Source organism: Nonomuraea sp. NPDC050691 (assembly GCF_040654455.1).
Taxonomy (GTDB): domain Bacteria; phylum Actinomycetota; class Actinomycetes; order Streptosporangiales; family Streptosporangiaceae; genus Nonomuraea.
Window position 1 is genome coordinate 1 of record NZ_JBFAIA010000003.1, and the last position, 56,754, is coordinate 56,754.

The following is a 56,754-nucleotide window of genomic DNA, read 5'->3' on the forward strand; positions in this document are numbered from 1 at the left end:
CCCCTGCCCGGCCAGCTCGGGCCGCGACGCGAGGGCCGCGCCGGGCCAGCAGGCGACGGCGGCGACGATGTTGGCGACGTTCGCCGACAGCGCGGGAAGGCCCGCGGCGAGCAGGGCGGGGTAGGAGATGAGGGAGGTGATGCCGCCCGCGGTGCCGACCAGGCCGGCGAGCAGCCCGGCGGCGGCCAGCAGCAGGACGTCGCCGGCGCTGTTCACGCCCGCCCCCGCTGCCGGACCGGGCTCAAGCCGCGCCTCCGGACGTCGTCGCGCTCAAGGCGCCACCTCACAGGTCGCTCGTGCCATGTTCCCCATGTCATCAGAGATCTTTCGCTCTGTGCGTTTCGTATGCGTGTTCTGCCTACTCTTGGCGCGAAACGTGAAGATCATGAGGAGGAATACCCGAGTGGGCGGTATCAAGCGAAGTGCGGCTCTCGCGCTCGGCACGGCGGCGGCGCTGGCGGCATCGGTCACCCTGAGCACTCCGGCCATGGCGGCGTCCTCGCCCGTCGAGGCGTGCGGCGGCGGCAGCTACCACGTCATCGACAGCCACTCCTACGGCTCCAGCGCCACGACGTACCTGCTCTACAACGGCAGCACGAACTGCGTGGTGACCTGGAAGACGGGAGCGGCAGGCAACACCGCCTGGGTGCGCGCGGTCGTGCAGGTGTACGGCTCGCCGGGGAAGGTGGACGCGGACAACTACCGCTACTACGCCGGCCCGGTCAAGGTCTCGGCGCCGGGCAAGTGCATCATGTGGGGCGGCTCCTACGGCGACCAGTGGTACGAGAGCCCCTTCGAGCACTGCGGCTGACCTCGGCCTCGTCACCGGTACGACCCCGGGGGCGGTGAGGTCCTTCTCCGGCCGTGGTTCTGTCGGTGGCGTCGTCCATGATGGCGGTCATGGCTTCATGGCGAGAGTTCGAGGGGCAGGCGCCCGAGCTGGCCGAGGTGGCGCGGACGCTGATGGAGAAGTACCGGCACAAGGTGCTGGCGACGCTGCGCAAGGACGGCTCGCCGCGGGTCAGTGGCACCGAGACCGACCTGCGCGACGGAGACCTGTGGCTCGGGTCGATGTCCGGGGCGGTCAAGGCGCTCGACCTGCGGCGCGACCCGCGCATGGCGATCCACACCACCTCACCCGCGCCCGAGCCGCCCCCCTCCGGCTCCGGCGAGCAGGCGTCCGGGGCCTCGAAGGCCGCCGGAGAGGAGTCCACCGGGGCGGCGCCGGAGTGGGAGGGTGACGTGAAGCTCGCGGGCCGGGCCGTGGAGATCACCGACGAGGACGTGGTCAAGGCGTTCGAGCTGCCGGGCACCGGCTCCCACCTGTTCCGGGTCGAGCTGACGGAGGTGGCCTGGACCCGCGTCGAGGGCGACGAGGTGGTGATCGACGCCTGGCGCGAGGGGGTGGGCGTCCGCCGGTTCCGCCGCAAGTGATCTCCTTCGTCAAGGCGCCGGGCGCTCACGTCCACGAACGGTCGAGGAAGCCGGCGATCAGCGGGGCGATCTCCGGCAGCTTGTCCTCCAGGGCGAAGTGGCCCGTGTCGAGCAGGTGCAGCTCGGCGCCGGGCAGGTCGCGCAGGTAGGCGAGGGCGCCGGGCTCGGGGAAGAACATGTCGTCACGGCCCCAGACGATGAGCGCGGGCGGCGTGTGCTTGCGCAGCCAGGCCTGCCAGGCCGGGTAGCGCTCCACGTTGGAGTGGTAGTCGAAGGCGAGTGCCACCTGGGCCTCCTTGCGCCCGGGCTGGTCGAGGAAGTGCTGGTCGAGGGTCCAGCCGTCGGGTGCGAGGAGTTCGGGGTCGCGTGTGCCCGTCTCGTACTGGCCGCGCGTGCCCTCCAGGGTCAGCAGGCCGCGGATGGTCTCCTCGGCGCCCTCGGTCTCCGGCCGCAGCGCGACGAACTCACGGGCACCCTGTGACAGGCCCTCCTCGTAGGCGTTGCCGTTCTGCACGACCAGGCCGGCGATCCACTCGGGGTGGCGCTCGGCCAGCCGGAACCCGACGGGGGCGCCGAAGTCGAAGACGTACATGACGAAGCGCGACAATCCGAGCGCGCGCACGAACCCCTCGGTGACGTCGGCCAGCCGGTCGAAGCTGTAGACGAAATCCTCGGGGGCCCGCGTGTGGCCGAAGCCGGGATAGTCGGGCGCGATCAGCCGGTAGCGGCTGCCCAGCGTGTCCATCAGCCGGCGGAACTGGTGCGAGGCCGACGGGAACCCGTGCAGCAACAGCAGCACCGGCGCGTCGGCCCGCTCGGGCAGCGACTCGCGGTAGAAGACCTCCACGCCGTCGACGTCGACGCGGCGGTGGACGATGCGGGTGACGACCGGGAACGACATCTCACATGCCTCCTTAGCGGAATGATGCATTAGTTGTAGCGAGAAGGCGACTAATGTGTCAATCCGTGGATGTACCATTAGGGGCATGAGTGATCTGGTGCCGCTGACCGGTGAGCCGCTGGCCCTGGACCTGGTGAACACCCGTCCGCGCCTGCCGGACGGCCCGGCCGACCTGCTGGCGACCCCCGCGGACCTGGCGGGGTGGCTGGCCGCGCAGGCCGATCGGCTCGACGGCGCGGGGGTGCTGGAGGCGGGGGCGGACGCCTCCCGCGCGTGGGAGGCGCTGACCGTCGACGACCTGGCCGCCGTCCACGCCGTACGCGACCACGTGACGGCCGCGATCAGCCACGTCCGCAAGGGTGAGCGACCGCCGGGGGACGCGCTGGACGGGCTGAACCGGGCGCAGCGGGCCGCGCCCGCGATCCGGGAGCTGACCTGGGACGGCGAAGCCCGGGACGCGGCGGGGGCGGTCGCGGCGACGCCCCGGCGCTCCGGCCCGCTCGGCGTCCGCCTGGCGGCGTGGCTCGCCGAGGCCGCCGCCGGCCTGCTGTCCGACCCCGGGGTGGGGTGCGTGCGCGAGTGCGAGGCCGACGACTGCGTCATGCTGTTCCTTCCGGCGCACCCCCGGCGCAGGTGGTGCTCGGCGGCCCGCTGCGGCAACCGCGCCCGCGTCGCCCGCTACTACCAGCGGCACAAGGCCACCTGACCCGCCGGGTGAACCGCGGCGACGCGGGGCCGAGGGGCCGATCCGGCGCCGCGCCCGTGGGCGAAGAACCCGGGCTCGCCGGCGCCGGCCGTCAGGGCGGGACTGAGGCGCGGGGGCGATGCCTGAGCGGGAGGGGCGGAGTGCTCGCCGGCGCGCCTGCGCGGATCGCGAGGTGTTGCGCGCGGAGTGGGCGGGTGCGCCGGCCGATCGGGAGCGAGTAGGCGCGTGAGGTGACCGGCGCGGCGACGGCGGAGGCGAGGAGGGGCGGAGAGCCTAGTAAAGGCGGCCGACCTGGACGGTTGCGGCGCGCCTCGCGGGAGGGGTACGCTCGCATGCTCACTACCAAAATGAGCGGCGCTTTACAGCTCTCCCGTAAGGAGTATACCACGGCATGAGTCAGCGTCAAGATGCTCTTGCGGAAGCCCTTGACAAGGAACAGGCCACTGTTTCGATGCTCTACGGCCGCCTCGACGCGGCCAGGTCCCGGGCGGAGGAGGCGCTGCGGACGGCGCACCTCGGTGGCGGGTTCGGCGGCACCCGGCAGGCCCGGGTGGAGCGCGAGGTGGTGGCGGCCGAGCAGGCGCGGCGGCTGGCCCGGCTGCGGGCCGTGGAGCGCGGCCTGTGCTTCGGCCGGATCGACGACGTCTCCGGGCGGACGCTGTACGTCGGCCGCATCGGGCTTCGCGACGACGAGCACGAGTCGGTGCTGATCGACTGGCGGGCCCCGGCCGCCCGCCCCTTCTACGTCGCCACGGCCGGCGACCCCGACGGGCTGCTGCGCCGCCGCCACCTTCACCTGAGGGAGCGTACGGTCGTCGGCCTGGACGACGAGGTGTTCGACCTGGAGCGCATGAGCGACGGCGACCGGCGCACGCTGGTCGGCGAGGCGGCGCTGCTGGCCGCGCTGCGGCGGGGCCGCACCGGCCGGATGGGTGACGTCGTGGCCACCATCCAGACCGAGCAGGACCGCGTGATCCGCTCCTCGCTGCAGGGCGCCCTGGTCGTGCAGGGCGGCCCCGGCACCGGCAAGACGGTCGCCGCGCTGCACCGGGCCGCGTACCTGCTCTACACCCATCGCGACACGCTGGAGCGGCGCGGCGTGCTGGTGATCGGCCCGAACGCGATGTTCCTGCGCTACATCGGCCAGGTGCTGCCGTCGCTGGGCGAGACGCAGGTCGTCATGGCGACGCTGGGTGAGCTGTTCCCGGGGGTGCGGGCGACGGCGTCCGACGATCCGGCGGCGGCCGTGGTCAAGGGGGACGCGCGGATGGCGCGCGTCGTGGAGGACGCGGTGCGCGCCCGCCAGCGCGTTCCCCGCGGCGACCTGGAGGTGCCGCTCGACGGGCTGACGCTGCGGGTGCCGCACGCGACCTGCGTGCGACTGCGCGACCGGGCGCGCGCGGTGCGGCTGAGCCACAACATGGCGCGCAAGCTGTACGTCACCGAGCTGCTCAAGGAGCTGGCCCGGGCCGAGGCGCGGGCGCTGGAGGAGTCGCTGCGCCTGGCCGAGATGGAGCTGGAGGACCCGGAGCTGGACGAGCCGCTCGACCTGGAGGGCGAGCTGGACGAGGTGGACGTCGACCTGGCCGCCCGCCGGCTGTGGCAGGAGCCGCCGGTGCGCGCGGCGATCGACGCGCTGTGGCCCGAGCTGACGCCCCAGCGGCTGATCTCCGAGCTGCTGTCCGACCCCGACACGCTGTGGGAGGTGTGCCCCTCCGGGCTGGACTGGCCCGCGCTCGTCCGGCCGGCCGGCGCGCCGTGGACGGTGGGCGACGTCCCGCTGCTGGACGAGGCCGCCGAGCTGCTGGGCGAGGACGACTCGGCCGCCCGCGTCGCCTCCCGGCAGGCCGAGGCCGAGTGGTCGGAGCAGGAGCTGTACGCCCGCGAGGTGCTGGAGTCCACGGGCCTGATGGAGGAGGGGGTCTTCCAGCGGGCCGACGTGCTGGCCGGCCGGCACGCCGGCGACGGCGAGGACCTGACCACGGCCGAGCGGGCCGCGGCCGACCGCACCTGGGCCTACGGCCACGTGATCGTGGACGAGGCGCAGGAGCTGTCGGCGATGGCCTGGCGGACGGTGATGCGGCGCGTCCCGGCCAAGTCGCTGACGATCGTGGGCGACGTCGCGCAGACCGGCTCGGCGGCCGGCGCCGGCTCCTGGGCGCAGGCGCTGGACCCGCACCTGGCGGGCCGCTGGCGGGAGGAGCGGCTGCTGGTCAACTACCGGACGCCGGTGGAGATCATGCGGGTGGCGGCCGACGTGCTGGCCTCGGTGGCGCCGGGGGAGGAGCCGCCCCGGTCGGTGCGCGAGGGCGGGGCCGCGCCGCGGGCGGTGCGGTGCGCGACGGCGGAGCTGCCCGCGCTGGTGGCCGGCGAGCTGGCCGCGGTGGGGGACGGCCGGGTCGGCGTGATCGTCTCGGACGCCCTGCACCCGGAGGTGGCGGCGCTGTTCCCGGGGCAGGACCTGGAGGAGGCGGTGGTGGCGCTGACCGTGACGCAGTCCAAGGGGCTGGAGTTCGACGCGGTCGTGGTGGTGGACCCGGAGGGGATCCTCGCCCAGTCGCCGAAGGGCGGCCAGGACCTGTACGTGGCGGTGACCCGGGCGACGCGCCGGCTGACGGTCGTCCATGACGGCGACCTGCCGGCGGTGCTGTCCCGCCTGCACCGATGAGATCTACTTTGTAAAGGCGCCGGGCCCTTTCGAATGGGCCCGGCGCTGCTCCCGCGTCCCCCACCGGCCGAGCCGGCACCTGGGCCTCACGGCGTCTGGAGCCATGCCTTGACCCGGTCCATCACACCGCCCGCGACGGGGTCGTCCGGAAGGTAGATGCGTAACTGGCCGCGTCCGCCCAGGGCTCCGAACTCCTTGGTGACCGCCGTCATGTGCCCCTCCGTCGAGACCTGGATGTTGGAGTCGGCGGCGATCACCACGTGCCCGGTGTGCCGGGCGATGTCCAGCGGGTAGCGGCCGGTGCCGATGTTGCAGTTGGCGAGCAGGATGACGTCGTGCCGCTCAAGCCCCGGACTGTTCAGCAGCAGCGCCGCGGTCTGCTTGGCGTCCAGGGTGTCCCGGCCGATCACGTTGCCGGCCGCCGTGCCGTGCCCGTCGACATAGAAGGCGCCGTCGATGGGCTTGATGTTGCGGGCCGACACGGTCAGGGCCCGGTCGCCCGGGTGCAGGAGGTCGCGCAGCCACACGCCGGCGTTCGTCCGCTCGACGTGCTCGTTGAGGTGCCGGCGTAGCTCGGGGGTGAGCGGGGGTCTCATCCGCGGCACCGTGGTCGCGACCGAGTCGGCGGCGCGGCCGTCGGGGACCTGCACAACCAGCAGGTGCCGCTCGTGCCACGATTCCTGTACGGCCAGCACCTTCAGCCGCACGCCTGCCCGGAAGAGGGCGTGGGCGGGCTTGCCCGACAGGCCGGAGACGTCGACGTACTCGCTGGCCCTGATGGTCAGCCGCACGGTTTCCGGCTGTTCGCCCAGGCGGGTGGGGGTGTCGACGCCTTCCAGCAGCCCGTGGAAGACGATCTCGCTGCCGGCCCGGACGTGGTGCGGCAGCCAGTCGGCGGGCACGCGCGCGGAGACATGACCCGAGGTGGTGGTCAGGCGGGCGAGCTCGGCGTCCGCCCGGTCGAGCATCGCCTCGGCTGCGGGGCCGAGCCCGGGGGCGTCGCCGTGCCCGACGGCCAGCTCATTGGCCTGGCGCAGGTTGCCGCCCTCCAGGAGGTCCGGCAGCGCGGGCACGTGGTCGCCCGGCGGCCGCCACGGCGTGTCGCGGAAGTCGGGCGCCAGCGGGGAGGGGTCGTGCAGCGGGCCCAGGTCGAGCGCGGCGTGCGGGCCGGCCCGGTCGATGATCTTGAGGTGCGCCTGGTAGCGCTCGCCGAGGCCGTACTGTTCGAACTCCGGCCGCAGCGCCTCGTACCTGGCGCGCAGCGCGGCACTGTCGGCCTCGCTGAGCACCGGCCCGCCGCGTAGGAGCTCGTCGAGGCGGGGGTTCTGGGTGATCAGCCGCTGGGGCAGGTCGGTGTGGGCAAGCCGGGCGTGCATGGCTCGTTTGTCCAGCTCAGGCCGGAGCTCGGCGGGCACGGAGCGCTCGTTGTCGGTCATGTGCCAGGGGTCGATGCGGTGCTCGTAGACGACGGTGGGGGCGGCCCGGTAGGTGCCCGGGACGCCGTCCCTGATGCTGTGCTCCTCGTGGGTGCGCGCCTCGAACGCATCGGCCTCGCCGATGTCGTCGAACTCGTGGCGGATGGCGCGGGTACCGTCGTTGAACGTCACCACCTCGCTCTTGTTCGAGGTCAGCGGCATCAGCTCGGCGTCGCGGATGCCGTCGGCCAGGGCGGCGCGCAGCTCGTCGCTGCCGTGCGTCTGATAGACGGTGCCGTCGGCCGTCCGGTGGACCGTGGGGCCGTCGAGGCCGAGGGCGCGCCGGGCAAGGGCGGCCTCCAGCGCCTTGTCGGCGGCCCTGCCGGTCAGCTCCAGCGCCTGGGAGCCGTCGCCAAAGGTGACGACGCGGCCGAGGTCGGAGTCGCGGGTGACCACGATGTCGTCGACGTTGTCGGCCAGCCGCTGCGCGGGGGCCATGAGAGGCCGGCCGGCGCCGGGCGGGGCGGTGTCCCTCAGCTGGGCGGCGACGTCGGCGACCTCCCGGCCCCTCTCGTCGAGCCATTGCAGCGTGATCTCCGGCAGCGACTCGGAGGGGTCCGTGTCCAGGATGGACTCGGTGCTGACGGCGTGCTCGGCGATCTGCCGCAGGGTCTCGGTCATCCGCGCGTGGACCTCGTCCAGGCCCGCGTCGTCGAAGTCCCTCCACATCGTCTCCAGCATCTTCCGGAGCCTTATGACGTCGGACGGCGCGAGCGGGTTGGGCGCCCACACTTCCTGGCCCGAGCCCAGGTCGCGGATGAAGTACGCGCTCATCCGCCTCGTCGTGGCGGGCTCCGGCATGAGGGGCGGCTCCCCGGTCAGCGCGGCCAGCAGCACCGGCTCGTCCCGGACCAGGGCGCCGAGCAGGCCGATGAGCACGCCGTCGCGGGTGGCCACCGTGTCCTGGACGTTCCACGCCTCGCCCTGCCACCCCGAGCCGTCGTACACGGAGTCGACGAGCAGTCCGGCCGTGCCGACGGGGTGCGTCGAGGGCATCTTCAGCCCGAGCTCCTGGCCGAGCTGGGCGACCAGCATCGTGGCTTCCCTGGCCTGCCACGAGGGCAGGTCGACGCGCATGGCCTGCGAGCCGTCCGTGAGGGTGACCCGGGCGCTGTCGAGGGTGACGGGCTCCCAGGAGCCGACCGTCCCCTTGGCGGCCACCTGGCTGAACGCGTGCAGCGGACGCCACGAGTCGCCCGGGGCCCGCGCCTGGCCCCAGTTGAGCATGCCGTCGATGGAGCCGGGCCGGGGCCCGCGCATGGTGGGGGACGGCGATTGCGGGCCGGGATCCGGTACGCCGATGAGCTCTCTGACGCGGTCCCACACCGATCCGGGTACGGGGTCGTCCGGCAGGAAGATGCGGTAGCGCCCCCGATGGGAGAGCGTGCTGACCAGGTCGGCGTCGGGTACGCGGGATGGGACGCGATCGTTGGCCTCGGTGATGGCCAGGAGCGAGTCGGGGGCGATCACGACGTGGCCGGTCCGTCTGGCGATGTCCTGGGCCAGCGGGACGGGGCCGCTGCCCACCTCGCAGTTGCCCAGGAAGATCACGTCGTCGGGACGCAGCCGGGGCTCGTTGAGGAGCAGCGCGGCCGCCTTCTCGCCGTCGAGGCGGGCATCGCCGATGTGCAGGGCCTCGGCGTTGCCGTGGGCGTCGACGTAGAAGGCGCCGTCGATCGGCGACATGTGGGGCGCGCTGTCGGCGAACTCCATGTCCCGTGGATGGGCGGGATCGCGGTACCAGACGCCCGCTGGCGTGTCCTGCCGGTGGTGGGTGGCGTGCTGGAGCAACTCCCCGGTCAACCCGGGCCGTACGCCAGAGGCCGCCGCGCCGCGCTCGGGCAGGCGGAACGGGCCGTGCTCGACCAGGTAGTAGTGCTTGCCGCCGTAGGAGGTGGTCTCGACGGCCAGCACCGTGAACCGGGTGCCGGGGCCGAACAGCACATGGTGGGGGCGTCCGGAGATGTCGCCGACGTAGCCGTGGCCGCGCCCGAGTATCGTCAGCTGGGCGCTGTGCGGTATGTCCGGCAGGTGGCCGGCCTCGGTGACACCGTCCAGCAGCCCGTGGAAGCTCACGGTGGCGCCGGGGCGCATGCCCGCGGGGAGCCGGTCGACGGGGACGCGGGTGAGGACGCTCTCCTGCCGGTGCGTCCCGGTGGCCAGGTGCTGCCCGGCGAGCTGGGCGTACGCCTCGGCGCGCGCCGAGGCGGCGGGGTCGGCCCCCCGGTCGGCCAGGGTCTCGTTGAGTCGGCGCAGCCCGTCGCCGTCGAGGACGTCGGCCAGCGCCCGCCTGGGGGCGGCCGGGTCGGGGTGGTGCCGCATCCAGCGCGGGCCCGGATCCTGCCGTACGGCCGGCGCGGCGGGGTCGGCGGAGCCGAGCAGCGGCACGTGCCCGGTCGCGTGCTGGGCCAGCAGGTCGAAGCGGTGCATGAGGCCGTCGTGCCAGCCCCCCACCCCGAGCCGCTCGAACGAGGGCCGCAGCGCGGCCAGCGCGTCCCTGCGCGCGGCGAAGTCGGCGGGAGCCAGCCGGTTGTCGCCCATGGTGAAGTGGCCGGGCGTCCCGTCGGGCCGCGGGTGCGCCGACAGCAGATGGGCGGTGGTGTCGGACGCCCACGCCTCGGCCAGCCGGTCGGGCACCGCGTACAGGTGCCGGCCGGCGCCGTCGGGGACCGCGGTGTGCGGGGCGAAGGTCTCGGCCTGTGTCAGCACGTAGTACAGGGCCTGCCGCGCCCGCTGGGCGTCGCTCTGGTGGAGGACCATCGACTGCAGATCCGCGAAGTCGGTCCGCAGCAGGCCGGTCTCGTACACGACGGTCTCGCCAGCGCGATGGACCGAGCCGACGTTGGCCGCCCGGTACGGCGGCAGCGCGCTCGCCTCGTGCAGATCCGCGTCGGCGGCGAAGGTGTACTCGGTGCGGAACGCCTTGGTCCCGTCGGAGAACGTGACCACCTCGTGCCTGTCCTCGCCGAAGGTGTAGACGTCGGTGCGCCTGATGCCGCCGGCCACGCTCCGGCTCAGCTCGGCGCTGCCGTGTTCCTGGTAGACGGCGTCGCCTGACCGGTACGTGGCGGGCACGTCCATGCCGAGCGCCCGCGCAACCAGGGCCGCGGCCTCCACCCTGGTGGCGGACTGTCCGGTGTGGCGCACCGCGGTCACCCCGTCGGCGAAGGTGACGACGTCGGCGTGCAGGCCGTCGACGTCCAGGGGCCGCGAGTGGCGCACGCCGCCGGCGACGCTCTCGTGCAGGCTGCCGTGCAGGTCGTACCGGGCGAGTGTCGTGCGCAGATCGTGCGCCCCCCAAGCCGCGGGAACGTGATCCGGCGCGACCGGGTCGTGTGGCGTGCCGCCGCCGCCCGGCCCGTCGTCGCCGCCCGGCCTGCCGAAGTGCGGGTTCCAGCTCGCCCAGTGGGCGTCCGCGGCGCCGACGGCTCCCGAGGTGACGCCCTTCAGCAGCCGCGTCAGGTCGAACGGCTCGTCGTCGAAGGCCTGCAGGGTCGCGTCGGTCAGGCCGCCCGCGACGCCGGAGGCCAGCATGAAGTCCAGCAGGCGGCGCGGCGGGGTCAGCCACGTCGTGCCCGTGAGGAACACGCCGTTGAGGGCGCCGCTGCCCATCGACGTCAGCACCTGGTTCCAGTCGATCTTGTCGCGCCGGCTCTGGGTGGCCTGCACGTACAGGTCCATCCCGCCCATCAGTCCGCCGAACAGCGCGATGTTGAACAGCAGCCGCTTGGCGAGCTGCCGCACGACCTCCCTGGAGAATCGGGCGCGCAGCGTCGCTGCCCTCAGGCCGGGGCCGGCCGTGGCGGGGTTGGCGAGGACCGGCAGCAGGGTGGTGAGCTGGAAGATCAGCAGTCCGATCGAGAGCTTGATCATCCGCTTGGTGTACTGGACCTGCACGCCGAGGTCGTTCAGCGCGATCGCCATCGCGGCCAGGCGGGTCAGCACCTCCGCCTGGCGCTCGCCGACTCTGCTCGCGGCGTTGATGACGAAGGTCCTGAACGCCTCGCCGTCCCAGGCGTCCGCGTCAGGGGGCGGAGGCCCGTGCCGCCGGCGACCCGATAGGCGGCGGTGACCAGCGCGTCGGCCAGCGCGAACAGCTTGGACTCCTCGGCCTGGGGCCAGTCCATGCCGACCACCCAGCCGACCCACGGTCGCAGCCATCCGGGTATCCCCCCGTCGAGCCACACCTGTCGTCAGGCCTCCGGGCGGTCGGTCGCCTGGTAGGTCGCGGCGGAGACGTGCAGCGACTTGCCGGTCCCGTCGAGGTCGTCGATGTAGGTCTCGAAGGCGGCGATCACGCCGTCGCGCATGGACGGGTACGTCTTCTCCATCTCGGCGCCGTACTGGTCGTGGCCCATCGGCCGTCCGGCTTCCGCGAACGCCTCACGCACGTCGTGGAGCACGCCGCGGATGCGCTCGGCCTCCTGCGCCGAGGCTCGCCCGGATCGCGCGATGGCATGGGGCGAAGCGGTGTAGCCGTCGCCCCTCATCCCTTCGACCTCACCAATCACACCGGCATCGTACAGCTCTTACCGCATTCAACCCTGTTTGCGCGCGGCCCGCCTGAGCTCGTCGAGGATCTCGAACTCCTCGGCCGTCAGGTCGCCCGCCACGCTCAGGGTTCCCTCGGAGGTGTGGATGATGATCGGTTCAGGCTTCTCGTCCTGCTCCGGGAGGACCTCGAAGAGCGGAGGCCGCCGGTCGTCAGCGCTCATGACCTGAACCTACCGCCCCTCCGAGCCCGCGTCCCGCGGCGGACGGGGTTCACGTCGGTCTCAGGTGGTTGGCTGCACCGCTCGTCATGGTCACGGGCCCGGCGCTACTCCCGCGTCCCCACCGCGCCGTACTCCTCGGCGAGCAGGTCCTCGGCGACGGCGCGGATGCGGTGGACGACCATGTCGAGGGCACGCAGCGTGTCGGTGTCGAGGTGTTCGAGGACGCGCCGGTAGTGGTGGATGCCCTCGTCCTGGATGCGCTCGATGAGCGCGGCGCCCTCGGCGGTCAGCTCGACCCGGCGCACGCGCCGGTCGTGCGGGTCCTCGTGCCGGCTGACCAGGCCCTGGGCGACGAGGCGGTCGACGATGCCGGTGACCGTGCCGAGGCCGACGCCGAGGTCGTGGGCGAGCTCCTGGCCCGAGGCCGAGCCGTGGACCGCCAGCAGCATGACGACCTTCAGCTGGCGCATCGTCAGGTTGGAGGTGAACAGGGGCGACTGGTGCCGGGCGAAGGCCCGCCCCAGGTCGCGCTGGGTCTCCGTGATCCGGCGGATCAGGTCGTCGCGTTCGTCGTCCACTCTCACCTCTTCGCTTCCTGAGAAGCTTATCAGGAAGCTCGCCTTGCCCTAAATATTCGCATGGGGCGAAGTGTTAGTCTCGGGGCGAACTCTTGGAGGGACCCCTCATGACCGCATTCGCCCGGTTGAGCCTCGCCAACCGCAGCCTTGTCATCCTGGTCGCGGTCGTGCTCAGCGCATTCGGCGCGTTCACGATCCCGCAGTTGAAACAGCAGTTGCTGCCGTCGCTGGCCTTCCCCGGCGCCTTCGTGACGGCCTCCTACCCGGGGGCCTCGCCGGAGATCGTGGAGGACCAGGTCACCGAGCCGCTGGAGGAGGCCTTCCAGGGGCTCGACGGCATGGAGAAGCTGACCTCGACGTCGAAGGAGGGCCTGGCGCAGATCCAGGTCTCCTTCGCGTACGGCACGGACGTCGACGCGTCGGTGAGCGAGATGCAGCAGGCCGTCAGCCGGGTGCAGTCCCAGCTCCCGTCGGGGGTGGAGCCGCAGGTCGGCGCGGGCAACACCGACGACATCCCGGTGATGGTGCTGGCGGTGGGCGACGGCGGCGACCCGCGGGCGATGGCCGACAAGTTGCGCCAGCTCATGCTGCCGCAGCTGCAGGCGGTCGAGGGGGTACGGGAGGCGACGGTCTCGGGCACCCGCGACGAGGTCGTGACCATCACTCCGGACCTGGGCAAGATGGCCAAGGCCGGGGTGTCGCCGACGCAGATCCCCGAGGCGCTGAAGGCGAACGGCACACCGGTCCCGGCCGGGACGCTGACCTCCGACGGCAAGTCGCTGACGGTCCAGGTCGGGGCGCGGGTCGACACCGTGGCGAAGCTGAAGGCGCTGTACCTGACGCCCGCCCAGCCCCAGACCTCCGCCCCGTCGGCGCCCACCTCCCAGGCCCAGGCGGGCCGCCCCCAGGCCGGGCAGCCCCAAGCGGGGCAGCCTCAGGCCGGTCGGCCGCAGACGGTTCAGGCCCAGCCGGCCGCGCCGAAGCTGAAGCCGGTCAAGCTGGGTGACGTCGCCACCGTGGAGCGGGGCCTGGCCGACGCCCGCTCGGTCACCCGCACCAACGGCAAGACCAGCCTCGGCGTGTCGGTCACCATGACGCCCGACGGCAACGCGGTGAGCATCTCCCACGACGTGCGCGAGAAGCTGCCCGAGCTGACCAAGGCGCTCGGCGACTCCACCGACACGGCGGTCGAGGTCATCTTCGACCAGGCCCCGTACGTGGAGGAGTCGATCGAGAACCTCACCACCGAGGGCCTGCTCGGCCTGGCGTTCGCGGTGCTCGTCATCCTGGTGTTCCTGCTGTCGATCCGCTCCACGCTGGTGACCGCGGTCTCGATCCCGCTGTCGGTCGTCATCGCCCTGATCGCGCTGTGGGCCGGCGACTACTCGCTCAACATGCTCACGCTCGGCGCGCTGACCATCGCGGTCGGCCGGGTGGTCGACGACTCGATCGTCGTGCTGGAGAACATCAAGCGCCACCTCGGCTACGGCGAGCCCAAGCTGCGGGCGATCCTGTCGGCGGTGCGGGAGGTGTCGGGCGCGGTGACGGCCTCGACGCTGACGACGGTGGCGGTGTTCGCGCCGATCGCGGTGGTCGGCGGCATGGTGGGCGAGCTGTTCGGGCCGTTCGCCATCACGGTCGCGGTGGCGCTGCTCGCCTCGCTGCTGGTGTCGCTGACGGTGATCCCGGTGCTGGCGTACTGGTTCCTCAAGGCGCCCGACCTCACCCCGGAGCAGGCCCGCGCCCAGCGCGAGGAGGCCGAGGCCAAGGAACTGCGCAGCCCGCTGCAGCGCGCCTACCTGCCGGTGCTGCGCTTCGCGACCCGCTTCAAGCTGGTGACGGTGCTCATCGGGGTGGCCGTCTTCATCGGGACCATGGGCCTGGCCGGCCGGCTGGAGACCAACTTCCTGGACTCCTCCGGCCAGAACACGATCTCGGTCTCCCAGCGGATGCCCGCCGGCACCGACCTGGCCACCACCGACGCGGCGGCCAAGAAGGTCGAGGGCGTGCTGTCCGGCCTGGAGGGCGTCGAGTCGTACCAGGTGACGGTCGGCGGCGGCAACGCGCTGCAGGGCGGCTTCGGCGGCGGCGCCGGAGCGGACCGGGCCTCGTACTCCCTGACGCTCGCCGAGGACGCCGACACACCGAAGGTGGAGCAGGCGCTGCGTGACCGGCTGGCCGGCATGAAGGACGTCGGCGAGGTCCGCGTCGGCGGTCAGGGCGGCGGCGGATTCTCCTCCGACACGGTCGACGTGGTCGTGCAGGCGCCCGGCGCCGCCGCCCTGAACGCGGCGGCCGACCAGGTCAAGGCGGCCATGGGCGAGGTCACGGGCCTGCGGGACGTCACCTCCGGCCTGGAGGCCAGCGCGCCCCGCGTGGACGTGCGGGTCGACCGGGAGAAGGCGGCGGCCAAGGGCCTGACGGAGGCGCAGATCGGCCAGAGCGTGGCGCAGGCCTTCCGCGGCGCGCCCCTGGGCCAGCTCACCCTCGACGGGCGGGCCAGCGACCTCGTGCTGCGCGTCGGCGACGCCCCCGACGACGTCAAGGCGATCGAGGACCTCAAGCTGGCGACGGCGTCCGGGATGGTCAAGCTGTCGTCGGTGGCCGAGGTGGAGCAGGTGGCGGGCCCCACGCAGATCACCCGCATCGACGGCGACCGCTCGGCCACCGTGTCCGCCAAGACCACGAGCAGCGACCTGGGCAGCGTCACGCAGGCGCTGACGACCCGCCTGGGCAAGCTGAACCTGTCCGGCGGCGCCACCTACAAGATCGGCGGCGCCTCGGCCGACCAGCAGGAGGCGTTCTCCGACCTGGGCATGGCGATGCTGGCGGCCATCGCGATCGTCTTCATGATCATGGTGGCGACGTTCCGCAGCTTCGCCCAGCCGCTCATCCTGCTGGTGTCCATCCCGTTCGCCGCGACCGGCGCCGTCGGCCTGCTCGTGGCGACCGGCACGGCGCTGGGCGTGCCGGCGCTGATCGGCATGCTCATGCTCATCGGCATCGTGGTGACGAACGCGATCGTGCTCATCGACCTCATCAACCAGTACCGCGAGCAGGGACTGGGCGTCGTCGAGGCGGTGATCGAGGGCGGCCGGCGCCGGCTGCGTCCCATCCTCATGACCGCGGTGGCCACGATCTGCGCGCTGACGCCGATGGCGCTGGGCGTGACGGGCTCGGGCGGGTTCATCTCGCAGCCGCTGGCGATCGTGGTCATCGGCGGCCTGATCACCAGCACGCTGCTGACGCTGGTGCTCGTGCCCACGCTGTACGTGGTGCTGGAGCGGACCAAGGAGCGGATGCGGCGCCGCCCGGCCGAGCCGAAGCCGGAGGAGCCGAAGGTGCTGGCCTCCACGCCCTGACACCGTCTCCGGCCGGACATGGGCCGTCCGGCGGGACTCGCGAGTCGCGCCGGAGGACGAGCTTGGTGGTGCGCGCGGTGTAGGCGGTGGGGGCGTCGTCCCAGTGGTGACTTGTTCGGCGGGGAAGGCCCAGGCGCGCAGGAACTCCAGGAGTTCGGGGAGGACGGCGCGGGGGTGGGAGACGCCGGCGTGCAGGGTCGCGCCGGTGGCGTACATGCGCATGACGGGGAGCCGGGTGCCGCGGCCGAGGTAGTAGCCGACGGCGGTGCACACGCCGCCCGGTGCGAGTGCGGCGATGGCGCCGCGCAGCCCGGCCGCGCCGGGCGCTCCCGCCAGGTGAGGCGGCCGCTGCGCACGAACGCCAGCTCCCGTACCGTGGGCGGGATCGTCGGGATCGGGCACCTCCAGGAAGACCTGGTTATAACGTCCGTTATAACCACAGTGCACCGTAACCTATAACGGACGTCATAACCATGGGGGTGCTCACGTTGCCGCAGCCCGAGCAGCGCACCAGGGAACGGATCATCGTCGGCGCCGCCGACCTCATGAGGCGGCGCGGCCTGGCCGGCAGCACGGTCCGGGATCTGGCCGCCCACTCGGGGGCGCCGCTCGGGTCTACCTATCACTATTTCCCGCGCGGCAAGCAGCAGCTGGCCGCCGAGGCGGTGCGCTTCGCCGGAGACCGCGTCTCCCGGGTGCTGGAGCGTGAGCTCCAGGCCGGCCCCGCGGCCGGGGTGCGGGCGTTCCTCGGCCTGTGGCGGCAGACGGTCCTCGACAGCGACTTCGCGGCGGGATGCCCGGTGCTGGCGGTCGCGGTCGAGGAACCGCCGGGCGACGGCGCCCCTGAGGCGATCACCGCCGCGGCCGAGGTGTTCACCGCCTGGGAGGACCTGCTGTCCGCGTCGCTGCGCGAGCACGGGGCGAGCCCGCGGCAGGCCGCGGGGCTGGCCACGCTGATCGTCGCCTCGGTGGAGGGGGCCGTCGCGATGTGCCGCGCCAAGCGGGACATCCAGCCGCTCGACGACGTCGCCGCCCAGCTGGACATCCTCCTCGGCGCGGCCGTCACGCCGTGACCGGGCCCGCCGGGCGGGATGGCGGGGGAGGAGTCACAGGTTCGCGTCGAGCCAGTCGAACATGTGCTGGTGCAGCGTGGCGCGCCCGCCGTAGCTGCAGTGCTCTCCGGCCCCCTCGGACTCGGGGAGGGAGACGACGGTGTTCGGGCCGGTGAGGGCGCGGTGCAGCCGCATGGGCTCGCCCTTGAAGACGAAGTCGTTCTCCGGGTCGAAGATCAGTGCCGGGGTGGTGATCCGGTCCGCGATCCCGTCCAGGGTGTAGGCGCGGGAACGGCGCACGTAGTCGGGGATCGAGCCGGCTCCGAAGGTCCAGACCCCGTTGCGCAGCGCCCAGCGCAGCGCGGTGCTGCGGGGCATCACCAGCGACAGCACCTGCTCCACCTGCTCGTCACGGCCCTCCAGCGCCCACTGGAGCAGGAACGGCGGCACCATCCGCGTGGAGGCGTCGAAGTAGCTGAACATGCCGTCGTCCAGGACCAGCGCGGCGGCCCGGTGCTCGTGGGCGGCGGCGCGGGCGACGAGGAAGCCGCCGAGGCTGTAGCCGTGCAGGGCGATCCGGCCGGGGTCGATCTCCGGGCGGGTCAGGGCGTGGTCGAGGACGGGGGTGAGCACCGCCTCCCAGTCGGGACGGAAGAACAGCCGCTGCTCGCGCAGCGCGGCGCCCTGGCCGGGTCCGTCGTAGGCCAGGCAGTTGTAGCCGCGGCGCAGGGCCGCGGCGGCGACGGCGAAGTACGCCTCCTCCAGGGTGGAGTCGAAGCCGCTGGTGAACACCACCGTGGGGCGCGGGGCGCCCGAGTCGTCGGCCAGGAACAGGTAGCCGGGCAGGGCGGTGTCCTGGTAGGGGATGCTGACGGCCTCGACCGGGGTGTCCAGCAGCGAGGCGGCGGTCGCGAACGTCCGGCGGGCGAGGGCGGCCAGTTCCTTGGCCCGGGGGTCGCCGAACGGGTCGTCGCGCAGGTAGAACTCCGCGGTCCGGTAGTAGTTGGACGCGCGCAGCAGGGCCTCGCGGGCGCTGACGCGGTGCCCGGCGGCCAGGGACCGCTCGCCCAGCTCGTGGACGCGGGCGGCGGTCGCCCGCCATTCGCGGTACCAGGCGTCCTCGTCGCCGTCGGGGATGGCCCGCGCGGTCACGATCACTTCGCCCAGGTCGGCCCCGCCGTACCCGGCGAAGCAGGCGCTGCGCAGGGTCTCGAAGGAGAAGGACTCGTCCTCGAACAGGAATTTCATGGCGTGCTCCCCACTGTCGAGACGGAACGGGACCGTCTCGCTCGCGAGGCCGACTGTAGGGCAGGCCGAAGGCGAGACGCAACCGTTCCGTCTCGTGTACGATCGCCGGCATGAGCACGTCGACCGACCCCGGCCCGCGCGGCGGGCCCGTCCTGCAGGACAGCGTCACCCAGGCGATCACCAGTGCCTTCTTCGAGGAGCTCGCCGCCGTGGGATACGGGCGGCTGTCCATGGAGGCCGTGGCCCGGCGGGCCGGTACGGGCAAGGCCGCCATCTACCGGCGCTGGCCGTCCAAGGAGGCCATGACCGTCGACCTGGTCGTCCAGGTCTCGGTCCGGGCCGCCGACACCCCCGACACGGGCACGCTGCGCGGCGACGTCCTCGCCTTCCTGACCGCGACCGACGCGGCGCTGCGCCACCCCCTGGTGTCACGCATCCTGCCCGACCTGCTGTCGGCCGGTGCGTACCACCCGAACATCGCCGCGGCGCTGCGCGAGGAGATCGGCACCTCCCGCCGCCGGAAGGTCGCCGACATCCTGGGCCGGGCCGTCGGGCGCGGGGAACTGCCGGCGGACGCCGACCTCGAGCTCGGCCTCGACTTCATGGCGGGCCCCCTCTACTGGAGCACCACCATCCGCCGCGCCCCCGCCGATCCCGGCCGCCTCGAACGCCTCGCCGACAAGATCATCGCGGCCCTGGCCGCCTAGCGGCGTCGCCGCCCCGCCCGGCGTCCGGCCCCGGATCGCCGCCCCATCCCCCTGCCCTGAGACGGGTTCCCCCTGAGACGAGTCCCCATGGAGGCGTCGTGAGCGAGAAGTCCCACGGCCTGGAGCGCATGCTGTTCTTCTCCGACGCGGTCATCGCGATCATGCTGACGCTGCTGGCCCTCGAACTGCCCCTTCCGGACGCGCACGACCCTGCGCACCTCGGGGAGGCGCTGGCCGCGCACGGCGCCCAGTACCTGGCGTTCCTGGTCTCGTTCTGCGTGATCGCGACCGCGTGGATCGCGCACCACCTGTTCTTCACCCACGTCAGCCGCGGCGATCCGGCCCTCGTCACCCTCAACGTCCTGGTCCTGCTGGGGTACGTGCTGATCCCGTGGGCGAGCAAGACCCTCGGTGAGGTCCCGAACGGCGCCGGCGTCGTCGTCTACGCGACGGCCATGGCCTTCCTGGGCGGCACCATGTCGCTGATGGTCCGCCACGTCGTCCGCTCGGGCCTGCTGGACCCCCAGGCGCCGCCCGCCGTGATCACGGGCATCCGGGCGTGGTCCACGGCGACCATGGTGATGTTCGCGCTGTCGGTGCCGGGCGCCCTGGTCGCCGGGCGGTGGGTCATCCTCGTCTGGCCGGTGGGGTACCTCGGGCTGCGGCTGGTCGCCGAGTGCCGGCTGCGCAGGCACCGCGTCGCGGCGGCCGCCTGAACGGGCCTCGCGCGACCGCCCCCTTCCTCGAGGATTCCTCCTCGATCTCCCCGCCGGGGTCAGAACCTGGCGGGAAAGCCCTCATGCACTGTTGAGCGGGTTGCGGGCGATGCGGTCGGCGACTCCGCCGGCCACGGACTGCGCGGCGGTGCTGCCCGGCTTGCGCACCGCTTGCTCGTCGAAGCAGGCCATGAACTCCCTGGCCAGGTCCAGACGCGGGTAGCGCTCCAGCACCTCGCGGCGCAGCTCGGCCGGGATCTGATCGATGTGGCGGCCGGAGATGTCCATGGCGGTGGACAGCTCCAGCAGATGGCCCTCCGGGTCCTCCTCCGCCGGGACCTCGGGCCACATGTGCCGGACGATGACCTCCGACGCCCGTACCCGGCGCTCCGGGGACCAGCCCGCGCCGGCGCCGAAGACCCAGGCCACGTGACCGCCCGCCTCCTCGAAGGGCACCGTGTGGCTGTCGAACTCCGCCACCAGGCCGATGTCGTGCAGCAGGGCCGACACGTACAGCAGTTCGGCGTCGAACGCGATGCCGTTGCCCTGCGCGTGGGCCGCCGCCCAGAGGTAGGCGCGAATGGAGTGGTTGAGCAGGGAGGGCGTGTGGTACGCCGTCGCCACCTCGAAAGCGCCACGGCAGGCCTGGGTGCCAGGGATCAGAAGATCGTCGAAACTTACAAGTGTCATCATGTCCTCATTTGTCGGATATCGAGATGGGGTGACCACGAGAACCGCACAACTGGCTGACCCGCGCACTGCTCGACCTTCTCGGAACCGACGCGCTGATGAATATCGGTGAGGCGCGCCAGGCCGGCGCCTGGAGCGTGGCGGTGATTCCCGTCAGAACCGGGGACCCGGCGGGCAGGAGGTGGGAGCAGCCGGCATGGTGTCGCCGATCACGACAAGCCCTGGCGTTCGCGGCCTGTCGTCAGATGGCCCGGCGGAAGCGGTCGCCGAGGCTGGTGAGGCGTTCGACGGGTTCGTTGGCGAAGACCATCCGCAGGTAGTGCCTCCCGCTGGGACCCCAGCCGTCCATGGGGGTGGCTGCGATCTTCGCCCGGTCGAACAGGCGCCGCGACAGTTCGGAGGCGGTCAGTTCCAGGGGTCTGGTGTCGATGAGGAGTGACCAGCCGCCGTGCGGCCGGATGACCGGGTAGGCGGCGAGCTGGTCCAGAATCGTCTCGCAGCGCCGCTGCCATTCGGCGGTGGCGGCGGCGACGTCGGCCTCGGCGTCGGGCGCGTCCAGCGCGGCGGCCACGGCTTGCTGGGCCAGGCCGACCTGGCAGACGACGTTGGTCAGACCGACGAGGTGGATGTCGGCCATGATGGGGGCAGGGCCGACGACCCAGCCGACGCGCCAGCCGATGAGCCGCAGCTCTTTGGAGGCCGAACCGACGGTGATGGTGCGCCGGGCCAGTCTCTCGTGGGCGGCCGGGTGGCTGGGAGGGCGGCCGTCGAAGCGGATGCGTTCCATGGCCGCGTCGTAGATCAACCAGGCGTCGTGGCGTTCGCAGGCGTCGGCGAGGGCGGACCAGTGGCGCTCGTCCAGGACGAGGCCGGTCGGCATCGCCGGTCCCATCATCAAGACCGCTGCCGTGCCGGGTCCGACGGCTCTGGCGAGTCGTCCGGGGTCTATGGTCCAGCCGTCCGCGCTGGGCTGCGCGGGGACGAAGCGGGGGATGCCGCCCGCGAGCCGGACCCGGTTGACCAGGCCGGCGTAGATGGGGTCGCACAGCACCACCTCCTGCCCGGGCTCCACGGTTGCGAGCAGCGTGTTGAGAATGCCGTTGAGCCCGCCGGCCACGCTGACGCATTGGGTGTCGGCGTCGTAGGCGTGCCCGGAGACGCGGCCGACGTGCGCCGCGGCGGCCACGCGAAGCGAGCGGTGCCCTTGGAACGGCAGATAGCTGTTGGCGGAGTCGGCGTCGATGGCGGCATGCGTGGCGGCGAGGGCGACGGCGGGCGGACGCAAGTCGGTGTCGAGATTCTCCAGCCGCAGGAACTCCGGATCGCCCGCGGCGTCGGCCGCGTCACCAACGGCATCCACACCGATGCCCGGGATGTCGCGTAGCCGCGTCACCGTCATGTCTCCTCCAGAATGGACCATTTTGCTGGTACGGCTCTACCACTATGCTGATACACATGGATCTTACGCAAGTGGTGGGGCAGAACGTGCACCGGCTCCGGGCGGCGGCCGGGATATCGCTGGCCGACCTGGCGTCCGCCAGCGGCATCAGCAAGACCACGTTGCACGGCATCGAGCAGGGCCAGGGCAACCCGACCTTGAGCACCCTGTGGGCCCTGGCCGGCGCACTGAAGGCGTCCCTCGGCGAGCTGCTGGAAACGCCCGCCTCTGCGGTCGAGGTGGTACGCGTCGGTGACAGCCGGCCGCAGGTCGAGGGCGACGCGGTGAGCGCGCGCCTTCTCCACCGCATCAGGCTGCGCGGCACCGTGGAGGTCTACGACATCGCCATCGGCCAGAGCACCCAGCACTCCGACGCCCACCTGCCCGGCGTCGAGGAATGCCTCGTGCTCACCTGCGGACGCGTCACCACCGGACCCGCCGACTCCCTCACCGACCTGGCCGAAGGCGACTCCATCCGGTTCGACGCCGCCCGCCCGCACCAGTACCGGGGCCACGCCGCCCACAACCGCGCCGTCCTCCTCATGGTGCACCCCGACAGCTGAGGAGAGCATCGACAGGATGATGCGACCCTCCGCCTGGGGTGTGGTGCGGCTTGATGAGCACGGCCGTTCGGCAGGGTTGATGACCGCTGCCGTTTCGGCGTCCGCACGCCGGGATCGAAGCCGGGGAGAACCCGGGATGACGTGGATCGAGCGGACCGCCGTTCGACGCCCGCCGGCGCGACATTGTCGTGCTGTCGGATCGCTGACGACCGGCGTCCCGGAGAATTCTTCGAAGAAGTCCGGGAGGAGGTGTCGGATCGGGGCGGCGGTGTTCGTAGCAGGGGTGAGGCCGCCCGCGAGGGGCGGCGCCGAGGCGAAGGAACCGCGATCATGAAGCTGACGACCGTGACTCAGGTCACCATCGATGGAGTGATGCAGGGAAACGGCGGCGCGTCGGAAGAGGACCGCAGGAACGGATTCGAGCGCGGCGGATGGGCCCGGGGGAAGGGTGACGACGAGACCAGGACGTTCATCGCGCAGACCTACCAGCGCGCCGAGGCGTTCCTGTTCGGCCGGCGCACCTACGAGTTGTTCGCCGGCTCCTGGGGATCGATCGACCAGGCACATCCCATCGGCGTGGCCTTGAACAAGGCCCCCAAGTACGTTGCCTCGACCACGCTCACCGCGCCGCGTTGGGAGGGCACGACCGTTCTCCGCGGTGACCTCGCGGCGGCCATCGGTGGGCTGAAGGCCAAGCCCGGGGGTGAGCTGCAGGTGCACGGCAGTGGCGCCCTGACCCGGTGGCTGCTGGAGAACGATCTGGTGGACGAGATGATCCTGATCGTGATCCCGGTGATCCTCGGCCAGGGCGCGAGACTGTTCCCGGAGACCGGTCCGGATCTTGCGCTCGACCTGGTCGAATCGCGGGTCGACTCGAAGGGCGTGACGATCCAGGTCTACCGGCCGGCCGGGCGCCCGCGGTATGCGACGGCCTGAAGTCCCTGAGCACCGAACCACGCTGTCTTCACACCACAGGAGAGGATCTTCAGATGCGGTACCTGATTTCCGTGATCGATGACAAGAGCAATCCCGGCAGCACGGACAGGGGGCCTGCCATCAGCGCGTTCAACGAACGACTGATCGCCGAGGGCTACTGGGTCTTCGCGGGCGGACTCGCGGACACCGACGCGGCCACGGTCATCGACAACCGGGGCGAGCAGGCGGTGTTCAGCGACGGGCCTTTCGTGGAGTCGAAGGAGTACCTCGCCGGCCTCTGGGTGTGGGAGGCCCCCGATCTGGACGTGGCGCTCAAGCTCGCCGCCGAGGCGTCGAAGGTCTGCGATCGGAAGATCGAGGTGCGGCCGTTCCAGTGAGCGCCATCGAGAAGGCGATCACCCGGGCCCACCACGACGAGTGGGCGCGGGTGGTGGCCGCCCTGACAAGGCGCTTCGGTGATCTCGACATCGCCGAGGAGGCAGCGGCCGAGGCGTTCACGACCGCCGTCGAGCGGTGGCGGGCCGACGGCGTACCGCCCAACCCGGGCGCGTGGCTGACCACCACGGCCAACCGCAAGGCCATCGACCGGATCCGGCGCGCGAACAAACGCGACGACAAGCACAAGGAGGCTCAGATGCTGCACGACGACACCCCACCCGAGCCGCTGGGCGCCATCGACGACGACCGGCTCCGGCTGATCTTCACCTGCTGTCACCCGGCGCTGGCGGTGGAAGCGCGCGTGGCGTTGACGCTGCGCATGGTCGGCGGTCTGACCGTGCCCGAGATCGCCCGCGCCTTCCTGGTGCAGGGGACCACCATGGAGCAGCGCATCACTCGCGCGAAGGCCAAGATCAAGGCGGCTCGCATCCCCTATCGGATGCCGTCCGCCGACGACCTGCCGGCACGCGTCTCCGGCGTCCTGGCCGTCCTGTACCTCGTCTTCAACGAGGGCTACCTGGCCAGCGGCCCCGGAACCGATCCGGTACGGCGCGACCTGACCACCGAGGCGATCCGGCTCACCCGCCTGATCCGCGCGCTCCTGCCGCAGGACGGCGAAGTGGCCGGGCTGCTGGCGCTGATGCTGCTCATCGAGGCCCGCCGCCCCGCCCGGGTCTCGGCCGGCGGCGAACTGGTCCCCCTGGCCGAGCAGGACCGCGGCGCCTGGAACACGGAACTGATCGCCGAAGGTCATCGGCTGGTGCGCGAGCGCCTGGCCGCTGCCGCCGCCGGGGTGGCTCCGGGTCGCTATCAGATCCTCGCCGCGATCAACGCGGTGCACACCTCCGCCCGCGACATCCGCGACACCGACTGGTCGCAGGTCCTCGCCCTGTACGACCAGCTCGTCCGCCTCGACCCCTCGCCGATCATCGCCCTCAACCGGGCCATCGCCGTGGCCGAGCTCGACGGGCCGGAGGTGGCACTGGCCGTCGTGGACCGCCTCGCCGAGGCGTTGGCCGGCTATCACGCCTACCACGCCACCCGCGCCGATCTGCTGCGCCGGCTGGGCCGAAGTCAGCAGTCACGCGCCGCCTACGACCGGGCCATCGAGCTGGCCGGCAACACCGGCGAGACCGCCTACCTCACCCGCCGCCGCGCCCAACTGCGGTAGCGCCCGCGTCTGAAGAGCGCACTCGATACAGCGATGAAAGGCGACGTGGAACGCTGCCGCCCGTCGATGAGCCTCGGGTGAACTTCACCATGCTGATGAAACTCGACGGCCAAAGCGTGACCGTGCGCCCGCGCGGGAGAATTGCTGATTCTGATGTCGTCCGACACGAGGCGGGCCCGGTCGCCGTGGCGCGGGGCCGGGGAACGCGGCTGGTCATCAATCCCGCCGGGCGCCGCCGGCGGTTCGGTGGCGTTCGGCCAGCCACGACTCCCGCGCGCCGGCGTCGGCGGAGTGCGTCAGCGGCCCAAGATCTCCAGGTAGTGCGGGTTGTACATGATGCCCAGCACGTTCCCGAACGGGTCGACCACTGAAGCCGTCACGAACTCCGCGGACGTCGCAGACTCCGACCCTCTCGAAGTGATCGGCTGGTATTCCTTGGCGCCCATCGACAGGAGCTTCTGGAATGTCGCTTCGATGTCGTCGACGTGCCAGTGCATGATGACGCCGCCGGGCCCGGGCACCGCGCCTGGCGGCGCGTACCGGCGGTCCAGCAGCCCCAGTTCGTCCTGTCTGTCGCCGATGCGGAACTCGACGTAGGCGGGTGGCCCCTCGATCGGGCGCACGAAGTACGGCTCGACCTCCAGCAGTTCGGCGTACCACCGCGTCGCCGACTCCATGTCGTCTGCCCAGTAGGTGATCGTGGCGAATCCTCGCAGCATTGCCGGTTCCTTTCTTCGGCCGGTGGCAATGACCATCCTCTCTCCTGAAGCGCCTCACCAAATGACCACATTTGCGGGCGAAGGCGGGGACATGCGCGCTGACCGCCTCGTCGCCGCACTCCTGATCATGCACGCCCGCGGCCGGGTGACCGCTGCCGAGTCGGCCGCCGACCTCGAGGTATCGGTCGCCACCGCCCGCCGCGACCTGGAGGCACCGTCGGCGGCGGGCATACCGGTCCACCCCCAGCCCGGGCGCGGCGGCGGCTGGGCCGAAGGATGCCGGTGCTCACGCCAGAGAACGGCCACATTCGATGTCACCTGACGAGGGGCGCTGAGACCTGCCCCCACCGCTCCTGGGTGAGGGATGGAGGGGCCGCACTCTCCTGTGTCCGGGAGGGGCCAGGTCTGATCGGGGTCGGTCAGGCCCGCCGGGCCCGACTCCCCTCGCGCCACCAGCCGGGCGCCGGCCGTAGCGGACCCCGGGCGAGCGTCCCGCCCGCCCACGCGGCGAGGAACGCCTGCCCAGCCGCGCTGGTGTCTCCCGACTGCGGGGCCGAGGCACCGGGCTGTCGTCGGTGGGCGCGTTCCTCTCCGGCGCTGAGGTCGGGGCGGTGGTGACCGTCTGGGACGGTTGCGCTCTGGGCTTGACGGGGTCCGGTTCCGGGCTGGACGGCGTCGGCTCAGGGGCCCGCGGGGGCGTGGGCTCGTGTGCCGGCGCGACGGTGGAGGCCGGGCAGCCGGTGCCGTCCACCTCCGAGGCTGATACCGCGACAGTAAGCTCATCCGCTGAGCCGATGTGCCCGCCAGGGTCGGCTGTGCCGGAAGCGGAGCTGGAACCGCACGTCACGCAGCCGATGTGGCGCACCTCCTGAGGGGAGCTCCGAAGAGCAGGCCACGCGTGGACGCGACTTCGGGGGTTATGGGCAGATCTTTCTGCACTCGATCTGCACGTCCGGCCCAGAGGGCTCTGCACACAGCTGTGCGAGCATGCCCGGCGTGCCGAGATATGTGATGATCGCCGTGTTGGCGCTGCTGGTGACGGGTTGCGGCTCTGGAGCGAAGACCGCTCCCGAGCTCGCTGGATATGTCGAGACGTATCTGCAGGCGCACCCGGACGTCAAGCGGGTGGCGAAGAAGGGGACCCAGAGCGCCACCGTGGTCGTCAAGGGGCAGGACAAGGACGTCTCCGCCGATCTGGGCGAGGGCTTGCGCGGGCGGCTCGTCCGGACGGGCGGTGCCGCGTACATGCAGACGCCGGGGGAGGAGGTGGCACCGGGCAAGATCTGGGACAAGCTCACCGAAGAGCACGAGCCGTACAACCTATGGGGCATCGGCGTGATGACGAGCCAGGCTATGACGCTGGTGAACAGCCACCGGGTGCACGCACTGCTGGCAGCGAGAGGACGAGTGAGCGGCCCGGCATCCGACGGTGGGCTCGACCATTACACGGTCGCCGTCGACGTGCAGGAGGCACTCGACGATTTGGATCTCGGTGCGTTCCTCGAGGCGTACGACCCGGTGCCGCTCCTGCAGGACACCGAGAACGAGTACGGCAGGGTCCGGGCCGGCGACAAGGCGGCACAGACGCGGCTGCGCCACCAGTTGCTCAAGGAGTTCGGCGCGCGGGCCACGTACGAACTCCGGCTCGATGGCCAGGGGCGGCCAGTGCGGCAACGACTGACCGCGAAGACCCTGACGGAGATCACCTTTTCCGACTGGGGCGATACGACCGTGGCCGCTCCTCCGGCCGATCAGGTCCGGGTGCCGACGAAGTGACCCCGCTCTCTGTGTGGTGCCCCGATGCTGGCCGTGCCACGCAACGCGACACCCCACGACGGCCCGCAGACCAAGTACGCCGGAAGGGGCTAGTGGAGCCATAATCCTCGCGCGCACACCCGCTGCGACCTGGAGCAGGAGACTGTCCCCTTTCGGGGTTACTTGGTCTGTGCCCCTCCTGGGCTACATCACCACGCTGGCCCGCACGGGAGCCTGGCCGGCTGGCAGAACTACGTCCGCGAGCAGGCCGAGCGCCGCCCGGGCCGGGCAGGCCGCCGACAGCCGGCGCACCGCCCCGCCCTGCCCGCACGGCGAGCCCGGCGGCGACCAGGTGCACCCGCAGTCTGGCCAGCCCTGGTGTGCGTTGTGCCGCCGCGGCGGGCCACCCGACCACCTCGACCTGGCCGCCACCGCAGCCAGAGCAGAATGACCACCCGCACCATACCGGGTCGCAGCCCCAGGCGACCCAGGAGTTTCGCGAGGCATCTACGCGCACACGCGAGGACCAAGAACCCGGCGGGACCGGGGTTTACCGAGTTTTCCGACACGTCTACGCGTACCACGGAGACTGATCCAGTTCGGTCATGCGGTCACCCTCCGCTGAAACCCCCCACCGAATGTCTGGCGTTGCCTCAACTTGAGAGTTCGGCACGGTACTTGATAGTTGACCTGATAGTGAGAGCTCACAATGACAGTTGGCCTCCCTCGGCGGCGGCGTCTGGCACTGGTAGTTGAGCCGCAGCCGGGTGAATCATTCGCCTCATGGGCTGATCGGATGGCGGTACGCAACGGATGTCCGGTGTGGATGATCGCCGAGGCGTTAGGGCTGGATGTACCTGCGTCAAGCGATGTCCGTTCATTGGCGTACGGCGTTGTTGTGACGTCGGAGACCTGCAGGGCGATCGGGGCTGCCACAGGCGTGAGTGCCGAGGTCGTACGTGGGATGCACCTGGAGGTGTTCGATGGCTCGGCTGTGGATCTGGCAGGTGTCCGCGTGGGGGAAAAGGACTCAGTCCGCCTGGCAGAGGGCCGTGAGTGGGTCCAGTTCTTCGGCAGCCGAGCATGCCCGAAGTGCCTGGCGGCTTCGGGCGGAGCGTGGCCGGTCTGGTGGAAGCTGGGCTGGGCCGCGGTTTGTCCCGAGCACCGGATGCTGCTGGTGGATCTCTGCCCGAGATGCCGCGTTTCCGAGCGACGGGGCCCGGCCGGCCAGCCAGGCCGCCTGTCTCGCTCACGGATGCCGGCTCCGTTGCGATGCGGCGCGCTCCTCAGCGGGGCCGTGTGCGATCAGCCGATCCCACTGATCAGTATGAGCGCGGTGAGTAACGAACTTGCTGATCAGCAACAACTCGTGCTCGAGATGGCGATGCGCCGCCAGCCTGCGCTGTTCGCGGGCCAGGTGGTGAGTGTCGGTCAGTGGTTCGCGGCCTTAAAAGCGACGGCGATGCTGGTCCGGCTGGGGGTGCCGGAGGTCCACCTTCGCCGCCCACTCTAGGTGTCGCCCGGGGCCATCCTGATCGCAGCTGGCGGACGTGTCACGGAATCTGAGCTCTCACAACGGACGACGTGGCAGCGCCACCGGATCGCATCTTCAATCCGATGGCGCTGCTCATTGGGGTCAACTGCGCTGACCTCTGTTGTTGCGCGAAAAGATCACCCTTGCCCATCGCCGGGCGAGGGACTACCGCTGTCGAACAGGTCCTACACGAACCTTGGCCCACTCGACCCTGGCGGCGGCGCTTCGGGCGTTGCGCGCGCCGAGGTCGTTCGCGGCGGACCTCAGCATGTTCGTCAGCTTGGAAGCGTCTCTGGTGTCGACGGCGCCGGAGGTGACGAGCGCCTGCGCGATCTCTCCAGCCGGCCCCGAAGCCCCCTGGGACGAGACGCACGTGTGCAGCGCCAAGGCGGCCCAGGTGGCGAAGAAGGCGAGCTTCGGATGGTAATTGTCATTGAACATCAGCGGCTTGGCGCCCGGAAGCCACGTGTAGGCGTATTTGTCGGTGAAGCCCCAGAAGCTGATGTCACGGATTCCGGCTGCCAGCGCCTCGGAAACGACGCTCCAGTAGATCTGGGCCTGGTCCGCATCGTGATTCGTGCCGGGGTTCAGGTGGACGTCCATTTCGGTGATGGCGACGTCGAGGCCGAGTGCCTTGTACGAATTCGCGATTTCGGTGATCACCCCGGGTTCTGGCGGGGACAGGGTCAGGTGCGTTTCCAGGCCCACACCGTGAATGGGCACCCCCCTGGCGACCAGATCGGAGACGAGCGCATAAAGCTCCTGGCGCTTCGCCGGATAATACTCCACGAGGGATTCGTTGATGAACAGCTTCGCGTTGGGGTCCGCGGTGTGCGCGATCTGAAATACCTGCGCCAAGTAGTCGGGGCCGAGGACCTGGTAGAAGTAGTTCTGCGCGAGCCCGGTTCCGCCGAATGTGGAGAACACCTCGGTGGCCACGTCCCACCGGTCCATCTTCCCCGCGTATCGGGTCATGATGGCCTGGAAGTGCGTGGTCATGGCGGCGCGCAGCTGGTTCGGGTCCCGGATCTGCTCCAGCCAGGCTGGATTGCAGCAGCCGGAGATGAGGCCGTGGCCCTTCACCGCCATGTCGTGTTCTTCCGCGAAGTCGACGAGCCGGTCGAGCTTGGAGAAGTCGAAGGCACCTTGCGCCGGTTGGACGAAGGACCACTTGAGCTCGTTCTCCGGCGACAGGCTGTTGAACTGCTGCGGGAGCACTCGTGCGAACTGCGGGTCGTCGAGATAGGCGGGGTTGACCGCCCCGGAGCCGATGAGAATCCCCGCCTCGGCGGCCTTCTCACGAAGACTGAGAACCGATGCATCGGCCGGCGTCGCTGGGATGTACGTAGCGGCGACGAGCGTGAGCGCTGCGGCGATTACGAACGTCCTGAGCTTTCGGAACCCGCGACGACTATTGACGTCGCTTAATTGATGGCGGTTCACTGGAATTTCCTCCGGTCCTGTGATCTTTAAAAGAGGCACAAGCCATGACCAATCCCCGATTTAGTCGCACATCGAAACACGAGCTATGATTGCCGTCAATAGGAGATTTACTTGTGAAATGGGCATGCCGAAAATAAGAGGCTATCGCATGCCTGCATTTATTTTTACGACTCGCGTGGCAGCGCCTCGGGAACCGTCGACTCGAAGAAGGCGCGCATGCCCCGCACCATGTCGGTGGACGAATCGATGAGCCACTGCAACTGGAGCCCGTCCCATGCACCGATGAGGAATCCGCTTAGCAACTCTGGGTCACGCGTGGCGTCGATGCGGCCCTGCTTCTGGTCGAAGGCGAACGACTCGGCAAGGGACGCTCTCTTGGTGCGGTATCTGTTGACGAACCAGCCGTGGGCGGGATGCTCGGGAGCGGACGACTCGGCGGCCAGGATCGCCAGGAGCCTGAGCAGCTCCGGTCGTTCGAGGTTGGACCGTACGCGATCCAAGGTGGCAAGGGCGACCCCGCGCTCCGTGCAATCTGCCTCGAAGTTGAAAGGGGCGAACCCCGTCCCCACGGTCTTGTCCGCCCGTTCCAGCACCGCTTCGAGGAGTTCGTACTTGGTCCCGAAGTGATGAACGATGCTGGTCAGGCTCAGGTTGAGCTGCCGTGAGATGTCACGCAACGAGCCGCCGCGATATCCGTGAGTCGCGAACACGGTTGTGGCTGCTTCGAGGATCTCCTGCCAGCGTTGCGCCGACTTGGCATACGGCCCTCGAGCTCGGGCGGGTTTCGCCGGGGTCACAGAAGAGACCATAGCGCGGCTGCCGTTGCGTCCTGATGCGGTGGGCTTGTCATCGGGTTCTCCGTGGTGGTGGGCGCTTGGTTACGCCGAGTTGATCTCGAGGGAAACTAACCCGAACGAAAATGTAGCATGTGTTCGGGTTTGGTTGTACTGTCACCTCAATCCGCCCCCCGGGCTCCGCGGAAGGGTCCGGATCACACCGTGGCCAGGAGGTCGACATGACCAGATCTGAACCGATCAGCAGGCGCCGGCTGCTCGCAGGTGCAGCAGCAATCGCGGGTGTGCCCCTGCTCAGCGGATGCAACGCAGGCCCGTCCAGCAAGTCGCCCAGCGGCGGGCGTGCGGAGGGCACGGGCGCGGTGACCATCACCGCGATGTTCGGCGCCCAGGACCTCTCCAAGGAACTGATCGCCGACTTCGAGGCGAAGAATCCCGGCATCAAGATCCAGTTCTTGGAGCACGACCTCGCTCGGCTCAACGCGATGCTCGCCTCCGGCAACCCACCGGACATCACGGTCGGTGCTGCCGTCGGCAGCGCCAACACCAACGCCCGCGGCCTCGCGACCGACCTGACCCCGTACCTGGACAAGAGCCAGGTGCTGAAGAAGGAGGACCTGCAGCCCGTCAACGAGAGCTTCCGCTGGGACGGCCACAAGATCGGCCAGGGCGGGTACTACGGCATCGTCAAGGACTGGAGCCAGGACGCCACCCTCTGGTACAACACCGCCCTGTTCGATAAGGCGAAGGTGCCTTACCTGAGCGATTCCGAGCCGACGACCTACGATGAACTGCTCGCTATCGCCAAGCGGTTGACGGTCAAGGACGGCGGCAAGACCCTCGTGTTCGGCCTCGGGCTCGAATGGGCGTGGAGCCTGATCGGTCCCATCGCGACGATGATCCTCCAGCAAGGTGCCCAGCTGTTCAACGAGGACCTGACCGAGATCGACTTCAACACGCCCGCCGCACGCCGCGCCTTCCAGTGGTATGTCGATTTCGGCCAGGCGGGGGTCGGCCCGACCTCGCTGAACCCGCTGCCGGACGGCTCCGACATGTCCACCTTCAGCGCCAAGCGGATGGCGATCACGCAGGACGGCTACTGGTTCGGCGGCAACTTCGTCGACAACAAGGAGCTGAACGGCAGCATCCGGATGGCGCCCGCCCCGATCATGGGCGACAAGCGGGTCAGCCCCAGCTACTCCGGCCAGGGTGCGTGGATTCCGGCGGAGGCCAAGCACAAGGACGAGGCCTGGAAGCTGATGGAGTACTTCATGGCCGGCCCGCCCGCCGAGGAACGAGCCAAGAGCGGGTGGGGTATTCCAGGCCTGAAGTCCCTGGCCTCGAAGCTGCCGCAGGACCTGCCCTACCAGAAGCAGGCCTACACCGTCGCCCAGAACGAACTGCAGTACGCGGTCCCGCTGCCGGAATCGCCTTACGTCTCCACCGACGCGTGCCACGTCGCGCTGGACAAGCAACTGCAGCGGGCGATCAAGAAGCAGCAGACCGTCGACGCGGCCTGCGCGGCGGCCACCGTCGAAATCAACAAGTTGCTGAAGCAGGGCAAAGAGCGGATCGGCTGAGACCGGTATGGCACAACGTAACTGGTCCCGCTATCCGAGGCGGACCTTCTATCTGTTCGTGGGGCCGTGGGTAGTGGGCTTTCTCCTCCTGACCGCCGCACCCCTGGTTTACGCGTTCGCCACGAGCCTGACCAACTTCGACGGCAGCTCGCCGCGTTGGCGCTGGGTCGGCTTCCGCAACTACGTCGAGTTGCTCGGCGATGAATACGCCTGGGCTGCTCTGCTCAGGACTATCGGGTACACCGCGATCGTGGTGCCGCTCAGCGTCGCAGGGTCGCTCGGTCTGGCGGTGCTGCTCAACCGCAGGCTGAAGGCGGTGGGGCTCTGGCGCACCGTCTTCTACCTGCCGTCGGTTGTGCCGGTCGTGGCGACGGCCATCATGTGGAAACTGGTCCTGAACAGGGACGCGGGTGTCCTCAACGCCATCCTCGAAGTTGTCGGAGTGGACGCGATCACCTGGCTGGTCGACCCGATGGCCTTCTACGCGCTCATCGTCCTGACCCTGTGGGGCCTCGGCGGTGGCATGGTCATCATGCTCGCCGCTCTCCAGGGCGTCCCCAGGGAACTCGAGGATGCGGCCCGGGTAGACGGCGCTGGGCGCTGGAAGGCGTTCCGCCACGTGACGGTACCCATGATCTCTCCGGTGCTGTACTTCCAGGTGGTCACCGGCATCATCGCGACCCTCCAGATCGTCGTCCAACCGTTGCTGCTGGCCGAGACCAACAGCATCTCGATAGTCGGTCAGGTGCCGGAGAGCACGCACCTGTACATGGTGCAGGTGTGGGAGGAGTTCTTCCTCAACAACCGCTTCGGCTACGGCTCGGCGATGTTGTGGGTCTTCTTCGTCATCATTCTCACCTTCACCCTGCTGGTACAGCGGTCGAGCCGCTGGTGGGTCCATTACGAGGTCAACAGCGATGCAGACCGTTAGCAGCCACCCCGTGCACACCGGCCGATCCCACCCGTCCCGAGCACGGCCGCGGCGCAAACGCCGGAGCGCGGGCGGCGTGTACGTCCTCCTCCTGGCCCTGGCCGTGATCTTCGTCGGTCCGATCTTGTGGCTGCTGCTGGCCGCACTCAAAACCCGCGAGGAGTGGGTGGCGGTGCCCGCCAAGGTCCTGCCCGAGCAGGCGGAGTGGAGCAATTTCGGGCACGCCCTCACGGACATCAACTTCCCCGCCTACGCGATGAACTCGTTGTTCCTGGCCACCATCTACGCGGTTCTCATCACCGTGTCCAGCGCGGTGGTCGGGTTCGGATTCGCGCGCCTGCGGGCTCCCGGCAAGCGCGCCATGTTCCTCGTGCTGCTGTCCACGATGATGCTGCCGCAGGTCCTGACGCTCCTGCCGACATACGTGCTGTTCTCGCGGCTCGGGCTCGTCAACACCTACTGGCCGTGGGTTCTGTGGGGTCTGGCCGCCTCGCCCTTCCTGGTGTTCCTGTTCAGGCAGTTCTTCGCGGCGATCCCGCGCGAACTGGAGGACGCGGCGATCATCGACGGCTGCGGCTGGGGGCGGATCTTCTTCAGGATCTTCCTGCCTCTGTCCCGGCCCGTGCTGATCACGGCGTTCCTGCTCTCCTTCACCTGGAGTTGGGGTGACTACATCGCGCCGGCTCTGCTGCTGGACATCGACCACACGACACTCTCCGTGGCCATCACGGCGTGGTACCAGGACCCTCGCGGCAACCCCCTGCCGACGGTGCAGGCGGCCGCCGCTGCCCTCTACGTCATCCCCGTGATGCTGATCTTCCTGTTCGCGCAGCGTTATTTCGTCCGGAGCGCCATCGCGTCCGGAATCAAAGGTTAACCAGATCAGAAGTTCCAAGAACTCTGCCGACAATGAATGAGACACCTATGCATATGCCGCGCCAGTTCCCAGCCGACTTCCTATGGGGCGCCTCGACCGCAGCCCACCAGATCGAGGGAAACAACGTCAACAGCGACTGGTGGCAGCTCGAACACTCCCGGCCCGGCATGCAACCCAGCGGCGACGCGCTCGACAGCTACCACCGCTTCGAGGAAGACATGCGCCTGCTCGCGCAGGCCGGGTTCAACGCCTACAGGTTCAGCATCGAGTGGGCCCGGATCGAACCTGCGCGCGGACATTTCTCCCGAGCGCTTCTCGCCCACTATCGGCAGATGATCGACACCGCTCGCAGTTTGGGCCTGACACCGATCGTCACGCTGCATCACTTCACTCAGCCGGTCTGGTTCGGCGAAGCAGGAGGATGGCTCGCAGCCGACGCCACCGATCTGTTCGCGCGGTATGCCGAGCAAGTCTGCTCAATTCTCGACGGTGTGGAGTGGGTCTGCACCTTCAACGAGCCCAACGTCGTGGCGCTCATGCACGGCGCCCGGCGAATCGGCGCGGGCCAGGAGTTCCCCCCAGGCATGCTGCCCGACGAGGAGATCGGCGCCGCCCTGGTCAGCGCTCATAAGACGGTCGCGCCGCTGATCCGTGACCTGGTGGCGGCCAAGGTCGGTTGGACGATCGGCAATCAAGCGTTCCAGGCGGCCCCGGGCGGTGAAGCCAAGCTGGCCGAGGTGCAGTGGATCTGGGAGGACATGTACCTCGAACCCGCCCGTCATGACGACTTCGTCGGCGTCCAGACCTACACCAGCCAACTCGTCGACGAGCACGGGATCCTGCCGCATCCTGACCATCCCGACAACACGCTGATGGGTTGGGCGTACCGGCCTGACGCCATCGGCATCGCCGTACGCCACACCCACGATGTCGTGGGCGACGTCCCCATCCTCATCACCGAGAACGGCCTCGCCACCGACGATGACGAACGCCGTATCGCTTACACCCAAGCCGCTCTCGGCCACCTCCGAGATGCCATCGAGGACGGCATCGACGTCCGCGGGTATCTGCACTGGAGCCTTCTCGACAACTACGAATGGGGCCGATGGGAACCCACCTTCGGGCTCGTCGCCGTCGATCACCAGACCTTCGAGCGCCGTCCCAAGCCCAGCCTGAGCTGGCTCGGGGCTGTCGCGAAGGCCAACAAGATCTGAGCCGGCGGACCGCGACACCTTCCTGGTGGACTTTAGGTGCCCCACGCCTTTCCCGGCTCAGGAGCCGGTTATGAAGTCCCATCCGCCCGGCCAACTCCACGTCGGGCAGCCACCTGTCCTGACGCCTGCTGCTGAGTACGGCGTGCGCAGGCGATCGCCGACGCGGAGGTGGACCTCGTTGTCAACCTGATCCCTTCCACGGCGCACATACCGATCGCGGCTGAGGCAATCCCCGTGGACAAACACGTTTGGATCGAGGAGCCGCGGGCTCTGATGCGGGATCCGGGCCGGACCCACGCTGGGACATCGCAACCGGTACGTCATCGGAACCGGGCCTCCGGCCAGGACGTCGGTTCGACGTCGAGGCCCACCCACGTCGCCGCACTAATCAAATACCCGGACTGCCTGAGCCTCGACTCCCCAGAACGGCGCGGCGGCTTCGCCGAGAACACCGGCAAATGATGCGACGCTCGCCGCGCCCGAGACCCGCCCGCACTGTCTGAGGAAAAGAAGGGCCGGTGCCGCTCAAGGAAGCGACACCGGCCCTTCGGCGTGGGTGATGGTCGGCTGAACGTCAGCGCACGCTGCGGATCTTCGCGGCGGTCACGATGGTGCCGAGCGTAAGGACCGCGCCCGGCAAGAACAGCACGCTGTAGTTTCCTCCGCCGCCGAGCCCCAGGATCAACGGGGCGCCCAGCGGGGCGAGGGCGCCGGCCATGGGCAGCTCAGTAGGCGCCAGGTATGGCAGCGCCTAGGGCGCGTATTGGGTCGTGATCAATCTGTCGATTCGCCCTCATGGTGAGGCCTGAACCGGTAGGCCTTGTTGCGTGACGCAAGTGCAACTGACGGACGCGGAGTGGGAGTTCATCGGACCGTATCTGCCGATCGGCGAGTACGGCCCGTATCCCGAGCGGTTACGGCAGCAGTTCGAGGGTGTGATCTGGCGGTTCAGGACCGGCAGGCAGTGGCGGGAGATGCCGGAGAAGTTCGGTGCCTGGTCGACCGTCCACAACCGCTTCCGGCAATGGCGTGACGCCGGCGACTTCGAGGCCCTGCTGGAGGGCCTGATCGCGGAAGCGGCCAAGCGGGATGAGGTGGACCTGTCGCTGGTCAGCATCGATTCCACCACCGCGCGTGCTCACCACGACGCGGCCGGGATGCACCTGGGCCAGGACGTCCTCGGCGCGCTGGAGAAGGCAGCCGCCGAGGCGGAGAAGGCAAGGTCAAAAGGGGCAGTGTCGAAGAACAAGACGGACAGAACGCCCAGATCGATCCCGCGCGGGAGGAGCGACGACGCGTCCGGCGCCGGCGAAAGCTCCGGCTGAAGGCCGCCCTGCTGGGACGTTCCAGGGGCGGGCAGAGCAGCAAAGTCCACCTGGCCGCCGGCCGCAGGTGCCGCCCGCTGGCGTTCGTGCTGACCGCGGGCCAGGCCGCCGACAGCCCGCAGTTCATCCCCGTGTTGAGCAAGATACGGGTTCGCGCCCCCGTCGGCCGCCCTCGCACCCGGCCGGACGCGGTCGCCGGGGACAAGGCCTACTCCTCGTGCGGCAACCGGGCCCATCTGCGCAGGCGCGGTATCAAGGCAGTGATCCCGGAGAAGACAGACCAGGCCGCCAACCGGAAGAACAAGGGCTCAGCGGGTGGTCGGCCGGTCAGCCACGACGTCGACCTCTACAAGGAGAGGAACACCGTCGAGCGCCTGATCAACAAGCTCAAGGCCTGGCGGGGCGTGGCCACCCGATACGACAAGATTCCCGGCAGCTACCTCGCCGGCCTCCAGCTGCGCGCTTCGGTGATCTGGGTCAAGGACCTCACCCGGACCACCACTTGATCACAACCCAATACGCGCCCTGGCCAACTGAAGCGCTCAGTCACGGCATTCCTACGGCGAGCACGTTCACACAGTTGATCTTCGGCTCCATACTGTCAACTTCGATGACGCAAACGCTGGCACTTCGATATCTGTCGAACTGACAGTGCTCAGGCCAGGGGCAGGACTCACTGTCACCTTCGCTGCGTCCAGACACCGAACATTTCGGGGCATCGTCACGTCGTCGGCACCTTCCACCGCCGGTGCAGGTCGCGGCCTACCTCGTCGGCGTGACGGCCCCGCGTCTCGGGGACCCACTTGGCGACGAATGCCATGCCCAGAGCGCAGATCACAGCGAAGGTCCAGAATGTCGACGCCTGCCCGATAGCCGCGATGAGGGGCAGGAACACCAGGCTCACCAGGAAGTTGGACAGCCAGTTGATGGTCGCGCCCGCACTGGACCCCGTGGCGCGCAGGGCGGGAGGGAAGAGTTCGCCGAGCAGGACCCAGAAGACCGGGCCCATGCCGATCCCGAACGACACGATGTACAGCAGCATGAAGATGAGGATGATCACCGGGCTGAGGTTCGCGGCGAACGCCACACCCAGCATCCCGATGGAGATCCCCATCCCGGCGAGGGAGGCGAGCAGCAAGGGGCGGCGGCCGAGCCGGTCGACGAGGTTGACGGAGACCACGGTGACGGCGACGTTGATGACGCCGATGAAGACCGAGTAGTAGATCGCGTTCGAGGCGGACAGTCCGACGCCTGCCATGATCGTCGGCGCGTAGTAGAGGATGGTGTTGATCCCGACGAATTGCTGAAGCGCTGCGAGGATCACGCCGACCAGGAACGCCGGGCGGACCCTTCTGGCCAGCAGCGCCCGCATGCCGCCGGAGTCGCTTCCGGTCCCGCTACGGCGTGGCTCGGCGTCGCCGCCGGTGCCGCTGACACGGGAGATGACCTTGTCCGCGCCGCCCGGCTCGGTGACCGTGTCGAGGATCCTGCGGGCTTCGGCTGTTCTGCTGTGGACGATCAACCACGTCGGGGATTCGGGCAACCGGAGAGCCGCCAGGACGAGGAGTACCGCGGGGACGGCGCCGACCCAGAACATCGCACGCCATAGCCCGGCCTCGGCGAAGGCCCAGTTCACGAGGTAGGAGACGAGCAGCCCGACGCTGATGAGCAGCTGGTTGAGGGTGAGGACGCGCCCCCGGATCTGGGCCGGTGCCATCTCGCCCAGGTAGGTGGGCACCGTGGCTGACACGCCGCCGACGGCGAGGCCCATGACGAACCGGCCGAGCATCAGCATCCAGTAACCGTTGGCGACGGCGGCGGCCGCGATCCCGACGAAGAACACGACGCCGAGGCCGGCCAGGAGCGGTCGTCGCCCGTAGCGGTCCGCGATGCGCCCGCAGCTGAGCGCGCCGACGACCGCGCCGAGCAACAGGACACTCACCACCGAGCTCTGCTCGAAGGAGCTCAGGTTGAACTCTTCACGGATGAACAGCAGCGCACCGGAGATGATCCCGGTGTCGAAGCCGAACAGGAAGCTGCCGATGGTGATGGCCACCGCCCATCCGCGGACGGTTCGCAGCCCCCGCGGCGTGAGCTCGACGAATTGGCTTTCGGCCGTGGGGCGCACGTTCAACGCTTCGCTCACGTCGCCCACTCCTCCCATGTCGCCGGGCCGGCAGTGCCGGCCCGGTAGTCGTCGAGCGGGACGCGACCATCGCGCCACGCCTGCAGAACCGGCTCGACGATGCGCCATGACTCAACCGACATGTCGTCGCGCACCGACAGCGGCTTGTCGTCGTCCAGGACGCCCCGCAGCACCTCGCCGTACTCCAGGAGCTCACCGGGACCGAAGCTGGCATCGAGCGTCACGGGGGAGACGGTGAACGGGTCGCCGGGTCCGTTGATGTTGAGCTCCAACTGCAGGCAGCGGGGACCGAGACCGATGCGCAACCGGTTGTCGATGGCCGCACCGGCGAGGCCGGGAGGCACACGCTGGGGGTGCTTGAACGTGAAGGCGACTTCCTGCCGGGGCGAGCCGATCGCCTTGCCCGAGCGGACGCGGAACGGCACTCCGGCCCACCGCCAGGTGTCGACGGCGAAGACGACCTCGGCCAGCGTCTCCGTCTCACGCGCGGGGTCGATGCCTTCCTCGTCGACGTACGCCGGGAGCCGACGGCCGTCGATCTCGCCGGCGCTGTAGCGGGCGCGACGGCTGAACCGCTCGGGACGGTCGTCCCAGACTCGGGTGGCTCGCAGGACCTGCGCCTTGGCGTCCCGCACGTCGAGCGGTTCCAGCGTGCTCGGCGGGAGCATCGCCGTGAGCGCCAGCACCTGGAGCAGATGGCTCTGGATCATGTCGCGCAGGGCGCCCGTCGCGTCGTAGAAGCCGGCGCGGCCTTCGAGTCCCAGCGTCTCGTCGAACACGATGTCGACCGCGTCGACGTGCTCCGCGGTGAGCAGCGGTTCGATCACCCTGTTGGCGAACCGGACGCCCAGGATGTTGAGCACCGTGGACATGCCCAGGAAGTGGTCGACGCGGTGGACGTGGTCCTCCGGCACCAGAGCGCGCAGCAGTTCGTTCAGCGCGGCGGCGCTGGACGCGTCGGTGCCGAAGGGTTTCTCCAGGACCAGGCGCGTACCTTCCGGCACGCCGATGCGGGCCAGCGCCCGGCAGGCGGCGACCGTGACCGCCGGCGGCAGCGCGAAGTACACGGTGAGGCGAGCGCGGCGGCACGCCAGCAGGCGGCGCAGATCGCTGTCGTCGGTGGCGTCCGCGGCCACGTAGCGGGCGTTGCGCACCACGGTGTCGACGGCCGGACCCGTCGCTCCGCCCGTCGCGAACGCGTCCGCGACGACCGCCCGCCACTCCTCGTCGGTCCCTTCGCCTCGGTCGCTGCCGACAAGTAGCAGGTCAGCCAGCGAAGACGCGGCGACCAGACCTCCCAGTCCCGGAAGAAGCAGCCTTGCCGTCAGGTCACCGTGTGCCCCGAGGATGAGCAGAGTCTGCGTCTGTTCACCTTCTGCGTGGTCTGCGCGGCTGCCGGCGCCATTCATCTCAGGCCCCTCGGACTCGCGCGCCTCTTACGCCTGGCGTGCGGGTGAACACCGCACCGGCTCTGCCCACGGGCGGCTCCACCCCTCGTTCCTCGCGGTGGGGCCATGCAACCGCTGCGGGATCGCCCATCGGGATCGCACCCCCCTCAGTCATGCGGGCACCGTCATCACCTTGCAAGGCATACACGGTGCTCACAGCCTCGTCCGCATCGTCGAACGCAAAGCCCGCGTTCGACGGCGAACCCTAGGCCGCTGGTCAGTTGATCCGGATGACAAGAGACCGGCGACCGGGTTGCCCCGCCGGCTCCAGCTCACTGTGCATGATCACCGGAATCCATCGTCACCTCAGGACGGGGCTCAGTCCCTTCGTGGCGCCCACTCTCCAGTGAACGCCTCACCGGCGCGAGCGACAATTCATCACACCACAGGGCAAGCAGGTCTTGATCCGCATTTTCATCCCGCCTTGCTGATCGTCCACTGCCCGTGCCGTCAGCGCCTTCAGACTCCAGTGCCAGGAGTACCGGGCGACGACGCCATCGCTCTCATCCACGAAACCGCCCGCTGCTATCCCCGCTCGGTCAACAACCTCGGACGGCTGTCCCTGCTGGCCACCTACGCCGCCGGCACCGGCGCGGCCGCCTGGCCCGGGCCGGTCGCTTCGTGGACGTCGCGGACAGGCCTACACACGCGCGTGCGAGGCGGGTCGCGGGAGTTTCGGGAGCCCCTCGCGCGCGGGCGCGAGTCGAGCGAACCCGGCACCGAGCTGCCCAGCCTCGCGCACGCGCGCGTTGACTCCCGAAACTCCCGGACCGTGCACGTGCACCCCGTGCACGGTCCCTCGGTGCAGGCGCGCGAGCCGTGCACGGTGCATGCACGAGCTGGACCGGTGGCGGCGCTCCGGAAGCGAGGGCGACCCCCTGGCATTCCATAGAGCAATCGACTGTTTGCGCTGAGTTATTGCCGGTCATGGTCCCGATCAGGAACCACGCCACAGGAAGGACCTCTCATGGGCGGACGCGTCATCGACATCTACGCCAACAAGGGCTGGCAGGACACCGGGTTCGCGCTGCCGGCGCACGAGGAGAACACCGGGTGGATCCTGAAGGCGGAGGGCACGTGGTGCTTCAACACCGCCGCGCGGGACTTCGCCACTCGCAACGCCGATGCCCGCAAGCCGAACAACACCCGCTTCTTCGACGCCAGCACGCAGGGCCGCGCCGAGTACCCCTACCACGGGGAGGGGGCCAGGTGGGGCAGCTGATCGGGCGCTGGGGCCAGGACGGGCAGCCGTTCGTGGTCGGCACGCACGCTGACCTCGAACGGAGCGGTAGTGCCGACGGGCGCACCCTGTGGCTGGCGATGAATGACGACGACAACGGCCTGCACGACAACGACGGGCACCTGACCGTCACCATCTACGCCTCTGACCGCACCAGGCGTACCCAATGGAACACCGTCGAGGAGCGGTGGGAGTACTCAGACGACCACACGCCCGTCAAGTAAGTCGCCTGCGGTGCCTACAGGACCTCCGCACCCGTAACGGCGAGCCAGGCACTTCCGTCGAGCACCGCGGCGGGCGCCGGCGGGCGACGTAATCCCACCGCTCAAGATCGTCTTCCCGAGGGCGGTTGTGCGCGCGATCGGAGAGCGGCGCGTACGCGTGACAGGGGTGGGGGTGTCACGGAGGGCGTGACAGGCAGAGAGTTACCAATCAGAGCCTCGCGACAGGCGCCGTGACACCCCCGCGTGACACTGGACATACCGCCACAAACAAGGCGGCGTGACACCCGCCGCGACACCGCCCCGGAAGGGGGCGTGACACCTCCCGGGCGGGTCAGCGGCCGGCGATGCGGGCCGCGTGGGTGTAGTCGGCGACGGTCGCCTGGTGGCTGCGCGGTGCCGGCGATCGTCGGGGGGAGATGGCGTTTGGGCCAGGTCAGCGCAGCCACGCCACTGCGGTAACCAATCCGGCCCCACGTCTGGCACGGCTATCCACAGCCGAAACCTCGGCTTCCGCCCCACCGCCTGACCAGCTCTATTAGCCCTTTCCGGCTTACTTGGTCTGCCCCCGGTGTCCGGCGATCCACACACGCCCCGCCATGTTCGATGGCGGGGCGCTCGGGCGTGACGAGTCAGACGCCGATGCCTGCTTGCATCGTGGCGGTGGGGCTGATCAGGACGCTATCGAAGGCGTCGGCGACGGGCATGGTCATGGTGCTGCTCTGCGTGCGGATGCTGGTGAGGCTGAGGAGCCGGTCGGAGTGGCGGGCGTGGCGCAGGTCCACCAGTGCCAGGCCGACTCCGGCATCCAGAGCGGCGGCCTCGACGCTGTCCGGCTCCGGCGGTGCGAGGGCGGTGTCGGCGATGGTGAAGCCGAGGGGGGCGTCGGCATCGGGGTACATCTCGACGGTGTGATCAGCGGTGCTGGTGAGCGCCAGCGCGACATAGTCCTCACCAAGCGCGCGATCTAGGTGCTGACCCATCGGCAGGGTAGTGAGGTGGCCGTCGTAGGCCACGGGGTGTTTCTGGATGTGGTTGTTGTGCGCCGCCAGCACCATGCGGGTCCCTGGGGCGGAGCGAGACAGGTGCCACTGCACCGATTCGGCCATGTACCGGTCTCGCACCGACAGGTCGGCGGGCAGAGCCGATCCGTCGAACAGGGCGGCCATGCCGCGCAAGGTGTCGTCGGTGTGGAGTGCGGCCTCTAGCCGCCAGAATGCCGCGTCGTAGTGGTCTCGATCGCTGCGGGAGGTATAGAGCGGTTCCAGCGCTTGGAAGCGTAGCTTCAGGCGCGTCAACGCGGCGGTCAGCGCGTCCTGCTCGGCGGTGCCGAGCTTTGCCCAGTCGGGAGCGGCCGAAGCCACGGATCCGCCGGCGATTCGCTCGGCCATGGCGATCGCGGACTCCGCCACGGGCAGGATGTCAGGGTCGATGTCGCGTAGGTAAGCGGCCACCGGGATCAGCGCGGGCAGCAGCGATCCGCCGGCCTGGGGGACATCGATACCGGCGAAGCGCACCGGACGGCCCGACGTGGTGTTGTGCCGGCGTATGTAGCGCAGCAGATCGCCGTGGCCCCAGGAGTCGGCGGCCTCGTTGATCTGGGTGAGGTCTGTTTCGTCGCCGGCGCCCTGGACCCACGGGTCCAGGGCCAAGCCTTCGCTGAAGCCGGATTCGTGGGCGAAGAGCGTGAATCCGCAGCGTTCGGCAAGGAAGCGCAGGATGCGCTGCCGGGCGAGGGAAAATTCGTGAATGAAGTGGGCGTTCTCGCCGACTGCGACGACTCGGGCGTCGCCGATGATGCCGCGCAACGGCTCCAGGTCGTCCAGCGGGGCGTCAGGGTCCAGCGTGGTGAGGGGCACGGCATGGCGGGCGAACCAGTCGGTAACCGCGTTTCGACCAGTGGGGTTTGAAGGCATGATGAATCGCTCGTCTCTCGGATGACACGATGCATGGGATAGGGGCATCGACGCGGGAGTAGACCGCAAGTCCGGAAACCCTTGACGGGCCGGACAGCGCCAACACCGGTGTGGTCACTCGGACCTTTACCGGGTGGTCAGTCGCTCCCACAGGAGCGCATCAGAGAAACAAGCTGCCAACGGCCATACCGAGATCGTACAGGTTGCCGTCATGACGGCAGAACGGCAGGGGCGGCAGCCGGCGGTCCGCCTCGGCGAGGAAACCTCCGCTCGTATCACCGCCGAGCACGCCCCCGCGGCCCGACGACGCAAGCGCTGACGCCAGGCGAGATCGCCTGCGCTACGCGGTGTGTTTCTGGCGTACTCCGGCCGTACCCGGGGAGGGCCTGCGTGGACATGGCTTAGCGCACGATCCGGTTCCGATGTTCCTCAGATCCCGTCCTCGGTCACCATCACCGGGCGGCCGCCGACCCGGCCGGCGGCGCGGGCGGCGTCCAGGCCCTCATTGGTGCGCTCGGAGATGAGGTCGCGTTCCATCTCTGCGGCCATCGCGGCGACCAGGAACAGCATCTTGTCGGCGATGCTCTGCCAGGCGGGGTAGTCGATGCCAGCGCAGATGCCGCTCAGGATGTGCAGGTTGATGCCACGCGGGGCGAGTTCGCCTTCGAGGGAAGCCGGCCATAACCCGACAAAACGGTCAAGCGTGTATGAGCCAGGTGAGGCGTTAGCGAAGCCGCAGCGCGGAAACTCGCCGACAGGCTAAATATCGCGCCACACCACGGGCGACCGCATGAGCGCGATCCTGGCATCGGTCCACACTCTCGGAGGGATGCGGTCATCGTCAGCGAGTTTGTGCAGCGCGGTGTCGAGGTCGTCGAACACCTGCAGGATCGTGGCGAAGATGGTGGTGTTCACCTCGGCCCGAATGCTGGTGGCCAGGTCCTCCAGCGTCGTGTATCCGAGTAGTTCCAGTCGGAGCCGGAGTAATTCCTCGATCGCGACGTTGATCAGGTCTGCCGGGTTGTTCTTGGCTTGGGCCGCCTTCCGGATCGCCACTGCGGCAATCGCCCGGGCCCGGCCCGCGTCGTACTTCACGCCCTGACGCTGGCGCACCAGCTTGCGATGCGCCTTTGCGCTGCCGGAGGAGCCATGGTCCGGCCAGACATCGTCGGCCAACTCCAGGCAGCGCCGAACGTGGTCGATCACCACCTCGGGGATCTCGTCCGGGGACGGGAAGCGCGCCATCTTCTGGAAGCACTTCAACGCCAGCACCAGCGCGAAGCACGACTCCGGGCTGCCGGTCCGTTTTTCAGCCCAATCCACCTCTTCCGGCGACGGCGTGACGAACACATGCAGCACCCGCGCCGACGTCAGCCGCTTGAACTGCGGATAGGCGGTCCGCTCGATCCACGTCATCCAAGGCCGTCCCTCGCCTCGATCCCGGCGTCCAGACGCCGAAACCGTAGCGACGACCAACTCCAGCAGATGCCTTGTTCACCAAACCGCAATCAAGCCCAAGCAGAGGGCCACATCATCCGAGGAACACCCCCTCTGACTAGCCGTTCAGCAGCCCCACTGTCCCTTTCTCCCGTACTTGGTCTGCCCCCCACGACCACGGCGAGCTCGACAGTCCTCCTGCAACCATGGGGGTGGTGCCAGAACTCGGCAACACACTCCGGCGCCCGTCAGGGCTGGTGTCGAAGCCTGCCTGCAAGCGGTGTCGCGAACCGCGCACGGAACCACGCCGTGGTGGCGGCCGCCGCCGGCACGGTCGGGGACCCGGCCGCGCGCGACGCGCTGATCTCGTCGTTCGTGGTCTTCCTCGACGGGCTGCCGGAGGTGCTGGCCGAACGGATGCTGTCGGCGGCCACCGGCCGCACTTCGAGCCCGCTCTGGTCCACACGCTGACGACGCAGCGGGACGAGCGGCGCTGTCATGCAGGTCTCTGGTGTCTTCTGGAGCGGCTTCAGAAATGCACGAGAGGAAGCGGATCTGTGACTCACATCCCAAGGCCCCATCCGGCAGCTGCAGCAGACGCGGGTGGCCGGAAACCGCCATCCGGTCTTTTGTGAGCTGCGGCAAAGGGCATTGACGTAGGTTTCCGTTCTTCCGCATTCCGAGGACTGTCCTGGCGCGCGGCTCTCGCTGATGGACGGTGCTGCGCGGTGTCCCCGCCATATTCGAAATCTACATTGTAAAGGGCGTTGCTCTACCGAGCGGCCGACCACTCCGGTGCCAGTACCGACCAGACCTCCATGTCGTGCCGCCGCCCCCGATACAGGTAGCTGCTGCGCAGCACGCCGTCCTTGGTCATCCCGAGCCTTCGGGCCACCGCGATGCTGGGCTCGTTGGCCGCCGAGACCTGCCACTCCACGCGGTGCAGGCCGCGCTCCTCGAAGGCCCAGTCGATGATCGCGCGCGCGGCCCTGGTCACCAGGCCCTTGCCCGCGGCCGACGGCTCCAGCCAGCAGCCCGCCTCGGCGGTGCCCTGCTGGAGGTCCATCGTGCGGAAGAGCACTCCGCCGACCAGCTTGCCGTCGGTCCAGATGCCGTAGATGCGGCCCGTGTCGTTCATGGCCTTCTCCGCGTACGAGCGCAGGTACGCGCGGCTGGAGTCCAGGTCCGTGACGAAGTCCGGCAGCGCCACGTACCGTCCGATGAACTCCCGGCCCCGCTCGATGTGGGCGAGGAACTCCTCGGCGCGCCAAGGCTCCAGCGGGCGCAGCTCCGCGCCGTCCTCACCCAGCGATGTCGCGAACATCGTCCCCTCCACGACCTGTGCTTCCATACCCGTACGAACTGGGAGGGATCTTCTCACAGGGCCGGCGGGTGGGTGGAGCCGGTGACCGGGCAGGCAGTGCATAGACTTGTCCGACGTGACGTCGAAGCCGCGTATCCCCGATGTTCTGGCCGCCCGCTATGCCTCTCCGGAGCTGGCCCGGTTGTGGTCGCCCGAGTACAAGGTCGTCGCCGAGCGGCGGCTGTGGCTGGCGGTGCTGCGCGCCCAGGCCGAGCTGGGCGTGGCCGTCCCGGAGGAGGCGGCGGCCGACTACGAGAAGGTGGTCGAGCAGGTCGACCTGGACTCCATCGCGGCGCGCGAGCGGGTCACGCGCCACGACGTGAAGGCCCGCATCGAGGAGTTCAACGCGCTGGCCGGCCACGAGCAGGTCCACAAGGGCATGACCTCGCGCGACCTGACCGAGAACGTCGAGCAGCTCCAGATCCGCGACAGCCTGCTGCTCGTCCGCGACCGGGTGGTGGCGTTGCTGGCCCGGCTGGCGGCGCTGGCCGAGGAGCACCGCGAGAGCGTGGTCGCCGGCCGTTCCCACAACGTGGCCGCGCAGGCCACCACGCTGGGCAAGCGGTTCGCCTCGGCCGCCGACGAACTGCTGGTCGCCTACCGCCGGCTGGAGGAGCTCATCGCCCGCTACCCGCTGCGCGGCGTCAAGGGCCCGGTCGGCACCGCCCAGGACATGCTCGACCTGCTCGGCGGCGACGAGTCCAGGCTGGCCGAGCTGGAGGGACGCGTCGCGGCCCACCTCGGCTTCGAGCAGCGGCTGACCAGCGTCGGCCAGGTCTACCCGCGTTCCCTCGACTACGAGGTCGTCTCGGCGCTGGTGCAGCTCGCCGCGTCCCCGTCGTCGCTGGCCAAGACGATCCGGCTGATGGCCGGGCACGAGCTGGTGACCGAGGGCTTCAAGGAGGGCCAGGTGGGCTCCTCGGCGATGCCGCACAAGATGAACACCCGCTCCTGCGAGCGGGTCAACGGCCTGGCCGTGGTGCTGCGCGGCTACGCCTCGATGGTGGGGGAGCTGGCCGGCGACCAGTGGAACGAGGGCGACGTGTCGTGCTCGGTGGTGCGCCGGGTGGCGTTGCCGGACGCGTTCTTCGCCTTCGACGGGCTGGTGGAGACCATGCTGACGGTCCTGGACGAGTTCGGGGCGTTCCCCGCGGTGATCGCCGCCGAACTGGACCGCTACCTGCCGTTCCTGGCCACGACGAAGATGCTGATGGCGGCGGTGCGGGCCGGGGTGGGCCGCGAGACGGCGCACGAGCTGATCAAGGAGCACGCGGTGGCGTCGGCGCTGGCCATGCGCTCGCGCGGGACGGCCAACGAACTGCTCGACCGGCTCGCGGCCGACGAACGCTTCCCGCTGGACCGGGCCGCGCTGGACGCGTTGCTGGCCGACCGGGTGTCGTTCACCGGCGCGGCGGCCGGGCAGGTGGAGGCGGTGGTGCGGCAGGTGGCCGAGCTGGTCTCCGCCCGTCCGGAGGCGGCCGCCTACCGCCCCGGCGCCATCCTGTGACCCGGCGGTGGTGTGCGAGCTGAGGTCTCTGGCCGAGCTGCGTTCCGCGTGCGGTGACGACGACCTGCCGGTGTGGGTGGCGCAGGGGCTGACGGGCGGGGCGCGGGCGTGGGCCCTGGGCGGGGCCGTGGCGAGCGCCGCGCCGCAGGTGTCGCGGCGCGACCGCGTCGGCGTGTGGGGCGACCCGGCCGACGCCGTCGAGCTGGTACGGCACGCGCTGACCGAGATGGGGCCGTCGTACCGGCCGTTCGGCGAGGCGGGCCTGATGGCCGCGGTCGCGGCGAAGATCGACGGGCTGGAGGTGGCGGGCGGATTCTCCTGGATGAGCCTGCCCGGCCCCGTCCTTCCGGCTCCCGTCCTTCCGGGTGGCGGGGTGGCGTGGCTGACGGACGGGGCCGAGCGGGAGGTCTCCGCCCTGCTGGCCGAACACGCACCGGCCTCGTACGCGGTGCCGGGCGCGCCCGGCGTGCGCCGCTGGGCGGGCACCCGGGTGGAGGGCCGGCTGGCGGCGGTGGCGGCCGAGGCGTGGAGCGCCCCGTCGGTGGGGCTGCTGGCCGGGGTGGCCACGGTGGCGTCCCTGCGGGGGCGGGGACTGGCCGAGCGGGTGTGCCGGTGGGTGTCGGAGCGGCTCGTGGCGGCGTACGGGCGGGCGGCCCTCATGGTGGACGACGACAACCCGGCGGCGATCGGGGTGTACGAGCGGCTCGGCTACCGCCGCCTGCGGGTGCTGGCCACCCACGTATTGTGAATCTACATTGTAAAGGCGATCGGTCGTTGGCCCCCACTGGAGGTCACACCCAACCCACCAGCATCGAACGGGCGGGCGAAAAACCGGGTGAGTCCGGGGCTCGCCGTGAGGCACAGTGTCGGGGTGATGTCCGATTTCCTGCCAGGTATCGAGCTTTCCCGGGCTTTCTACAGTGAGGTCGTCGCGCCGCTCGTCGGCTCGGTGCCGCACAGCGCCGCGCTGATCGGGCCGGGTTCGGAGGTGCTGGAGTTCGACACGGCCCGTTCCGCCGACCACGACTGGGGGCCGCGGGTGCTGGTGTTCGCGGCGGCCGGCGAGGTGGAGGACGTGCGGGCGCGCGTGGTGGCGGGCCTGCCGGAGCGCTTTCGCGGCCTGCCGACCGTGTTCGGCTACCACGGTGTCGTACGGCCCGGCGTGCTGGTGGCCGAGCTGGGGGAGTGGCTGACGGAGCGGCTGGGGTTCGATCCGCGGGGCGGGATGTCGCCGCTGGACTGGCTGTCGGTGCCGTGGCAGTCGCTGGCCGAGGTGACGCGCGGCGAGGTGTTCCACGACGGGCTGCCCGCGGACGGGCTGGAGGCGGTGCGCGCGGTGTTGCGCTGGTATCCGGCCGACATGTGGCGCTACGTGCTGGCCTGTCAGTGGCGGCGTATCGCCCAGGAGGAGCCGTTCCCCGGCCGGTGCGGTGAGGTGGGCGACGAGCTGGGCTCGGCGGTGGTCGGCGCGCGGCTGGCGCGGGAGGTGATGCGGCTGGCGCTGTTGCTGCGCCGCCGGTACCCGCCGTACGCCAAGTGGCTGGGCAGCGCGCTGGCGCGCATGCCGGGCTCGGCGGAGTTGGGGGTGTCGCTCGGGCGGGCGGTGGCGGCGCGGACGTGGCGGGAGCGGGAGGCGGCGCTGTCGGCGGCGTACGGGAGGGTGGCGGCGACGCAGAACCGGCTGGGGCTGGCCGAGGAGATGGATGTGCGGGTGCGGGCCTTCCATGACCGGCCGTTCCAGGTGATCGGGGGTGACCGGTTCGCGCGGGCGTTGCTGGAGGCGGTGTCGGATCCGGTGATCAGTGGTCTGCCGCTGGTGGGGTGCGTGGACCAGGTGGTGGACTCGGTCGAGGTGCTGCTGTCGCCGTCGCGGGCGCGGGCGGTCGCCACGGCGGCGCTCGGCCTGGTGGCGTGAGCGTGGGGCGCGCTCCGTGGCGGGCTCGGTGGCGGGTTCGGCGGTGGGCCGGTGATCGTGCGGGGCCGGGGAGCCGGCCGGCCGCGTGAGCGGCCGGACCGCTAAATCGCCCTGGCCGCGGGAGACGTCTAGGAGATGCGGTACTTGCGGCCGCAGTTGTCGAGCTTTCCGGCCCAGCAGGTGAAGGTGTAGACCTTCGTGATGCCGCGGCCGCTCCAGACGCCGGTCGTCTTGCCGTCCCAGGAGTGGTCGAACGTGCGCCAGTGGCCGTTCTGGTAGACCTCGAACCACACCCAGGCGCGCTTGCCGCCGGCCATGTCGACGCCGTGCCAGGTGGTGTGGACCTTGCCGCCGTGCTTGACGGTCCTGCCGAAGGTGTGGGCCTTGTGGTCGCTGGAGAAGAACTTGCCCCACGACACGCCCGTGGCGGCGCTCTGGGTGGCGGTGCGCGGGGTGGCCTGGGCGGCGGCAGGGGAGAGGGTGAGGCCGGTGATCGCGGCGGAACCGGCGAGGGCGGCCGCGGCCAGGGTGGTACGCATGGGGGCTTCCTCCTGAGGTCAGTGGGCCGGTTCGTCCGGCAGCACGGACATTACGGAGACCGCAGCCGATCATCTGTGTACGAATCCGCACATCCAAGGTGATCGGCGCCACACCCGCCATCCGCCTCCAGTGCTTGGCGATTGTAACTACTAGTACGTATGCTGCGGGGTGTGAGCACACGCGATGATCTGATCGAGGCGACCCGCGAACTGCTCTGGGAACGGGGATACGGAGCGACGAGCCCGCGGGCGATCCTGGACGCCTCCGGCGCCGGCCAGGGCAGCATGTACTACCACTTCCGCGGCAAGGAGGCGCTGGCCGAGGCCGCGATCAGCAGGAACGGTGAGGAGATGCGTTCCCAGGTCTCCGCCGACCTGGCATCCGGCGCCACGGCGATGGAGAAGATCCGCGCCTACCTGAGGCGGGAGCGCGACGTCCTCAAGGGCTGCCGGTTCGGGCGGCTGGCCCAGGACGCCGATGTGATCGGCTCGCCGGTGCTGAGGGGCGAGGTCGAGGAGATGTTCGCGTGGATCCGCAGCCGGCTCACCGAGGTCATCGCCGCGGGCGTCTCCGGCGGCGAGTTCCGCGAGGACCTGGACGCCGCGAAGACGGCGGCCATGATCGTCGCGACGCTGCAGGGCGCGTACGTGCTGGCGCGCGCCGCACAGGACGCCGCGGTGTTCGACGACGCGATCGACGGCGTCGTGACGCTGCTGTCCGCGGCGCGCCACCAGTGAACACCGCGACTCCTGCCACGACTTCTGCCGCTTCTGCCACGACTCCTGCCGCGGCTTCTGCCACGCGCACGGCGTGGTCGGCCCGCGCGTGGGCGGTCTATCTCGGCTGGGTGGTGATCACCCTGGACGGCAGCGCCCTGAATCTCGCCCTGCCGACCATCGCCCGTGGGCTGGACGCCGACAGCGCGGGCATCTCCTGGGTCGTCGACGCCTACACGCTGCCGCTGGCCTCCCTGCTGCTGCTCGGGGGCAGCCTGGGCGATCGGCTCGGGGCGGCCCGGCTGTTCCGCGTCGGCGCGGTCGGCTTCGCCGGCGCGTCGATCGGGTGCGCGCTGAGCCCGTCGATCGGGCTGCTGGTCTCCTTCCGCGCGGCTCAGGGCGTCTTCGCCGCGCTGCTGCTGCCGATGGTGCTGGCCCTGGTGGGCAAGAGCTTCGCCGACGCCGGCGAGCGGTCGAAGGCCGTGAACCTGATGACGGTCTTCGGTGGTGCGGGGATGGCCGCCGGCCCGTTCCTCGGTGGTCTGCTCACCGACACCACGGGGTGGCGTGCGGTCTTCTGGCTCACGGCCCCGGTGGCGATCGCCGCGGCGCTGCTGGTCGCGCCGTCCGCTTCCGAACGCGGGACGCCCGGAGCCCTGCGGTTCGACACCGCCGGTCAGGTGACCGGCACCGGCGGGCTGGTGCTGCTCGTCTCCGGGGTGATCGAGCTCGGAAGGGGCACGGGGCCGGTGTTCGTGTGGCCGCTGCTCGGTCTCGGCGCCGGCCTGATGGCGGTGTTCGTCCTCACCGAGCGGCGTGTCCCGCATCCCATGATGCCCATGGCGGTGTTCGGCAACGCGGCGTTCCGCCGCGCGGTCATGGGCGGCTTCGCCTTCCAGTTCGGCGCGTACGGGCTCCAGTTCTTCCTGGCCGTACATCTCCAGCGCGTCTGGGGCGTCTCCGCCCTCCAAGGCGGCCTGCTCCTGGTCTCTTTCGCGATCGGCGTCGTCCTCGCGAGCCTCACCCTGAACCCGATCCTGTCGCGCCGCGGGACGCGCGCCATGACGGTGGTCGGCGCTTCGGCGGCGGCGCTCGCGACGCTCGCCCTGCTCTTCCTCGGAGCCGAGGACGGCTGGCCGTTGCTCGTGCTCGCGGAGTTCCTCGTCGGCGCCGGGAGCGGCATCTACTCCACCGCGCTCAATCAGGTCGCAGGCGCGGCCCTCGGGGCCGAGGCGGCCGGCCTGGCCTCGGGGATCTACAACACCGCGCGCCAGGTCGGGCAGTGCGTCGGCATCGCCGTCTTCGGCGCCCTGGCGGCGCTCGCCGACACGCGACTCGGCCACGTGATCGCCATCGCGATCGTCGCGTCCTGCGCCGCCGTGATCGCCGCCACCGGACTCCGCCGCCCCGTTCCCGCGGCGGGCGGCGGGTGAGCCGACGCGAGGCGGTTCACCCGGCGCGCACGGTTCCGATCGGCCCGGTACGCGACCAGGCGCAGCCAGGCCGCCGCGAGCGCGGCGTGACCGGCCGGCGTCGGGTGCACGCCGTCCGCGGCCCAGTACTCCGGTCCGGTCGTCGCGGCGAGCTCGGCGAACATGGCGTCGGCGGCGAGCAGGTGCGCGCCGTACGTGCGGGCGAGCTCGCGCACGGCCTTGATCTTCGGGTCCAGGTCGGCGCGCCACTGCTTGCGGGCCTCTTCGCCGAGGCGCATGTCACCGACCTCGACAGGGCCGCGGATCGGCAGGAGGAACGGCTCGATGAGGATCAGGTCGGCGCCGGTCTCGGTGAGGGGCGCGAGCAGGCGGTCGTAGCCCGCCGCGAAGTCCCCCGCGGGGATCACGTAGCCGTCCGGGTCGTAGGAGTGCCAGCCCATGTCGTTGACGCCGACGAGGATCGACACCACGTCGGGTCGCGCGTCGAGGACGTCCGCCTGCCAGCGGGCTTGGAGGTCCATCACCTTGTCGCCCGCGATCGCGGAGTTCAGCCAGGTCACGGCCCGGTCGGGGTGCCGCGGCAGGCCCTCGTCTCGCGGCTGCGCCGGGCCCTCGGCTCGGCCGGCCACGTCACGCAGGTCGCGGGCGGCTACCGGCTGGAGGTGGACGCGGCCGACGTGGGCGCGCCGATGCGCCTGGTCGAGCATGGCGGCGGCGATCCCGGACAGCCGCCGCAGTCCCGGCGGTGCGGGGAGCGAGGTCAGGCGGGCCATGAGGCCGGCCACGTGGGCGAGAGTCCGGGTGGCGTCCAGGCGTTCCAGGAGCTGGGCGCCGCCGGCCTCGTCGTGGTCGAGCAGGCGGACGATCCCGTCGCCGTTCCACGTCCACAGACCGGCGCGGGGCACGGGCAGGACGAGCGCGGCCATGGCCCTCCGCCTCGTCGACAAGCCAATGAATCTACAATGTAAAGGTGCTGGGTTTGGACAAAACCCCTATCCCTCCAACCGAAGAAAACCCTTGTCCAGCGAAAGGAGAGCCGCTTACTCGACGTGCCAGCGGCCGCTGGTCATCAGGTCGCGGCCCTGCAGTTCGTTGACCTCGCGCCAGGCCTGGATCCGCTGCGGCCGGACCCGGAAGTACAGGTACGGGCTGCTCAGCTCGCGCGGGTCGAACCCGGTCTTGACGGCGAAGGCGTCCCCGAGCTGCGGGGGGATCTCGTCGGCCCGCAGGGTCTCGACGCTGCCCTCGATGAGGACCACGTCCCTGGTGAGACCGAGGCCGAGCCTGGCCTTGCCGCTTTTTTGCAGGTTGGCGGCGGTGGGGCTGGCGGCGGCGGTGGCGAGCAGGAGGGTGTCGCCTTCCCACAGGAAGGACAGCGGCACCATGTACGGCTCGCCGGTGCCCGGGTCGGCGGTGGCGATCCAGGCGTCGACGTCGTGCTCCAGCCGGTGAAGGGTGTCGTGCTTGCGCTGGTGCGGGGTGCGGGCGGGCGGCGGGGTCATCGGGTCGGCTCCTCGGGCTGGTGGGAAGATCGAGCCGATTGTAGAGAAGGCGCCGCCCGGGTGGTCGGCTCCCCCCCGGGTGCCCGAGGCGGTCGCCAGGTGGGGCCGCCTCGGGCGGGGCGGGTCAGCGTGCCGTTCTGACGTGGCGGGTGAGGACGGCGGCGCCGGCCGGTTCGGCCGACAGGCACTGCAGGTGGACGGCCGGTGTGCCGTCGGGGAAGAGGCGCGTGCCGCTGCCGAGGATCGTGGGGAAGGTCAGGAGCCGGTATTCGTCGATGAGGTCGGCGGCCATGAGGGTGTGCACGACGCTCACGCTTCCGGGGATGATGACGTCGCGTTGTTCGCGCTTGACCACGTCGGTGAGGTCGGCGTCGATGACGGTCGAGTTGGCCCATGCGGAGGTGTCGGTCAGGGTGCGGGTGGCGACGAGCTTGGGCACGGCGTTCATCCGGGCGGAGAACGGGTCGTCGCGTCCGGGCCACAGGCGCGAGAACTGCTGCCAGGTGGTGCGGCCGAGGAGCATGACGCCGTCGTCGAGGGTGGTGCCGAGCTGGAACTTGTCTCCGGCGACGGTCTGGGGTCCGTGCCGGAGGGCCCAGCCGCCGTGGGGTGTGCCGGCGCGGCCGTCGGGGTCGGTGACGATGCCGTCGAGGGTGGTGAAGGCGATGACGATGACGCTCATGGTGGGTGTCCTTCCGGTTGGTGGTCACCGGTATGTACTGGTGAGCGTCGGCTGACTCATCGCGGTGGGCCGGATTTTTGTGCGGGGATGCGTTCGGGCAGGTCGAAGAGGTCGAGGACGGCGGGGTCGGCGAAGACGACGTTGCGTGCGACGAGGCCGCGGGTGACGGTGAGGACCTGCAGGGTGTGCCGGTGGTGTCCGCCGTCGGGGTGGGGGGCGTAGGCGGCGAGGGCGGGCTGGCCGTTGGCGGTGAGGTGCCGGACGGTCCAGGTGGTGCCGCGGGTGGTGAAGACGCGGTGCATGAAGCGGCCGTAGTCGTCGCTTCCCCGGTACCACAGGGGGACGGGCGGCATTTCGAGGATGGCGTCGTGGGTGAGGAGCCGGACGAGGGCGGGGACGTCGGCGGCCTCGAAGGCGCGGGCGTAGCTGGTGACGAGCGCGCGTACGTGGGGGTCGTGCGGTTCGGTGATGTCGGCGGGGTCGCCGGCGTCGGCGAGGGCGGCGCGGGCGCGTTGCAGTGCGCTGTTGACGGCGGCGACGGTGGTGGCGAGGTGGGTGGCGACCTCGGCGGCGGTGAAGTCGAGGACGTCGCGCAGCAGGAGGACGGCGCGTTGCCGGGGTGGCAGGAGTTGTGTCGCGGCGATGAGTGCCAGTCGCAGGTCGCTTCGGGTGTCGGTGTCGAGCCGGGTGTCGGGGAACGGCTGGAGCCAGGGGATGTCGGGGGCGGGCGTCAGGGGGGCTTGGGGGTCGTCGCTGGGTGTGCCGAGCGCTGAGGGGAGGGGGCGCCGGTCGCGTCCTTGGAGTGCGGTCAGGCAGAGGTTGGTGGCGATGCGGTAGAGCCAGGTGCGTACGGATGCGCGGGCGGGGTCGTAGCGGTCGCGGGCTTTCCAGGCGCGCAGCATGGTCTCTTGGACGAGGTCCTCGGCTTCGTGGAAGGAGCCGGTCATGCGGTAGCAGTAGGCGAGCAGTTCACCGCGGTACGGCTCGGGGTCCACGTGCTCAGTTTGGTACAGGCGGGTGTGGTGTCGTTCGGGTGGGGGTGCGCCGGGGGCGAACGGGATCGTCTGGTGGGGGTGGGTGGGCGTACGGTCGCGGCATGATGATCGAGGGTCTGGGGATCGCGTGTGACGTGGCGGGGCCGGCCGGGGATGAGGCGGTGGTGTTCGTCCACGCGGGGGTGGCGGATCGGCGGATGTGGGAGCACCAGTTCCGGGCGTTGTCGGCGCGGTGGCGGGTGGTGCGTTACGACTGGCGGGGGCAGGGGGAGTCGGCTGATCCGGTGGGTGAGGTGTGTCATCACGAGGATCTGCTGGCGGTGCTGGACGCGCTGGGGGTGCGCCGGGCTGTGCTGGCGGGCTGTTCGATGGGTGGGGCGTACGCGGTGGAGGCCGCGCTGGCGGCGCCGGAGCGGGTGGCGGGGCTGGCGTTGTTCGGGTCGGGGCTGGCGGGTCATGTGTGGCCGGCGTCGATGCTGGAGCAGGCGCGTGAGCGGGTGCACGGGTCGGTGCCGGCTGAGCGGCTGGCGCGGTATCGGCGGGGCGGTGTGGCTGAGGTGGATCGGCGGGATGTGCTGGCGTATGCGCGGGCGCACACGTTGTGGCAGGTGGCGGGGCCGGAGCGGGGTCGTGCGGATCTGAGTGAGGAGGTGTGGGAGTCGGCGGTGGAGATGTGCGCGGGGGTGTTCGCGCGGTTGTGGGGCCGCTCGCCGGTGGCGGAGC

Annotated in this window: 49 protein-coding genes and 4 pseudogenes (1 of these 53 only partly in view); 29 read left to right on the forward strand and 24 right to left on the reverse strand. The window is 70.3% G+C overall.

Annotation, left to right across the window (positions count from 1 at the left end):
- A pseudogene (locus AB0H81_RS01815) lies at nt 1–216 on the reverse strand (sulfite exporter TauE/SafE family protein); the annotation flags it as partial.
- Between the two features lie 187 nt (nt 217–403).
- Here AB0H81_RS01815 and AB0H81_RS01820 point away from each other — a divergent pair.
- Together AB0H81_RS01820 and AB0H81_RS01825 are read left to right on the forward strand one after the other, a co-directional pair.
- Nucleotides 404–811 (forward strand): spore-associated protein A, encoded by a 408-nt coding sequence (locus tag AB0H81_RS01820; protein WP_358367783.1) that lies wholly within the window; start codon nt 404–406, stop codon nt 809–811.
- Nucleotides 812–900: 89 nt separating this feature from the next.
- Nucleotides 901–1,434 carry a pyridoxamine 5'-phosphate oxidase family protein gene (locus AB0H81_RS01825; protein ID WP_358367786.1) on the forward strand — a complete coding sequence of 178 codons (534 nt, stop codon included), beginning with the start codon at nt 901–903 and terminating at the stop codon, nt 1,432–1,434.
- 25 nt (nt 1,435–1,459) lie between these two features.
- On the opposite strand, the gene AB0H81_RS01830 is transcribed toward AB0H81_RS01825, so the two are convergent.
- Complete coding sequence (locus AB0H81_RS01830) at nt 1,460–2,335, reverse strand: alpha/beta hydrolase (RefSeq protein ID WP_358367789.1); 876 nt, start codon at nt 2,333–2,335, stop codon at nt 1,460–1,462.
- Between the two features lie 85 nt (nt 2,336–2,420).
- Here AB0H81_RS01830 and AB0H81_RS01835 point away from each other — a divergent pair, with 85 nt between their 5' ends.
- Both AB0H81_RS01835 and AB0H81_RS01840 read left to right on the forward strand, forming a co-directional pair.
- Nucleotides 2,421–3,041: a CGNR zinc finger domain-containing protein gene (locus tag AB0H81_RS01835; protein ID WP_358367792.1), complete on the forward strand. Its 621-nt coding sequence runs from the start codon at nt 2,421–2,423 to the stop codon at nt 3,039–3,041.
- A gap of 451 nt (nt 3,042–3,492) precedes the next feature.
- The gene (locus AB0H81_RS01840) at nt 3,493–5,709 is read left to right on the forward strand and encodes an ATP-binding domain-containing protein (protein WP_358367794.1); all 2,217 of its coding nucleotides are present in this window, start codon (nt 3,493–3,495) and stop codon (nt 5,707–5,709) included.
- 86 nt (nt 5,710–5,795) lie between these two features.
- Here the strand turns inward: AB0H81_RS01840 and AB0H81_RS01845 are convergent, their stop codons facing one another.
- From AB0H81_RS01845 to AB0H81_RS01860, 4 genes are all read right to left on the reverse strand, one after another.
- Nucleotides 5,796–11,129 carry a hypothetical protein gene (locus AB0H81_RS01845; protein WP_358367797.1) on the reverse strand — a complete coding sequence of 1,778 codons (5,334 nt, stop codon included), beginning with the start codon at nt 11,127–11,129 and terminating at the stop codon, nt 5,796–5,798.
- A 248-nt stretch (nt 11,130–11,377) separates the two neighbouring features.
- Nucleotides 11,378–11,695 carry a hypothetical protein gene (locus AB0H81_RS01850; protein ID WP_358367800.1) on the reverse strand — a complete coding sequence of 106 codons (318 nt, stop codon included), beginning with the start codon at nt 11,693–11,695 and terminating at the stop codon, nt 11,378–11,380.
- A 27-nt stretch (nt 11,696–11,722) separates the two neighbouring features.
- The gene (locus tag AB0H81_RS01855; RefSeq protein WP_358367802.1) at nt 11,723–11,899 is read right to left on the reverse strand and encodes a hypothetical protein; all 177 of its coding nucleotides are present in this window, start codon (nt 11,897–11,899) and stop codon (nt 11,723–11,725) included.
- Nucleotides 11,900–12,003: 104 nt separating this feature from the next.
- Complete coding sequence (locus AB0H81_RS01860; RefSeq protein ID WP_358367804.1) at nt 12,004–12,483, reverse strand: MarR family transcriptional regulator; 480 nt, start codon at nt 12,481–12,483, stop codon at nt 12,004–12,006.
- A gap of 101 nt (nt 12,484–12,584) precedes the next feature.
- Between AB0H81_RS01860 and AB0H81_RS01865 the strand changes: the two genes are divergently transcribed.
- Nucleotides 12,585–15,839, forward strand: a complete 3,255-nt coding sequence (locus AB0H81_RS01865) for an efflux RND transporter permease subunit (protein ID WP_358367807.1) — start codon at nt 12,585–12,587, stop codon at nt 15,837–15,839.
- A gap of 479 nt (nt 15,840–16,318) precedes the next feature.
- Nucleotides 16,319–16,912: a TetR/AcrR family transcriptional regulator gene (locus AB0H81_RS01870; protein ID WP_358367808.1), complete on the forward strand. Its 594-nt coding sequence runs from the start codon at nt 16,319–16,321 to the stop codon at nt 16,910–16,912.
- A gap of 33 nt (nt 16,913–16,945) precedes the next feature.
- Here the strand turns inward: AB0H81_RS01870 and AB0H81_RS01875 are convergent, their stop codons facing one another.
- The gene (locus AB0H81_RS01875; protein ID WP_358367809.1) at nt 16,946–18,139 is read right to left on the reverse strand and encodes an alpha/beta fold hydrolase; all 1,194 of its coding nucleotides are present in this window, start codon (nt 18,137–18,139) and stop codon (nt 16,946–16,948) included.
- Between the two features lie 110 nt (nt 18,140–18,249).
- On the opposite strand from AB0H81_RS01875, the gene AB0H81_RS01880 reads away from it, so the two are divergent.
- Nucleotides 18,250–18,846 (forward strand): TetR/AcrR family transcriptional regulator, encoded by a 597-nt coding sequence (locus AB0H81_RS01880; RefSeq protein WP_358367811.1) that lies wholly within the window; start codon nt 18,250–18,252, stop codon nt 18,844–18,846.
- A 98-nt stretch (nt 18,847–18,944) separates the two neighbouring features.
- Nucleotides 18,945–19,562 (forward strand): TMEM175 family protein, encoded by a 618-nt coding sequence (locus AB0H81_RS01885; RefSeq protein ID WP_358367812.1) that lies wholly within the window; start codon nt 18,945–18,947, stop codon nt 19,560–19,562.
- A gap of 81 nt (nt 19,563–19,643) precedes the next feature.
- Here the strand turns inward: AB0H81_RS01885 and AB0H81_RS01890 are convergent, their stop codons facing one another.
- Nucleotides 19,644–20,186 carry an HD domain-containing protein gene (locus AB0H81_RS01890; protein WP_358367815.1) on the reverse strand — a complete coding sequence of 181 codons (543 nt, stop codon included), beginning with the start codon at nt 20,184–20,186 and terminating at the stop codon, nt 19,644–19,646.
- 307 nt (nt 20,187–20,493) lie between these two features.
- Entirely contained in the window at nt 20,494–21,651 is a 1,158-nt protein-coding gene (locus AB0H81_RS01895; RefSeq protein WP_358367819.1) for a pyridoxal phosphate-dependent aminotransferase, read from the reverse strand.
- Nucleotides 21,652–21,707: 56 nt separating this feature from the next.
- On the opposite strand from AB0H81_RS01895, the gene AB0H81_RS01900 reads away from it, so the two are divergent.
- From AB0H81_RS01900 to AB0H81_RS01915, 4 genes are all read left to right on the forward strand, one after another.
- Nucleotides 21,708–22,253, forward strand: coding sequence for an XRE family transcriptional regulator (locus AB0H81_RS01900; protein WP_358367822.1), 546 nt, complete (start codon nt 21,708–21,710; stop codon nt 22,251–22,253).
- A 330-nt stretch (nt 22,254–22,583) separates the two neighbouring features.
- Nucleotides 22,584–23,189: a dihydrofolate reductase family protein gene (locus AB0H81_RS01905; RefSeq protein ID WP_358367825.1), complete on the forward strand. Its 606-nt coding sequence runs from the start codon at nt 22,584–22,586 to the stop codon at nt 23,187–23,189.
- Nucleotides 23,190–23,242: 53 nt separating this feature from the next.
- Complete coding sequence (locus AB0H81_RS01910) at nt 23,243–23,566, forward strand: YciI family protein (RefSeq protein ID WP_358367828.1); 324 nt, start codon at nt 23,243–23,245, stop codon at nt 23,564–23,566.
- Nucleotides 23,563–24,798 (forward strand): DUF6596 domain-containing protein, encoded by a 1,236-nt coding sequence (locus AB0H81_RS01915; protein WP_358367831.1) that lies wholly within the window; start codon nt 23,563–23,565, stop codon nt 24,796–24,798. Before AB0H81_RS01910 ends, AB0H81_RS01915 begins: the two co-directional genes overlap by 4 nt.
- Nucleotides 24,799–25,094: 296 nt before the next feature.
- Here the strand turns inward: AB0H81_RS01915 and AB0H81_RS01920 are convergent, their stop codons facing one another.
- Nucleotides 25,095–25,517 carry a VOC family protein gene (locus tag AB0H81_RS01920; RefSeq protein ID WP_358367833.1) on the reverse strand — a complete coding sequence of 141 codons (423 nt, stop codon included), beginning with the start codon at nt 25,515–25,517 and terminating at the stop codon, nt 25,095–25,097.
- A gap of 91 nt (nt 25,518–25,608) precedes the next feature.
- On the opposite strand from AB0H81_RS01920, the gene AB0H81_RS01925 reads away from it, so the two are divergent.
- From AB0H81_RS01925 to AB0H81_RS01935, 3 genes are all read left to right on the forward strand, one after another.
- A complete protein-coding gene (locus AB0H81_RS01925) occupies nt 25,609–25,839 on the forward strand; it encodes an HTH domain-containing protein (RefSeq protein ID WP_358367836.1) in 231 nt (76 codons plus the stop codon).
- Between the two features lie 674 nt (nt 25,840–26,513).
- Nucleotides 26,514–27,293, forward strand: coding sequence for a hypothetical protein (locus tag AB0H81_RS01930; RefSeq protein ID WP_358367838.1), 780 nt, complete (start codon nt 26,514–26,516; stop codon nt 27,291–27,293).
- A gap of 688 nt (nt 27,294–27,981) precedes the next feature.
- Nucleotides 27,982–28,785 (forward strand): TniQ family protein, encoded by an 804-nt coding sequence (locus tag AB0H81_RS01935; protein ID WP_358367840.1) that lies wholly within the window; start codon nt 27,982–27,984, stop codon nt 28,783–28,785.
- A gap of 186 nt (nt 28,786–28,971) precedes the next feature.
- Here the strand turns inward: AB0H81_RS01935 and AB0H81_RS01940 are convergent, their stop codons facing one another.
- Nucleotides 28,972–30,249: an endo-1,4-beta-xylanase gene (locus AB0H81_RS01940; protein WP_358367842.1), complete on the reverse strand. Its 1,278-nt coding sequence runs from the start codon at nt 30,247–30,249 to the stop codon at nt 28,972–28,974.
- A gap of 164 nt (nt 30,250–30,413) precedes the next feature.
- Complete coding sequence (locus AB0H81_RS01945; RefSeq protein WP_358367845.1) at nt 30,414–31,046, reverse strand: TetR/AcrR family transcriptional regulator; 633 nt, start codon at nt 31,044–31,046, stop codon at nt 30,414–30,416.
- A gap of 218 nt (nt 31,047–31,264) precedes the next feature.
- On the opposite strand from AB0H81_RS01945, the gene AB0H81_RS01950 reads away from it, so the two are divergent.
- The 4 genes from AB0H81_RS01950 to AB0H81_RS01965 all read left to right on the forward strand — a co-directional run bounded on the left by AB0H81_RS01950 (nt 31,265) and on the right by AB0H81_RS01965 (nt 35,645).
- Nucleotides 31,265–32,623, forward strand: coding sequence for a sugar ABC transporter substrate-binding protein (locus tag AB0H81_RS01950; RefSeq protein ID WP_358367848.1), 1,359 nt, complete (start codon nt 31,265–31,267; stop codon nt 32,621–32,623).
- 7 nt (nt 32,624–32,630) lie between these two features.
- Nucleotides 32,631–33,554 (forward strand): sugar ABC transporter permease, encoded by a 924-nt coding sequence (locus AB0H81_RS01955; RefSeq protein WP_358367850.1) that lies wholly within the window; start codon nt 32,631–32,633, stop codon nt 33,552–33,554.
- 76 nt (nt 33,555–33,630) lie between these two features.
- Complete coding sequence (locus AB0H81_RS01960; RefSeq protein ID WP_358367853.1) at nt 33,631–34,431, forward strand: carbohydrate ABC transporter permease; 801 nt, start codon at nt 33,631–33,633, stop codon at nt 34,429–34,431.
- A gap of 47 nt (nt 34,432–34,478) precedes the next feature.
- Entirely contained in the window at nt 34,479–35,645 is a 1,167-nt protein-coding gene (locus tag AB0H81_RS01965) for a family 1 glycosylhydrolase (protein ID WP_358367854.1), read from the forward strand.
- A 574-nt stretch (nt 35,646–36,219) separates the two neighbouring features.
- Here the strand turns inward: AB0H81_RS01965 and AB0H81_RS01970 are convergent.
- Nucleotides 36,220–36,363 carry a hypothetical protein gene (locus AB0H81_RS01970; RefSeq protein ID WP_358367856.1) on the reverse strand — a complete coding sequence of 48 codons (144 nt, stop codon included), beginning with the start codon at nt 36,361–36,363 and terminating at the stop codon, nt 36,220–36,222.
- 109 nt (nt 36,364–36,472) lie between these two features.
- Here AB0H81_RS01970 and AB0H81_RS01975 point away from each other — a divergent pair.
- Nucleotides 36,473–37,476, forward strand: a pseudogene (locus tag AB0H81_RS01975) (IS5 family transposase).
- Between the two features lie 215 nt (nt 37,477–37,691).
- Here the strand turns inward: AB0H81_RS01975 and AB0H81_RS01980 are convergent.
- Nucleotides 37,692–39,116 (reverse strand): sugar porter family MFS transporter, encoded by a 1,425-nt coding sequence (locus tag AB0H81_RS01980; protein ID WP_358367858.1) that lies wholly within the window; start codon nt 39,114–39,116, stop codon nt 37,692–37,694.
- Entirely contained in the window at nt 39,113–40,525 is a 1,413-nt protein-coding gene (locus AB0H81_RS01985; RefSeq protein WP_358367861.1) for a glucose-6-phosphate dehydrogenase, read from the reverse strand. The genes AB0H81_RS01980 and AB0H81_RS01985 overlap by 4 nt, the downstream gene beginning before the upstream one ends.
- A 1,006-nt stretch (nt 40,526–41,531) precedes the next feature.
- Between AB0H81_RS01985 and AB0H81_RS01990 the strand changes: the two genes are divergently transcribed.
- Both AB0H81_RS01990 and AB0H81_RS01995 read left to right on the forward strand, forming a co-directional pair.
- Nucleotides 41,532–41,786 (forward strand): hypothetical protein, encoded by a 255-nt coding sequence (locus AB0H81_RS01990; protein WP_358367864.1) that lies wholly within the window; start codon nt 41,532–41,534, stop codon nt 41,784–41,786.
- On the forward strand, nt 41,774–42,028 hold the full coding sequence (locus tag AB0H81_RS01995; RefSeq protein ID WP_358367866.1) for a hypothetical protein: 255 nt from the start codon (nt 41,774–41,776) through the stop codon (nt 42,026–42,028). The genes AB0H81_RS01990 and AB0H81_RS01995 overlap by 13 nt, the downstream gene beginning before the upstream one ends.
- A 629-nt stretch (nt 42,029–42,657) precedes the next feature.
- Here the strand turns inward: AB0H81_RS01995 and AB0H81_RS02000 are convergent.
- From AB0H81_RS02000 to AB0H81_RS02010, 3 genes and pseudogenes are all read right to left on the reverse strand, one after another.
- On the reverse strand, nt 42,658–43,941 hold the full coding sequence (locus AB0H81_RS02000; protein ID WP_358367869.1) for an erythromycin esterase family protein: 1,284 nt from the start codon (nt 43,939–43,941) through the stop codon (nt 42,658–42,660).
- A gap of 429 nt (nt 43,942–44,370) precedes the next feature.
- Nucleotides 44,371–44,586, reverse strand: a pseudogene (locus tag AB0H81_RS02005) (recombinase family protein); the annotation flags it as partial.
- Between the two features lie 114 nt (nt 44,587–44,700).
- The gene (locus AB0H81_RS02010; protein ID WP_358367872.1) at nt 44,701–45,357 is read right to left on the reverse strand and encodes a DUF4158 domain-containing protein; all 657 of its coding nucleotides are present in this window, start codon (nt 45,355–45,357) and stop codon (nt 44,701–44,703) included.
- Between the two features lie 330 nt (nt 45,358–45,687).
- Here AB0H81_RS02010 and AB0H81_RS02015 point away from each other — a divergent pair, with 330 nt between their 5' ends.
- On the forward strand, nt 45,688–45,849 hold the full coding sequence (locus tag AB0H81_RS02015) for a hypothetical protein (protein ID WP_358367875.1): 162 nt from the start codon (nt 45,688–45,690) through the stop codon (nt 45,847–45,849).
- 301 nt (nt 45,850–46,150) lie between these two features.
- On the opposite strand, the gene AB0H81_RS02020 is transcribed toward AB0H81_RS02015, so the two are convergent.
- Nucleotides 46,151–46,702: a GNAT family protein gene (locus tag AB0H81_RS02020; protein WP_358367878.1), complete on the reverse strand. Its 552-nt coding sequence runs from the start codon at nt 46,700–46,702 to the stop codon at nt 46,151–46,153.
- 115 nt (nt 46,703–46,817) lie between these two features.
- On the opposite strand from AB0H81_RS02020, the gene purB reads away from it, so the two are divergent.
- The 3 genes from purB to AB0H81_RS02035 all read left to right on the forward strand — a co-directional run bounded on the left by purB (nt 46,818) and on the right by AB0H81_RS02035 (nt 50,163).
- A complete protein-coding gene (purB, locus tag AB0H81_RS02025) occupies nt 46,818–48,248 on the forward strand; it encodes an adenylosuccinate lyase (RefSeq protein ID WP_358367881.1) in 1,431 nt (476 codons plus the stop codon).
- Nucleotides 48,249–48,258: 10 nt separating this feature from the next.
- A complete protein-coding gene (locus AB0H81_RS02030) occupies nt 48,259–48,996 on the forward strand; it encodes a GNAT family N-acetyltransferase (protein WP_358367884.1) in 738 nt (245 codons plus the stop codon).
- A gap of 126 nt (nt 48,997–49,122) precedes the next feature.
- Nucleotides 49,123–50,163: a DUF4037 domain-containing protein gene (locus tag AB0H81_RS02035; protein ID WP_358367886.1), complete on the forward strand. Its 1,041-nt coding sequence runs from the start codon at nt 49,123–49,125 to the stop codon at nt 50,161–50,163.
- Nucleotides 50,164–50,291: 128 nt separating this feature from the next.
- Here AB0H81_RS02035 and AB0H81_RS02040 read toward each other — a convergent pair whose 3' ends face one another.
- Nucleotides 50,292–50,702 (reverse strand): hypothetical protein, encoded by a 411-nt coding sequence (locus AB0H81_RS02040; protein WP_358367889.1) that lies wholly within the window; start codon nt 50,700–50,702, stop codon nt 50,292–50,294.
- Nucleotides 50,703–50,873: 171 nt separating this feature from the next.
- On the opposite strand from AB0H81_RS02040, the gene AB0H81_RS02045 reads away from it, so the two are divergent.
- The gene (locus AB0H81_RS02045) at nt 50,874–51,440 is read left to right on the forward strand and encodes a helix-turn-helix domain-containing protein (protein WP_358367892.1); all 567 of its coding nucleotides are present in this window, start codon (nt 50,874–50,876) and stop codon (nt 51,438–51,440) included.
- Between the two features lie 110 nt (nt 51,441–51,550).
- Nucleotides 51,551–52,852, forward strand: a complete 1,302-nt coding sequence (locus AB0H81_RS02050) for an MFS transporter (protein ID WP_358367894.1) — start codon at nt 51,551–51,553, stop codon at nt 52,850–52,852.
- Nucleotides 52,853–52,929: 77 nt separating this feature from the next.
- Here AB0H81_RS02050 and AB0H81_RS02055 read toward each other — a convergent pair.
- The 4 genes and pseudogenes from AB0H81_RS02055 to AB0H81_RS02070 form a co-directional block, all read right to left on the reverse strand.
- Nucleotides 52,930–53,778 (reverse strand): annotated as a pseudogene (locus AB0H81_RS02055) (GDSL-type esterase/lipase family protein); the annotation flags it as partial.
- A 114-nt stretch (nt 53,779–53,892) separates the two neighbouring features.
- Complete coding sequence (locus AB0H81_RS02060) at nt 53,893–54,354, reverse strand: pyridoxamine 5'-phosphate oxidase family protein (protein WP_358367897.1); 462 nt, start codon at nt 54,352–54,354, stop codon at nt 53,893–53,895.
- A gap of 124 nt (nt 54,355–54,478) precedes the next feature.
- Nucleotides 54,479–55,036, reverse strand: coding sequence for a dihydrofolate reductase family protein (locus AB0H81_RS02065; RefSeq protein WP_358367900.1), 558 nt, complete (start codon nt 55,034–55,036; stop codon nt 54,479–54,481).
- Between the two features lie 56 nt (nt 55,037–55,092).
- Complete coding sequence (locus AB0H81_RS02070; RefSeq protein ID WP_358367903.1) at nt 55,093–56,031, reverse strand: RNA polymerase subunit sigma-70; 939 nt, start codon at nt 56,029–56,031, stop codon at nt 55,093–55,095.
- A 101-nt stretch (nt 56,032–56,132) separates the two neighbouring features.
- Between AB0H81_RS02070 and AB0H81_RS02075 the strand changes: the two genes are divergently transcribed.
- On the forward strand, nt 56,133–56,754 hold the 5' portion of the coding sequence (locus AB0H81_RS02075; RefSeq protein WP_358367904.1) for an alpha/beta fold hydrolase. It continues 242 nt past the right edge of the window; the window shows 622 of its 864 coding nt (coding positions 1–622); the start codon lies at nt 56,133–56,135; its stop codon lies off the right edge, out of view.

Excerpts from the sequence above, each read along its gene's own strand:
- AB0H81_RS01895 (WP_358367819.1), bottom strand. The coding sequence starts at position 21,651 with ATGACGGTGACGCGGCTACGCGACATCCCGGGCATCGGTGTGGATGCC.
- AB0H81_RS01840 (WP_358367794.1), top strand. The coding sequence starts at position 3,493 with ATGCTCTACGGCCGCCTCGACGCGGCCAGGTCCCGGGCGGAGGAGGCG.
- AB0H81_RS01880 (WP_358367811.1), top strand. The coding sequence starts at position 18,250 with ATGAGCACGTCGACCGACCCCGGCCCGCGCGGCGGGCCCGTCCTGCAG.
- AB0H81_RS01935 (WP_358367840.1), top strand. The coding sequence starts at position 27,982 with ATGACAGTTGGCCTCCCTCGGCGGCGGCGTCTGGCACTGGTAGTTGAG.
- AB0H81_RS01955 (WP_358367850.1), top strand. The coding sequence starts at position 32,631 with ATGGCACAACGTAACTGGTCCCGCTATCCGAGGCGGACCTTCTATCTG.
- AB0H81_RS01905 (WP_358367825.1), top strand. The coding sequence starts at position 22,584 with ATGAAGCTGACGACCGTGACTCAGGTCACCATCGATGGAGTGATGCAG.
- AB0H81_RS01965 (WP_358367854.1), top strand. The coding sequence starts at position 34,479 with ATGCATATGCCGCGCCAGTTCCCAGCCGACTTCCTATGGGGCGCCTCG.
- AB0H81_RS02035 (WP_358367886.1), top strand. The coding sequence starts at position 49,123 with ATGTCCGATTTCCTGCCAGGTATCGAGCTTTCCCGGGCTTTCTACAGT.
- AB0H81_RS01985 (WP_358367861.1), bottom strand. The coding sequence starts at position 40,525 with ATGAATGGCGCCGGCAGCCGCGCAGACCACGCAGAAGGTGAACAGACG.
- AB0H81_RS02040 (WP_358367889.1), bottom strand. The coding sequence starts at position 50,702 with ATGCGTACCACCCTGGCCGCGGCCGCCCTCGCCGGTTCCGCCGCGATC.
- AB0H81_RS01920 (WP_358367833.1), bottom strand. The coding sequence starts at position 25,517 with ATGCTGCGAGGATTCGCCACGATCACCTACTGGGCAGACGACATGGAG.
- AB0H81_RS01855 (WP_358367802.1), bottom strand. The coding sequence starts at position 11,899 with ATGAGCGCTGACGACCGGCGGCCTCCGCTCTTCGAGGTCCTCCCGGAG.
- AB0H81_RS02020 (WP_358367878.1), bottom strand. The coding sequence starts at position 46,702 with ATGTTCGCGACATCGCTGGGTGAGGACGGCGCGGAGCTGCGCCCGCTG.
- AB0H81_RS02060 (WP_358367897.1), bottom strand. The coding sequence starts at position 54,354 with ATGACCCCGCCGCCCGCCCGCACCCCGCACCAGCGCAAGCACGACACC.
- AB0H81_RS01865 (WP_358367807.1), top strand. The coding sequence starts at position 12,585 with ATGACCGCATTCGCCCGGTTGAGCCTCGCCAACCGCAGCCTTGTCATC.
- AB0H81_RS01875 (WP_358367809.1), bottom strand. The coding sequence starts at position 18,139 with ATGAAATTCCTGTTCGAGGACGAGTCCTTCTCCTTCGAGACCCTGCGC.
- AB0H81_RS01900 (WP_358367822.1), top strand. The coding sequence starts at position 21,708 with ATGGATCTTACGCAAGTGGTGGGGCAGAACGTGCACCGGCTCCGGGCG.
- AB0H81_RS01830 (WP_358367789.1), bottom strand. The coding sequence starts at position 2,335 with ATGTCGTTCCCGGTCGTCACCCGCATCGTCCACCGCCGCGTCGACGTC.
- AB0H81_RS02065 (WP_358367900.1), bottom strand. The coding sequence starts at position 55,036 with ATGAGCGTCATCGTCATCGCCTTCACCACCCTCGACGGCATCGTCACC.
- AB0H81_RS01835 (WP_358367792.1), top strand. The coding sequence starts at position 2,421 with ATGAGTGATCTGGTGCCGCTGACCGGTGAGCCGCTGGCCCTGGACCTG.
- AB0H81_RS01825 (WP_358367786.1), top strand. The coding sequence starts at position 901 with ATGGCTTCATGGCGAGAGTTCGAGGGGCAGGCGCCCGAGCTGGCCGAG.
- AB0H81_RS01970 (WP_358367856.1), bottom strand. The coding sequence starts at position 36,363 with ATGGCCGGCGCCCTCGCCCCGCTGGGCGCCCCGTTGATCCTGGGGCTC.
- AB0H81_RS01950 (WP_358367848.1), top strand. The coding sequence starts at position 31,265 with ATGACCAGATCTGAACCGATCAGCAGGCGCCGGCTGCTCGCAGGTGCA.
- AB0H81_RS02000 (WP_358367869.1), bottom strand. The coding sequence starts at position 43,941 with ATGCCTTCAAACCCCACTGGTCGAAACGCGGTTACCGACTGGTTCGCC.
- AB0H81_RS01910 (WP_358367828.1), top strand. The coding sequence starts at position 23,243 with ATGCGGTACCTGATTTCCGTGATCGATGACAAGAGCAATCCCGGCAGC.
- AB0H81_RS01990 (WP_358367864.1), top strand. The coding sequence starts at position 41,532 with ATGGGCGGACGCGTCATCGACATCTACGCCAACAAGGGCTGGCAGGAC.
- AB0H81_RS02010 (WP_358367872.1), bottom strand. The coding sequence starts at position 45,357 with ATGACGTGGATCGAGCGGACCGCCTATCCGCAGTTCAAGCGGCTGACG.
- AB0H81_RS01925 (WP_358367836.1), top strand. The coding sequence starts at position 25,609 with ATGCGCGCTGACCGCCTCGTCGCCGCACTCCTGATCATGCACGCCCGC.